Annotated in this window: 58 protein-coding genes and 1 riboswitch (1 of these 59 only partly in view); of the genes, 31 read left to right on the top strand and 27 right to left on the bottom strand. The window is 39.4% G+C overall.

Features of this window, described 5'->3' with window-relative positions:
• Window positions 1-177: the 5' end (the start) of a bifunctional acetate--CoA ligase family protein/GNAT family N-acetyltransferase gene (locus I6F53_RS07795; RefSeq protein ID WP_197239093.1), read on the bottom strand. 2,499 nt of this gene lie to the left of the window's left edge; the window shows 177 of its 2,676 coding nt (coding positions 1-177); its start codon is at window positions 175-177; the stop codon falls past the left edge of the window.
• 114 nt (window positions 178-291) lie between these two features.
• On the opposite strand from I6F53_RS07795, the gene I6F53_RS07790 reads away from it, so the two are divergent.
• Both I6F53_RS07790 and I6F53_RS07785 read left to right on the top strand, forming a co-directional pair.
• The gene (locus I6F53_RS07790; protein ID WP_166419700.1) at window positions 292-1,008 is read left to right on the top strand and encodes an SIMPL domain-containing protein; all 717 of its coding nucleotides are present in this window, start codon (window positions 292-294) and stop codon (window positions 1,006-1,008) included.
• 274 nt (window positions 1,009-1,282) lie between these two features.
• Window positions 1,283-1,726 (top strand): hypothetical protein, encoded by a 444-nt coding sequence (locus I6F53_RS07785; protein WP_166419701.1) that lies wholly within the window; start codon window positions 1,283-1,285, stop codon window positions 1,724-1,726.
• Here I6F53_RS07785 and I6F53_RS07780 read toward each other — a convergent pair.
• From I6F53_RS07780 to I6F53_RS07745, 8 genes are all read right to left on the bottom strand, one after another.
• Window positions 1,709-2,377 carry a hypothetical protein gene (locus tag I6F53_RS07780; protein WP_197177966.1) on the bottom strand — a complete coding sequence of 223 codons (669 nt, stop codon included), beginning with the start codon at window positions 2,375-2,377 and terminating at the stop codon, window positions 1,709-1,711. The genes I6F53_RS07785 and I6F53_RS07780 overlap by 18 nt on opposite strands.
• Window positions 2,378-2,467: 90 nt before the next feature.
• Window positions 2,468-4,303 carry a DUF885 domain-containing protein gene (locus I6F53_RS07775; protein WP_197239092.1) on the bottom strand — a complete coding sequence of 612 codons (1,836 nt, stop codon included), beginning with the start codon at window positions 4,301-4,303 and terminating at the stop codon, window positions 2,468-2,470.
• 81 nt (window positions 4,304-4,384) lie between these two features.
• A complete protein-coding gene (hemW, locus tag I6F53_RS07770; RefSeq protein WP_166419704.1) occupies window positions 4,385-5,521 on the bottom strand; it encodes a radical SAM family heme chaperone HemW in 1,137 nt (378 codons plus the stop codon).
• A complete protein-coding gene (rdgB, locus tag I6F53_RS07765) occupies window positions 5,518-6,117 on the bottom strand; it encodes an RdgB/HAM1 family non-canonical purine NTP pyrophosphatase (protein WP_197177963.1) in 600 nt (199 codons plus the stop codon). The genes hemW and rdgB overlap by 4 nt, the downstream gene beginning before the upstream one ends.
• Window positions 6,118-6,121: 4 nt before the next feature.
• The gene (locus I6F53_RS07760; RefSeq protein WP_197177962.1) at window positions 6,122-6,565 is read right to left on the bottom strand and encodes a DUF4426 domain-containing protein; all 444 of its coding nucleotides are present in this window, start codon (window positions 6,563-6,565) and stop codon (window positions 6,122-6,124) included.
• Between the two features lie 64 nt (window positions 6,566-6,629).
• Window positions 6,630-7,163, bottom strand: a complete 534-nt coding sequence (locus I6F53_RS07755; protein WP_002962568.1) for a YggT family protein — start codon at window positions 7,161-7,163, stop codon at window positions 6,630-6,632.
• Between the two features lie 27 nt (window positions 7,164-7,190).
• Entirely contained in the window at window positions 7,191-8,012 is an 822-nt protein-coding gene (proC, locus tag I6F53_RS07750) for a pyrroline-5-carboxylate reductase (RefSeq protein WP_197239091.1), read from the bottom strand.
• Window positions 8,013-8,029: 17 nt separating this feature from the next.
• The gene (locus I6F53_RS07745) at window positions 8,030-8,743 is read right to left on the bottom strand and encodes a YggS family pyridoxal phosphate-dependent enzyme (RefSeq protein WP_197239090.1); all 714 of its coding nucleotides are present in this window, start codon (window positions 8,741-8,743) and stop codon (window positions 8,030-8,032) included.
• Between the two features lie 2 nt (window positions 8,744-8,745).
• Between I6F53_RS07745 and I6F53_RS07740 the strand changes: the two genes are divergently transcribed.
• Both I6F53_RS07740 and I6F53_RS07735 read left to right on the top strand, forming a co-directional pair.
• Complete coding sequence (locus tag I6F53_RS07740) at window positions 8,746-9,786, top strand: type IV pilus twitching motility protein PilT (RefSeq protein WP_149593910.1); 1,041 nt, start codon at window positions 8,746-8,748, stop codon at window positions 9,784-9,786.
• A gap of 9 nt (window positions 9,787-9,795) precedes the next feature.
• Complete coding sequence (locus I6F53_RS07735; protein WP_197239089.1) at window positions 9,796-10,932, top strand: PilT/PilU family type 4a pilus ATPase; 1,137 nt, start codon at window positions 9,796-9,798, stop codon at window positions 10,930-10,932.
• 89 nt (window positions 10,933-11,021) lie between these two features.
• Here the strand turns inward: I6F53_RS07735 and ruvX are convergent, their stop codons facing one another.
• The 6 genes from ruvX to I6F53_RS07705 all read right to left on the bottom strand — a co-directional run bounded on the left by ruvX (window position 11,022) and on the right by I6F53_RS07705 (window position 15,709).
• A complete protein-coding gene (gene ruvX / locus I6F53_RS07730; RefSeq protein ID WP_149593912.1) occupies window positions 11,022-11,471 on the bottom strand; it encodes a Holliday junction resolvase RuvX in 450 nt (149 codons plus the stop codon).
• A 38-nt stretch (window positions 11,472-11,509) separates the two neighbouring features.
• A complete protein-coding gene (locus I6F53_RS07725) occupies window positions 11,510-12,067 on the bottom strand; it encodes a YqgE/AlgH family protein (protein ID WP_166419712.1) in 558 nt (185 codons plus the stop codon).
• Between the two features lie 378 nt (window positions 12,068-12,445).
• Window positions 12,446-13,396, bottom strand: coding sequence for a glutathione synthase (gshB, locus tag I6F53_RS07720; protein WP_166419713.1), 951 nt, complete (start codon window positions 13,394-13,396; stop codon window positions 12,446-12,448).
• A 54-nt stretch (window positions 13,397-13,450) separates the two neighbouring features.
• Entirely contained in the window at window positions 13,451-14,185 is a 735-nt protein-coding gene (gene rsmE, locus I6F53_RS07715) for a 16S rRNA (uracil(1498)-N(3))-methyltransferase (RefSeq protein ID WP_197177954.1), read from the bottom strand.
• Window positions 14,186-14,254: 69 nt separating this feature from the next.
• Window positions 14,255-14,749: a hypothetical protein gene (locus I6F53_RS07710; RefSeq protein WP_197177953.1), complete on the bottom strand. Its 495-nt coding sequence runs from the start codon at window positions 14,747-14,749 to the stop codon at window positions 14,255-14,257.
• 66 nt (window positions 14,750-14,815) lie between these two features.
• Window positions 14,816-15,709 carry a DUF350 domain-containing protein gene (locus I6F53_RS07705; RefSeq protein WP_165727194.1) on the bottom strand — a complete coding sequence of 298 codons (894 nt, stop codon included), beginning with the start codon at window positions 15,707-15,709 and terminating at the stop codon, window positions 14,816-14,818.
• A gap of 77 nt (window positions 15,710-15,786) precedes the next feature.
• Between I6F53_RS07705 and glnE the strand changes: the two genes are divergently transcribed.
• Entirely contained in the window at window positions 15,787-18,582 is a 2,796-nt protein-coding gene (gene glnE / locus I6F53_RS07700; RefSeq protein ID WP_197239088.1) for a bifunctional [glutamate--ammonia ligase]-adenylyl-L-tyrosine phosphorylase/[glutamate--ammonia-ligase] adenylyltransferase, read from the top strand.
• A gap of 58 nt (window positions 18,583-18,640) precedes the next feature.
• Here glnE and I6F53_RS07695 read toward each other — a convergent pair whose 3' ends face one another.
• From I6F53_RS07695 to tolC, 3 genes are all read right to left on the bottom strand, one after another.
• On the bottom strand, window positions 18,641-19,213 hold the full coding sequence (locus I6F53_RS07695; RefSeq protein WP_197239087.1) for a toxin co-regulated pilus biosynthesis Q family protein: 573 nt from the start codon (window positions 19,211-19,213) through the stop codon (window positions 18,641-18,643).
• A 41-nt stretch (window positions 19,214-19,254) separates the two neighbouring features.
• Complete coding sequence (lpxL, locus tag I6F53_RS07690; protein ID WP_197239086.1) at window positions 19,255-20,184, bottom strand: LpxL/LpxP family Kdo(2)-lipid IV(A) lauroyl/palmitoleoyl acyltransferase; 930 nt, start codon at window positions 20,182-20,184, stop codon at window positions 19,255-19,257.
• Between the two features lie 110 nt (window positions 20,185-20,294).
• Entirely contained in the window at window positions 20,295-21,650 is a 1,356-nt protein-coding gene (gene tolC, locus I6F53_RS07685) for an outer membrane channel protein TolC (RefSeq protein WP_197239085.1), read from the bottom strand.
• A 151-nt stretch (window positions 21,651-21,801) separates the two neighbouring features.
• On the opposite strand from tolC, the gene I6F53_RS07680 reads away from it, so the two are divergent.
• From I6F53_RS07680 to I6F53_RS07635, 10 genes are all read left to right on the top strand, one after another.
• A complete protein-coding gene (locus I6F53_RS07680; protein ID WP_166419720.1) occupies window positions 21,802-22,428 on the top strand; it encodes an NUDIX domain-containing protein in 627 nt (208 codons plus the stop codon).
• 49 nt (window positions 22,429-22,477) lie between these two features.
• The gene (locus I6F53_RS07675; RefSeq protein WP_197239084.1) at window positions 22,478-22,936 is read left to right on the top strand and encodes a DUF1249 domain-containing protein; all 459 of its coding nucleotides are present in this window, start codon (window positions 22,478-22,480) and stop codon (window positions 22,934-22,936) included.
• Window positions 22,923-23,708 carry a metallophosphoesterase gene (locus I6F53_RS07670; protein WP_197239083.1) on the top strand — a complete coding sequence of 262 codons (786 nt, stop codon included), beginning with the start codon at window positions 22,923-22,925 and terminating at the stop codon, window positions 23,706-23,708. The genes I6F53_RS07675 and I6F53_RS07670 overlap by 14 nt, the downstream gene beginning before the upstream one ends.
• On the top strand, window positions 23,693-24,253 hold the full coding sequence (locus I6F53_RS07665; protein ID WP_197239082.1) for a YqiA/YcfP family alpha/beta fold hydrolase: 561 nt from the start codon (window positions 23,693-23,695) through the stop codon (window positions 24,251-24,253). Before I6F53_RS07670 ends, I6F53_RS07665 begins: the two co-directional genes overlap by 16 nt.
• A 108-nt stretch (window positions 24,254-24,361) precedes the next feature.
• Window positions 24,362-26,251, top strand: a complete 1,890-nt coding sequence (gene parE / locus I6F53_RS07660) for a DNA topoisomerase IV subunit B (protein ID WP_024590690.1) — start codon at window positions 24,362-24,364, stop codon at window positions 26,249-26,251.
• A 29-nt stretch (window positions 26,252-26,280) separates the two neighbouring features.
• Window positions 26,281-27,375 (top strand): PQQ-dependent sugar dehydrogenase, encoded by a 1,095-nt coding sequence (locus tag I6F53_RS07655; RefSeq protein ID WP_121954961.1) that lies wholly within the window; start codon window positions 26,281-26,283, stop codon window positions 27,373-27,375.
• Window positions 27,376-27,385: 10 nt separating this feature from the next.
• Window positions 27,386-29,680, top strand: coding sequence for a DNA topoisomerase IV subunit A (gene parC, locus I6F53_RS07650; protein ID WP_197119792.1), 2,295 nt, complete (start codon window positions 27,386-27,388; stop codon window positions 29,678-29,680).
• 182 nt (window positions 29,681-29,862) lie between these two features.
• Window positions 29,863-30,576: a 1-acylglycerol-3-phosphate O-acyltransferase gene (locus I6F53_RS07645; protein WP_197239081.1), complete on the top strand. Its 714-nt coding sequence runs from the start codon at window positions 29,863-29,865 to the stop codon at window positions 30,574-30,576.
• Window positions 30,576-30,911, top strand: coding sequence for a ribonuclease E inhibitor RraB (rraB, locus tag I6F53_RS07640; protein WP_007585369.1), 336 nt, complete (start codon window positions 30,576-30,578; stop codon window positions 30,909-30,911). Before I6F53_RS07645 ends, rraB begins: the two co-directional genes overlap by 1 nt.
• Before the next feature lie 912 nt (window positions 30,912-31,823).
• Window positions 31,824-33,011 carry a polysaccharide lyase family 7 protein gene (locus I6F53_RS07635; RefSeq protein WP_166419728.1) on the top strand — a complete coding sequence of 396 codons (1,188 nt, stop codon included), beginning with the start codon at window positions 31,824-31,826 and terminating at the stop codon, window positions 33,009-33,011.
• Between the two features lie 90 nt (window positions 33,012-33,101).
• Here I6F53_RS07635 and I6F53_RS07630 read toward each other — a convergent pair whose 3' ends face one another.
• Complete coding sequence (locus I6F53_RS07630) at window positions 33,102-34,073, bottom strand: zinc transporter ZntB (protein ID WP_197239080.1); 972 nt, start codon at window positions 34,071-34,073, stop codon at window positions 33,102-33,104.
• Between the two features lie 286 nt (window positions 34,074-34,359).
• On the opposite strand from I6F53_RS07630, the gene I6F53_RS07625 reads away from it, so the two are divergent.
• Genes I6F53_RS07625 through I6F53_RS07615 form a run of 3 tightly spaced genes read left to right on the top strand, consistent with a single transcriptional unit; the run spans window position 34,360 to window position 36,747 of the window.
• A complete protein-coding gene (locus I6F53_RS07625; RefSeq protein WP_197239079.1) occupies window positions 34,360-34,794 on the top strand; it encodes an ATP-dependent zinc protease family protein in 435 nt (144 codons plus the stop codon).
• Between the two features lie 2 nt (window positions 34,795-34,796).
• The gene (gene rimK, locus I6F53_RS07620) at window positions 34,797-35,702 is read left to right on the top strand and encodes a 30S ribosomal protein S6--L-glutamate ligase (protein WP_002961977.1); all 906 of its coding nucleotides are present in this window, start codon (window positions 34,797-34,799) and stop codon (window positions 35,700-35,702) included.
• Complete coding sequence (locus I6F53_RS07615; RefSeq protein ID WP_197239078.1) at window positions 35,689-36,747, top strand: succinylglutamate desuccinylase/aspartoacylase family protein; 1,059 nt, start codon at window positions 35,689-35,691, stop codon at window positions 36,745-36,747. Before rimK ends, I6F53_RS07615 begins: the two co-directional genes overlap by 14 nt.
• Before the next feature lie 87 nt (window positions 36,748-36,834).
• Here I6F53_RS07615 and I6F53_RS07610 read toward each other — a convergent pair whose 3' ends face one another.
• The 4 genes from I6F53_RS07610 to recQ all read right to left on the bottom strand — a co-directional run bounded on the left by I6F53_RS07610 (window position 36,835) and on the right by recQ (window position 41,478).
• Window positions 36,835-37,413, bottom strand: a complete 579-nt coding sequence (locus I6F53_RS07610; RefSeq protein ID WP_197239077.1) for a mechanosensitive ion channel domain-containing protein — start codon at window positions 37,411-37,413, stop codon at window positions 36,835-36,837.
• 68 nt (window positions 37,414-37,481) lie between these two features.
• Complete coding sequence (locus tag I6F53_RS07605; RefSeq protein WP_166421313.1) at window positions 37,482-39,191, bottom strand: ShlB/FhaC/HecB family hemolysin secretion/activation protein; 1,710 nt, start codon at window positions 39,189-39,191, stop codon at window positions 37,482-37,484.
• Window positions 39,192-39,362: 171 nt separating this feature from the next.
• Window positions 39,363-39,647, bottom strand: coding sequence for a DUF3630 family protein (locus tag I6F53_RS07600; protein WP_166421312.1), 285 nt, complete (start codon window positions 39,645-39,647; stop codon window positions 39,363-39,365).
• A 7-nt stretch (window positions 39,648-39,654) separates the two neighbouring features.
• The gene (recQ, locus tag I6F53_RS07595) at window positions 39,655-41,478 is read right to left on the bottom strand and encodes a DNA helicase RecQ (RefSeq protein WP_166421311.1); all 1,824 of its coding nucleotides are present in this window, start codon (window positions 41,476-41,478) and stop codon (window positions 39,655-39,657) included.
• Window positions 41,479-41,679: 201 nt separating this feature from the next.
• Here recQ and I6F53_RS07590 point away from each other — a divergent pair, with 201 nt between their 5' ends.
• Together I6F53_RS07590 and rarD are read left to right on the top strand one after the other, a co-directional pair.
• Window positions 41,680-42,135 (top strand): thioesterase family protein, encoded by a 456-nt coding sequence (locus I6F53_RS07590; RefSeq protein ID WP_197177943.1) that lies wholly within the window; start codon window positions 41,680-41,682, stop codon window positions 42,133-42,135.
• A gap of 51 nt (window positions 42,136-42,186) precedes the next feature.
• Window positions 42,187-43,104 (top strand): EamA family transporter RarD, encoded by a 918-nt coding sequence (gene rarD / locus I6F53_RS07585; protein WP_166421310.1) that lies wholly within the window; start codon window positions 42,187-42,189, stop codon window positions 43,102-43,104.
• A 16-nt stretch (window positions 43,105-43,120) separates the two neighbouring features.
• Here rarD and I6F53_RS07580 read toward each other — a convergent pair whose 3' ends face one another.
• Window positions 43,121-44,356, bottom strand: a complete 1,236-nt coding sequence (locus I6F53_RS07580) for a GGDEF domain-containing response regulator (RefSeq protein WP_197239076.1) — start codon at window positions 44,354-44,356, stop codon at window positions 43,121-43,123.
• Between the two features lie 85 nt (window positions 44,357-44,441).
• On the bottom strand, window positions 44,442-44,816 hold the full coding sequence (locus tag I6F53_RS07575; protein ID WP_166421308.1) for a DUF413 domain-containing protein: 375 nt from the start codon (window positions 44,814-44,816) through the stop codon (window positions 44,442-44,444).
• 91 nt (window positions 44,817-44,907) lie between these two features.
• Between I6F53_RS07575 and I6F53_RS07570 the strand changes: the two genes are divergently transcribed.
• The 8 genes from I6F53_RS07570 to ung all read left to right on the top strand — a co-directional run bounded on the left by I6F53_RS07570 (window position 44,908) and on the right by ung (window position 52,651).
• Window positions 44,908-45,780, top strand: coding sequence for a LysR family transcriptional regulator (locus I6F53_RS07570; protein WP_007583736.1), 873 nt, complete (start codon window positions 44,908-44,910; stop codon window positions 45,778-45,780).
• 166 nt (window positions 45,781-45,946) lie between these two features.
• A complete protein-coding gene (locus tag I6F53_RS07565) occupies window positions 45,947-46,879 on the top strand; it encodes a porin (protein WP_197177941.1) in 933 nt (310 codons plus the stop codon).
• A 102-nt stretch (window positions 46,880-46,981) separates the two neighbouring features.
• Window positions 46,982-47,047, top strand: a riboswitch (cobalamin riboswitch).
• Between the two features lie 185 nt (window positions 47,048-47,232).
• Window positions 47,233-48,045, top strand: a complete 813-nt coding sequence (locus I6F53_RS07560; RefSeq protein WP_197239075.1) for an ABC transporter ATP-binding protein — start codon at window positions 47,233-47,235, stop codon at window positions 48,043-48,045.
• A gap of 1 nt (window position 48,046) precedes the next feature.
• A complete protein-coding gene (locus I6F53_RS07555) occupies window positions 48,047-49,051 on the top strand; it encodes a FecCD family ABC transporter permease (protein ID WP_197239074.1) in 1,005 nt (334 codons plus the stop codon).
• Between the two features lie 4 nt (window positions 49,052-49,055).
• On the top strand, window positions 49,056-50,540 hold the full coding sequence (locus I6F53_RS07550) for a cobyric acid synthase (protein ID WP_197239073.1): 1,485 nt from the start codon (window positions 49,056-49,058) through the stop codon (window positions 50,538-50,540).
• Complete coding sequence (cobO, locus tag I6F53_RS07545) at window positions 50,533-51,132, top strand: cob(I)yrinic acid a,c-diamide adenosyltransferase (RefSeq protein WP_197239072.1); 600 nt, start codon at window positions 50,533-50,535, stop codon at window positions 51,130-51,132. The genes I6F53_RS07550 and cobO overlap by 8 nt, the downstream gene beginning before the upstream one ends.
• Window positions 51,132-51,992 (top strand): cobalamin-binding protein, encoded by an 861-nt coding sequence (locus I6F53_RS07540; protein WP_197239071.1) that lies wholly within the window; start codon window positions 51,132-51,134, stop codon window positions 51,990-51,992. The genes cobO and I6F53_RS07540 overlap by 1 nt, the downstream gene beginning before the upstream one ends.
• Window positions 51,989-52,651, top strand: a complete 663-nt coding sequence (gene ung, locus I6F53_RS07535) for a uracil-DNA glycosylase (protein WP_197239070.1) — start codon at window positions 51,989-51,991, stop codon at window positions 52,649-52,651. Before I6F53_RS07540 ends, ung begins: the two co-directional genes overlap by 4 nt.
• Before the next feature lie 107 nt (window positions 52,652-52,758).
• On the opposite strand, the gene I6F53_RS07530 is transcribed toward ung, so the two are convergent.
• Together I6F53_RS07530 and tal are read right to left on the bottom strand one after the other, a co-directional pair.
• Complete coding sequence (locus tag I6F53_RS07530; RefSeq protein WP_166421303.1) at window positions 52,759-52,947, bottom strand: DUF3545 family protein; 189 nt, start codon at window positions 52,945-52,947, stop codon at window positions 52,759-52,761.
• 224 nt (window positions 52,948-53,171) lie between these two features.
• The gene (gene tal / locus I6F53_RS07525; protein WP_007583747.1) at window positions 53,172-54,122 is read right to left on the bottom strand and encodes a transaldolase; all 951 of its coding nucleotides are present in this window, start codon (window positions 54,120-54,122) and stop codon (window positions 53,172-53,174) included.
• Between the two features lie 225 nt (window positions 54,123-54,347).
• Here tal and yaaA point away from each other — a divergent pair, with 225 nt between their 5' ends.
• From yaaA to I6F53_RS07510, 3 genes are all read left to right on the top strand, one after another.
• Window positions 54,348-55,127, top strand: coding sequence for a peroxide stress protein YaaA (gene yaaA / locus I6F53_RS07520; protein WP_197239069.1), 780 nt, complete (start codon window positions 54,348-54,350; stop codon window positions 55,125-55,127).
• Window positions 55,128-55,247: 120 nt separating this feature from the next.
• Window positions 55,248-56,204 carry a mechanosensitive ion channel family protein gene (locus I6F53_RS07515; protein ID WP_197239068.1) on the top strand — a complete coding sequence of 319 codons (957 nt, stop codon included), beginning with the start codon at window positions 55,248-55,250 and terminating at the stop codon, window positions 56,202-56,204.
• Between the two features lie 238 nt (window positions 56,205-56,442).
• Window positions 56,443-57,165, top strand: a complete 723-nt coding sequence (locus I6F53_RS07510) for a hypothetical protein (RefSeq protein WP_197239067.1) — start codon at window positions 56,443-56,445, stop codon at window positions 57,163-57,165.
• Window positions 57,166-57,255 lie beyond the last annotated feature (90 nt).

The following is a 57,255-nucleotide window of genomic DNA, read 5'->3' as shown; positions in this document are numbered from 1 at the left end:
AGCAAGTACCCCGTGAACGGCTGTGTGGCTTGGAGTAACAGGCATTATTGGGCCTTTAAAGCCACCCTGAAGTAAGTTGCGCATAACCACAAAACCAGCACGCGTTGATATATTCGAGGCACCAATAACGGCCACTGAGCTTGGATTAAAAAACTGGGTAATGCGCTTAAGGCTCATGGTTTTTCCTAGGCTGATTAAATTTTGCGTTATTTATAGTCTCAATGTACCCTGTTTACTGTGTTATTTCGAGCGTCTAGATGCTTATTATTGATATCAATCAAGGAGATTATCGTGAATAAAACATCCGGTTTTTACATTGTTATCGCGGCTATTTGTTTAAGTATAGGCTTAATTAGCTTAGGGTTTATTTTAAAGAGCACAGCTCTTAGCGTGAAAGAGATGGAACGTACTGTGCAAGTTAAGGGATTGGCCGAGCGAGAAGTCATTGCCGATACGGTAATTTGGCCTCTGCAATTTAGTGATGCCGATAATAACCTTGAAAAATTAGTCAGCAGAGTTGAGAAAAAAAATGATGCTGTTACTGCTTTTTTAAAACTGCATGGTTTTGACGACGATGAAATAACAATAGGTAGCCAGTCCGTTATTGATAAGCAAGCACGCGAATACAGTAATGAAAATCAGCAATTTAGATACATAGTGCGCTCAAATATTATAGTTTATTCAGATGCGCCAGATAAAGTACAAAACGCGCTGAGTAAAGTAAGCCAGCTTGCTAAACAAGATATCGCGATAGTGCAGGACAGCTACGAAACAAAAGTTGAATACATTTTTACAGGCCTCAATGATGTAAAGCCTGCGATGGTGCAAGAAGCAACTGAAAAAGCGCGAGAGGTCGCTAATAAATTTGCCAAAGATTCTAATTCAAAATTAGGCAAAATAAAAACCGCTCGCCAAGGGCAATTTAGTATTAGTAATCGAGATTCAAACACACCACAAATAAAAAACATAAGAGTGGTGACCAGCGTTGAATATTATTTAAATGACTAGGGCCTGTTGACCTTTCAGGATTAAAATTTGTTCAATCTAGGGGCAATTTAATCGCGGCGTGAGGTTTGTAACCTAGCGGGCTAAGTAAAAACCGAGCAACAAAGAGTAAATTGCCCCTAGGCAGAACCCTTCGGGCAGCGCATGTTTGGCATTTATTCCACGTTATCGCCTATTTATGGGGAATAACCACACTGCATAGGCTCTGCCTTGCCTAAATACCAAACATACTGCTGCAAATTTAACCTCGAAAGATAAACAGGCCCTAGGAAATAATATGTCAGAGTCTAAATATGGTCAGTTTGTACTGGCTCCCCGTTCGTACTTTTTTACTGCTATAGCGAGCGTGGTATTTGCGTTTATAGGCTTCAGTTATAATGCATGGCGAATGGAAGCAAGTGAAGAGAACAACAATACACGTATTGCTAGCTTTCAAATATTACAAGAACTAGCCGAGCTTGAGCTTATAGTATTTGCAGCGCATTACGATAATAACAAAATAGATGGTAGCCCTAGAAAAGGCTGGGTTAAAGTTAACTTAATTCACGACTTAAGCTACTTAGCCGTTGATAAAGTACATTTAAAAACAAAAGACTTACAAAAGGTCTGGCAAACAAATTGGCCAAATATGGTTGAGCACGAAAGTGCTGCGCAATCCATTACACACGCTATAGATAGTGTGCGTATAGAAGTAGTGGGTGAGTTAAAGCGCCTTGATTAGGTGCACAACTTGCGCCGTTGATCGTTGCAAGTAAGCAGCGCTTAGTAAAATCGTGGTTTCGTTAAGTTTTTGTCCTTTTAATACGTTAATAAGCTGCTGTTTTGCATTCGGATTTTGTTTTTGTTCTATTTCCATAAGAGCTAATAACGCTGAGAATTCATGCTTAACTGGTGTGTTAGGTTTATCAGCGTAAGCAATATAGCTGGCAACCGGTGTTAACCCTTGTTGATTTGGCTGCGCAAGCGCTTTAACTAAGTCATCATTTGATTCAAACAACATTAAAGAGCGCACATAGTTAAATGGCAGCTTTGTAGCATCAGCATGTTTAAACACATTGTGCAGTACGTTATTTCCTTGGGTATCTTGTGCTAAAAAGCCTTTATTAAGTTTGAGCGCAGGGGTAAAAAAGCTTAACGCATCAATACTGGTGAGTTGGTTAATAAAAGGAGACGGTGGTGTGTTAGTGGTTAAAATACGCTTGGCAACATTTTGCATAAAATCGTACTTAATGCTTAACCGCTCAGCGCTTTGAAATAAATGGTTAAGTTGCAAAGTTTGCTGGGCAGGACTTAACTGCTTAAAGTCGTTATTGAGCTCATTTAATTGCTGCTTTGAAATACGCGCATTAAGTAGTTGTATGCTTAAATCCATTATTATTTCCAAAATCTTTTTTGCTACTATAAAACAAAAAAGGTCGCAGATGCGACCTTTTCATATTTAAAGCAATTGTTTAAATTGGTTTTAAGCCTTTTTGCTTGCTACCCATTCATTAACAAAGTTTTCTAGCACGTTAAGTGGTACTGGACCATTTTTAAGTACTACGTCGTGGAACTGGCGAATATCAAACTTATCACCAAGCTGCTTTTTAGCATCTTCACGAAGCTCTAGAATCTTAAGCATACCCACTTTATAAGCCGTTGCTTGTGAAGGCATTACAATGTGACGCTCAACCATTTTAACACCGTCAGATGTTGCATTAGGCGTGTTATTTACGTAGTAATCAATACCTTCTTGGCGAGTCCACTTCATTGCGTGAATACCTGTATCAACCACTAAGCGACATGCGCGCCATAATTCCATTGAAAGGCGACCAAAATCTGAATAAGGGTCTGAGTACATGCCCATTTCTTTTGGAATGAACTCTGAGTATAAACCCCAGCCTTCAATATATGCTGTGTAGCCACCAAATTTACGGAACTTAGGAATACCTTCTAGTTCTTGTGAAATAGCTATTTGCATATGGTGGCCCGGAATACCTTCGTGGTAAGCCAGTGCTTCCATTTGATACGTTGGCATTGCTTCCATATCGTAAAGATTAGCGTAGTAAACACCTGGGCGTGAGCCGTCTGGAGCAGGCTGTTGGTAAAATGCTTTACCTGCCGCTTTCTCACGGAATGCTTCAACTGCTTTTACTTTTAAATCAGCTTTTGGTTTAACAATAAATAGCTCATCTAAACGCATTTTCATTGTATCAATAAGGCCTGTCGCTTCATCAAGGTAGCGTTGCTTACCTTGTGCATCATTAGGGTAGTAAAATTGTTTGTCAGTTTTCATAAACTGCATAAACGCTTTTAAATCGCCTTTAAAGCCCACTTTATCTTTAATTTCACGCATTTCATCATGAATACGTGTCACTTCAGATAGGCCAATCGCATGAATTTCTTTAGCCGTTAAATCGGTTGTTGTAGTGCGCTTAAGTGCGTTGTTATAAAACGCTTCGCCGTCAGGTAGTTTCCATGCGCCATCACGGTCATCTGCACGTTTTTCAAGCTGTGCTAGGTAATTAATTAGCTTAGAGTAAGACGGTTTAACAGCCGATTTTAATGCATCAGATGCATCGCTGATTAACGAATCTTTTTCGTCTTGGCTAATTTCAAGCGCTGTTACTTTACGTTTAAAGTCGGCAAGTAATGTAGAGTCATCACTTTTATCAAATGGTGCACCGTGAATAATATTTTTGCTTGAATCAATAACATGTGGGAACACAAATTTAGGGGCAATAATGCCTTTTTCTGCACGTACAGTTAAATCGATAATTAGTTGATCAATAACACCAGTTACACCATTTAAACGTGAGATGTAGTCTTTAGCTTCTTTTACATTACTAATTGAGTGCTGATTAATTAAAAATGCAGGGATCATAGAATGCGTACCAAACATTTGGTTCACAGGGTAGTTATGGTAACGCCATTTAAAATCAGCAATTGAGCTTTCAAGATCTTGTTTTTTTAAGTCGTAGCTTACTTTTGTTGCATCATCTAATAAATCACGGCTAATTGCTTTTAGTGCAACTAGGTCAGCTTTTGTTTGCGCTAAATCTTTAAGCTGTCTTTCTTCGCTGCCATCGTCCCACTTATCGTAATCTTGCTTAATACCCATGTATGTTTGATATACAGGGCTGCTCATTACGTCGCGGTTAAATGTATCTTCAAAAAAAGCATTCGCTTTGTCTATTTCACTTTGTTGTGATTGAACTGCTTGTGCAATAGGAGCTGAAGTCGCTTGTTGTGTTGTTTGCTGGCAACCAGCAAGTAGTGCAACGCTTACTGCCGCTGCAATAAAAGTAAGTTTACGCATTGTTTTCCCTTTTGTTGTTAGAAACCCATTAGGGTATTTTATATTTATTTTTTTGCTTAATAGAACGTGTAGTATCAAGTACTACACGAACAATTCTAGCAGGTCATTTAAAAAGCGATGACCTTTTAAGCTTACTTGCCAATGGCTGTCTGTTTGAGTCAATAAACCTTTATTAATTGCTTGGTTTAATGCGCTTTGCTGACTTTGCAGTGGCAGTGTTGTTAGCTTATTAAAGTCGTTAATCGGGCAAGGCTCAACAAGGCGAAAGCGATTCATAAAAAATTCAAACGCTAAATCGTCTTGCTCTACATGCCAGCTTTTATACATATACGGTTTAATTAAATCCATATAGCCGCGTGGATGTTTTACCTTTTCGGTACGTGTAATAAGCCCTGTATTTGCATCAGTAACCTTACCATGCGCGCCGCAGCCAATACCGAGATAATCGCCAAAACGCCAATAATTTAAGTTATGTTGGCATTGATAACCTGGTTTTGCATAGCCCGATATTTCGTATTGTATGTAACCTGCTTGAGCTAGTAACTCGACCCCTTGCTCTTGAATGTCCCACAGTGTTTCGTCTTGTGGCAAGGTAGGAGGTTTCGACGCAAATTGCGTGTTTGGTTCAATAGTCAGCTGATACCACGATATATGCGGTGGATCGAGCGCTATTATTTGTTTTAAATCACTCAGTGCATCATCAAGTGTTTGGCCTGGTAAGCCATGCATTAAATCAAGGTTAAAGCTGTTTAAACCGGCTTCTTTAGCTTGCTGCGCGGCATAATTAGCCTCGTCGCTGCCATGAATCCGACCAAGTGCTTTTAACTTGTCGTTTTGCATGCTTTGCACGCCAATAGAAATACGGTTAATACCTGCTTTTACGTAATCTTTAAAGCGACCTGTTTCTACCGTGCCAGGGTTGGCTTCAAGGGTAACTTCACAGTGCTCTTCAAGACCAATTAGGTTGTTGACTTCATTTAGTAAACGAGTATAAGCCGCGCCCGTTAATAAACTAGGAGTACCGCCACCAATAAAAATACTGTGAATTTTACGCCCTTGCACTAAGTGCAAATCTGCTTTTAAATCATCAATTAAATGCTGAACATATTCAGCTTCAGGTATTTCACCTTTTTGTCCGTGGCTATTAAAGTCGCAGTACGGGCATTTTTGCACGCACCAAGGTACGTGCACATATAAGCTCAGTGGTGGAAGGTTCACAGGCCGCCTTTTTGCTGTAGCTCTAGTAATAGTTTTTGTAGCGCTTGGCCGCGATGACTCACTGCATTTTTTTGCTCTTTTGTAAGCTCAGCACTGGTACAATTTTGCTCTGCTACAAAAAATACGGGATCGTAACCAAAGCCACCGTTGCCATTTTGAGTGAGCGTAATTTCGCCTTCCCAGCTTGCGCTGCAAATAAGAGGAGTGGGGTCATCTGCGTGGCGCATTAACACCAGTACACACCAAAAACGTGCACTGCGAATAGGGTTATTACCCAAATCTACAAGTAACTTATCAATGTTATCTTGATCGCTAGCATTAGGGCCTGCAAAGCGGGCTGAATACACACCGGGCGCACCATTTAAGCCATCAACTTCTAAACCAGAGTCATCGGCAATTGCAGGCATGCCAGTAATTTTAGCGGCATGGCGTGCTTTAATAATGGCATTTTCAACAAAGGTAGTGCCGGTTTCGGCAACTTCACCTACGTTAAAATCGCTTTGTGGAACTACATTAATATTTAAAGGGCTTAGCATGTTAGCTAGCTCATTTACTTTGCCAGGGTTACCTGTAGCAAGTACTAAAGTTTTGGTCATGTTATTAATCTACGTAAAATTTTTGCTGAAACTGTAATTTTTGAAATTGATTGTTTTGCTGTATTTCAATCTCAAAGCGTAAAATCTCTTCGTTGGTATAATCAACTTGGGCAAGGTAGTAAATTGAATCACCTTCTTTTACTTCTTTAAAAGTAAGCGTTTGTTTGTTGCCAAGTAGGTTTTTTGCTGTGCCTGTAAGTTTTGCTGTTTGGGCTGTGTTTTCGGCATCATTTTTTAATATAGAAATATTTACAATGCCTTTGTATCCACTTCGCTCAAGACCATACGCTGTTGCTATTTTTGGCTGAATAAAAGTAGAAGGAAAGGCGATGTAATGCACTTGCCAAGGCCCAAGCTCTTTATACTGTGCGCCTTGCATTTCTTCACTTTGCGCGTTAAACGTAAATGCTAAACAAGCAATAAAACAAAACTTAATTAAACGGTTCATTATGTATTCCTCAAAACATATAAAAAAGAGGCCTTTGGGCCTCTTTTACTCAAAAATTAAGTGCTTAGACTAAAAAGTCCATAAGCAGCATTTGCAAAAACTGAATACCAATAATAAGCACTAAAACTGATAAATCTAAGCCACCCATTGATGGCAATATTTTACGAATTGGTTTTAGCATTGGTTCAGTCAGCTGGTGGAAAACCGCTTCAATAGGGTTATAGCCTTGGCTAACCCAACTTAAAATAGCGCGAATAATAAGTACCCAAAATACTAAATTAAGACCTTCTTTTAGTACAGTTATTAGTGCTTGAATAAGTACTGGCTGTATTGCCCACGCGTTATATATAACAAGCATTAAAGTACTAATTTTGGCTACAGCCACTATAAATGCCAGCAACAGAGATGCTAAATCAAGTCCACCAAATCCAGGAATGATTTTACGCAGAGGCTTTACTGCAAACGAAGTGGCTTTAACCACAAACTGGCTCATTGGATTATAAAAGTCGGCTTTTGCCCACTGCAGCCAAAAGCGCAGTAATACCACCATTAAAAACAAATCAAACAGGGTACTGATTAAAAATTGCATGGCATTCATAGTGTAACCTTCAATAAAAAAGTGGTTTTAAAGTTCTTTTTCCATTTGCTCTGCACGTGCAATACACGCATCCATAGCATCGCCAACGGTTTTAGTTAAGCCTTCATCTTTTAAGTGCTCAACAGCTGCGTGAGTAGTACCGCCTTTAGATGTTACGTTTGAGCGTAATTGCGAAATACTAATATCAGGCTGGCTAAGTGCCATTTCGGCAGCGCCAAGTGCTGTTTGTTGTACCAGGCGGCGAGCATCTTCATCGTTAAAGCCCAGTGCTTTAGCTTTTTCTTCTATTGCTTCCATAAATAAGAAAAAGTAAGCCGGAGATGAGCCCGTAACCGCAATAATATCGTTAATTTGCGATTCTTTTTCAACCCATACAACAATGCCAGTGCATTCAAAAACTTGCTGTACAAATTCGTGCTCGCTTTGTGTTTCGTCAGCGCCATATAAACCTGATACACCACGCCCTAATAAAGACGGTGTGTTTGGCATACAACGTACCATTTTAACGTCTTGACCAAGCATTTCGCGAAGGCGTTTTACAGTTAAGCCCGCAGCAACAGAAATAAACAGTTTGTCGCTAAAATCTACGCCCGAATCTTGAAACGATTTACATAAATCGCCCATCATTTGTGGTTTAACAGACAAAACAATTACATCAGCATCGCGCAGGGCTTCGTTATTGTCACTGGTGGTTTGCACCTTGAAATCGGCTGCTACCTTTGCAAGCTTTTCTTGGTTGCGGTTAGTCGCAATAATGTTACTTGCGTTAAAACCGTTTTTTACCATGCCACCAATAATGGCGTAGCTCATATTACCTGTGCCTATAAATGCGATTTTTTTATCTGACATAAATCTGTTATCACCTTTTAAGTTCGTGTTCCAAAAATGTCTGTGCCGATTCTTACCATGGTTGAGCCTGCACTAATGGCAGCTTCAACATCACCGCTCATACCCATCGACAAAGTATCTACTTGAGGATATTGGGTCTTTAGTTTATCAAAGCAAGTTTGTAATTGCTCAAAAGATTGAGTTTGAGCTAACGGATCGTCGCTTTTTGCGGGAATAGCCATTAAACCGCGAAGTGTTAAGTGCTCACATTGGTTAATAAACTCAGCAAGTTCAGAAATTTGCTCAACACTACAACCCGATTTGGCGTCTTCTTCGCTTATATTTACTTGAATAAGTATATTAAGAGGCGGTTTATCGTCTGGGCGCTGTGAATCTAATCGCTTCGCTATTTTTATGCGATCAACACTTTGTACCCAGTCAAAGTTGGCAGCCACTAATGCACTTTTATTTGATTGAATAGGGCCAATGAAATGCCAAATGATGTCGCTATATGACTGTAGTTGAGTTATTTTATCTATAGCCTCTTGAACATAAGATTCACCAAATTCGCGCTGGCCATGCTCATAAGCTGCTATAACATCTTCGCTTGGTTTAGTTTTAGACACTGCCAGTAGAGTGACTTCGTTAGTGTTTCGCTGTGCGTTTTTTGCCGCGTCTGCAATTCTAGCGTAGGCGGATGTGAGTCGTTCTGCTATTGTAACCATATATTTATCAGTTAGTTGTGGAGTCATAAATGGATATTACCGAATTATTAGCGTTTAGTGTGCAACACAAAGCATCCGATTTACATTTATCATCGGGTGTTTCACCTATGATACGCGTAGACGGTGATGTTCGTCGCATTAATATACCAGCCCTTGCAGATAAAGACGTAAACAGTCTGGTTTACGATATTATGAACGATAATCAACGCAAGGACTATGAACAAAATCTCGAAGTGGATTTTTCGTTTGAAGTACCTAATTTAGCACGTTTTCGTGTGAATGCGTTCAACTCTAATCGCGGGCCAGCTGCTGTATTTCGTACCATACCAAGTGAAGTGTTAACACTTGATGATTTAGGTGCGCCAGATATTTTTAAAACAATTTCTGACACCCCTCGTGGACTCGTATTAGTGACAGGGCCTACAGGCTCAGGTAAATCAACAACACTTGCCGCTATGGTTGATTACATAAATCAAAATAAACATCACCATATTCTAACAATCGAAGATCCAATTGAGTTTGTTCACGATAATAAATTAAGCCTTATTAACCAACGAGAAGTACATCGCGATACTCATAGCTTCTCAAATGCGCTTCGTAGTGCACTGCGTGAAGATCCAGATGTAATACTCGTAGGTGAGTTACGTGATTTAGAAACAATTCGTCTTGCAATGACCGCAGCCGAAACCGGTCATTTAGTATTTGGTACGCTGCATACTACTTCTGCACCAAAAACCATTGACCGTATTATTGATGTATTCCCAGGTGAAGAAAAATCAATGGTGCGTTCAATGTTATCTGAATCTTTACGTGCTGTTATTTCGCAAACTTTACTTAAGAAAGTAGGAGGCGGGCGAGTTGCCGCACACGAAATTATGATTGCAGTACCCGCTATTCGTAACTTAATACGTGAAGATAAGATTGCACAAATGTATTCATCTATTCAAACCGGCGCGTCTGTAGGCATGCAAACAATGGATCAGTGCTTAACTAATTTAGTTAATCGCGGGATCATCACTACTGCCGCAGCGAAAGAAAAAGCACAAGACAAAACACAATTTGGTGGGTAAGAAATTATTATGGCTTTATCTTTAAACGACTTTTTACTCATCATGATTGAGAAAAAAGGATCTGACTTATTTGTATCGAGTCAGCTACCTGTAAGTGCAAAAATAAACGGCGAGCTAACAGCCCTCAGTGACGATAGGCTTACAGATGAGCAATCGCTTGAGTTAGTAGAATCGGCAATGAGCGAAAAGCAAAAAGCAGAGTTTCATGCAACAAAAGAATGTAACTTTGCGATTGCCACTGACGAAGGGCGTTTCCGTATTTCTGCCTTTTGGCAGCGCGATAGAGCAGGCATGGTTATACGCCGCATTGTGACGCAAATACCTGATGTGAGTGAACTCGGGCTCCCCTCTATTCTTACCGACGTAATTATGTCTAAGCGTGGTCTTGTATTGTTTGTTGGTGGTACTGGTACTGGTAAATCAACTTCACTAGCTGCGCTTATTGGCTACAGAAACCGTAATCAACGTGGTCATATACTGACTATTGAAGATCCGATTGAATTTGTTCATGAGCATCGTAAAAGTATTATTACTCAGCGCGAAGTCGGGCTTGATACCGAAAGCTTTGAGTCAGCACTTAAAAGCTCATTGCGCCAAGCACCAGATGTAATTTTGATTGGTGAAATTCGCTCTCAAGAAACCATGGAATACGCACTAAGCTTTGCCGAAACAGGCCATTTGTGTGTTGCTACACTGCATGCAAATAACGCCAACCAAGCAATAGACCGTATAATGCACTTAGTACCAAAAGAGAAGCACGATAAGCTTAAGTACGATTTAGCACTTAACTTACGTGCCATTGTTGCTCAGCAATTAGTCCCTACTGCTGATGGCGAAAGCCGAGTTGCAGCTATTGAAATATTGCTTAATTCACCAATGGTTGCTGAACTGATTAAAAACGGTGATATTGGTGGTATTAAAGAGGCAATGGCTAAATCGAAAGAAATGGGCATGCAAACCTTTGACCAAGCGTTATTTGAGTTGTACAGACAACAACGAATCAATTACGCTGATGCACTGCACCATGCTGATTCGCCAAATGATTTACGCTTAATGATTAAGCTGCGTAATAACGAACAACAAGGCGCGGGCTTTTTACAGGGCGTTACTATTGATGGCCTTGATGATAAAAATAGCGATCAATAATTTAAAAAGTAATGAATATAAATACTTAATATAAAAAAAGCGCCAATTGGCGCTTTTTGTTTATATAACGGGTTGTTTATATAGCAGGCTTATTCACCGTAACTAGACTCAAAAAAACTTTCTAAAATAATAACCGCAGACATATTATCTACGTTACCTTTGCCTAAGTTTTTATAGCCACCACTTTCAAAAAGTCGCGCTTTAGCGTCCGCGGTCGTTAAACGCTCGTCTTGTGTTTGCACAGGAATACCATAATGATTATGTAATCTGTTGGCAAACTTTTTAGCTTTAAAGGTAACCTCTTGTGAGGTTCCATCCATATTTAGTGGTAAGCCAACAACCATTAAGTCAGGTTGCCATTCAGTCACTTGTACAGCAATATGCTCCCAATTAGGAATACCATCTTGTGCTTTTACAGCCTTGAGGCTAGAGGCGCTGCCAGTTAGTTCTTGCCCAATAGCAATCCCAATACTTTTGGTGCCAAAGTCAAAGCCCATTACAGTGCGTTCGCCTTGCGGCTTAAGCGATTTTTTTGTCATGTGTATCTTGTTTAAGTTTGCTAAGAGTTAAGTGAGTATTATGCGTGACCCGCTTCAGGGCTGAGTTGGCTAATATCGAAGCCCAACATTGAAACTGCTTTTTCCCATCGCTTTTCAACGGGGGTATCAAAAATGATCTTCGGATCGGCTTCTATGATCAACCAGCTGTTATCAAGTAACTCTTGTTCGAGTTGGCCTTGCTCCCACCCTGAATAACCCAGTGTAATAATAAATTGATCAGGTGCTTGTGCAGTGGTTAAGTTTGCTAAAACGTCTTTTGAGGTAGTGATCATAATGTCACTACTAAGCTTTTGACTTGCTGAATAACCCGATTGAGGAGAGTGCAGTACAAAACCACGGTCCGTTTTAACGGGTCCGCCTGCAAACACACTTACTTTTGCTGCGTTTTGAGTTTTGTCGTTATCAATTTCTATTTTATCTAAAAGTTCGCCAACGGTAACATCAATAGGTTGGTTTATTACCAAGCCCATAGCCCCATCTTCATTGTGCTCACAAATATAGGTAACAGCACGTTTAAAAAAAGGGTCTTGCATCGACGGCATTGCGATTAAAAAATGATTTTCTAATGACTGCATAGATTTCACCCTTTTTAGTTAATGAACTTTGAGTATGGCATAGTTATTTAAATAGACATAAAAAGCCCATTAAGTGTATGAAATACTTAGGCCTGTTGACCTTTCAGGATTAAAATTTGTTCTATCTAGGGGCGATTTAATTGCGGCGCGAGGTTTGTAACTTAGTGGGCTAAGTAAAAACCGAGCAACAAAGAGTAAATCCCCCCTAGGACGAACCCAAGGGCAGCGCGTGTTTGGCATTTATACTGCGTTATCGCCTATTTATAGGGAAAACCACACTACATAGACTCTGCCTAGTCTAAAAACCAAACACACTGCTGCAAGTTTAACCTCGAAAGATAAACAGGCCTCAGATTAATGGGCGTATTACTGTGGTAATTACTTACCTAATTTACGCTCAATGGCATCAAACAAAATACCTGTAATAGAAATATCATAAGCAGCTTCAATTTCGCGCACGCACGTTGGTGCAGTTACGTTAATTTCAGTTAATTTATCGCCAATAATATCTAAACCTACAAATATTAAGCCTTTTTCTTTAAGCGTTGGTGCAACCGCTTGCGCTATTTTTAAATCTGATTCGCTAAGCGGACGTGCTTCGCCTTTACCGCCAACAGCTAAATTACCGCGTGTTTCACCATTTTGTGGAATTCGCGCTAAACAATACGGTATCACTTCGCCATCAATAACCAATACGCGCTTGTCGCCTTGTTTGATCTCTGGGATGTAATTTTGCACCATAGCAAAGCGGCTGCCGTGCTCGGTTAGCGTTTCACAAATTACACCAATGTTGGCATCGTCTTCTCTAAGGCGAAAAATAGATGCGCCACCCATGCCATCAAGGGGTTTTAAAATAATGTCTTTATGCTCGGCTAAAAACTCACGAATTTGTTTTTGGCTGCGTGTAACCAAAGTATCAGGCGTATGCTCGCTAAACCATGCTGTAAATAGCTTTTCGTTAGCATCGCGAAGGCTTTGTGGCTTGTTAATTATTAACGTACCTTCTTGTTCTGCACGCTCTAAAATATACGTTGCGTAAATGTATTCAGTATCAAAAGGAGGATCTTTACGCATTAAAATTACATCAAGGTCGGCAAGGGCTATAGTGGCTTTTTCTTCAAGCTCGTACCATTTTTCTGCATTATTAAACACTTGCGCTTTAGACGCTGTAGCGTACGACTTACCTTTACGAAGAGATAAATCATCCATCTCCATATAATAAATTTCGTAGCCGCGTTCTTGCGCTTGCATCATCATTGCAAAACCGGTGTCTTTTTTGATGTTAAATCCACTAATAGGATCTGAAATAATACCTAACTTAATTGCCATGCGCTGTGCCTTACTATAAATGTTACTGTTTATATGAGGGTGCTTTTAGTTATTTCAATTAGCTAAATCGCCAAATTGAAGTTGTAATGCACTTAAGACCGTTAAAGCAGCCGTTTCTGTTCGTAAAACGCGCGGACCTAAGCGAATATCTACAAATTCTAGTTGTTTAGTTAGTACCATTTCATCGTCGGTAAAGCCGCCTTCAGGCCCGACTAAAAAGCGTACGCCATCTTTAGGTACGGTAATGGTTTTAATACTGTGCTCAGCACGAGGGTGAAGCGTGAGCTTAATTTCATTGGTTTGTTGTGCAAGCCACTGCTTTAAATCTACAGGAGGATGAATAATTGGCACAAAATTACGCCCAGATTGCTCTGCCGCTGCAATTGCTATTTTTTGCCATTGTTGGTGTTTTTTCTCAAGGCGATCGCCCATTAGTTTTACACCACAGCGCTGACTAAAAAGTGGGGTGATTTCGGTAATACCCAGTTCAACCGACTTTTGAATTGTAAAATCCATTTTGTCGCCACGCGAAACACACTGACCCAAATGAATTTTAAGCGGGGATTCTACATCGTGAGGATTAAGCTCCAATGGCATTACGACGACTGTTTTTTTTGTTACCTCAATTATTTCACTAAGGTATTCGCCGCCTTCGCCATTAAAAATAGATACATGCTCGCCTACTTTCATGCGCAGCACTCTGCCAATATGGCCAGCAGCATCGTCATCTAAAGCTACAGGGGTGTTTAGGGCAATACTCGATGTTTGATAAATATGAGGAACTCGCATAGGGCGTCACTTACTACTTAGCGTAAAAATATATACTGCTATGGTAAGTAAGCTGGCAGCTGTGCGCAATTATTTATTTTTATTAAGTTGCTCGGCGAGATCTATTAAATCTTGTGGTGTGTGCGCTATATCGTGGTGATTTTGCGAAGGTTCGGTTAATGTTTCGTCAGTAACCCGGCTTAGTGTATAGCCTGTATCATCAAGGTTTATTAAAAAGCGATCTTCATGTAACGAGTTATAAATAAAGCGCTGCTTATCACTTGCGAGTAAGTAATCGGCATTATTAAAAAGTACACCATGTAAATTATGATGCTCTTTTAAATAGTTAATGAGTTCAGATACGCTAATTTCGTTTTCAAGGTCGCAATAACTATAGTCTTTAATAAGCTCATCAAACATCATTTTTACTAACTGACGGGTATTACTGCCTGCTGCAATAAGCGTACTCGCTTTTGTTTTGCCATTATTATTTATATAGTATTCGGCAAATGCTCGGCTAAATTCGTTATCTATGTCGATTAGCAAATAGTTCGTGGCTTCAAGTGGCATAGGGCCTCGTTGCATCTAAGCAAAGTAATTACCTTAATACTTAAATGCAAACGATTTAATCGTTGCACTTTTAGTAAAGGCCTAAAGAGAAAACATACTAATAAGTAAATAACCTATAGCACAAAAAACAGCAAACTCGATACATGCAACACCAATGTTATCTTGGTGGTCTATTTCAAGAGCCGTATCAATATTTGGTAAAGAGATAACTTTTATCACATACGTTAAGCTGTAAAGTAGTATCCACATTACACCGCAATGCATAACGAGTGTAAATATGTTTTCTACCATTTTACCGTTTTGAAATGCAGCACTAGATAAACCAGCGTACACAGCTAATGCCAAACCAATTGATTTACCTGCGTACCTTATTCCAATAGACGTATTCTCCAGGTTGAAGTTACTTTGCAGTGAAGCACCTTGATTTGCTTTTGCAAAACGGTGCTCTCGTATTTTACTATCAAGTGCAAACATTCCCTGAAGTGTAAAAAAGCTAACGCAAGCAATAAGTAAGTTACTAAACCCTTGGGTATGTGTCCACGTGTATAAACCAAGTGCAATAATACAGTTGGCGATTAACATGCCGGAATCTACCAGTGCAGCACATACATTTTGCTTTAATATTGCGGCTTCTTCATTAAACCTGTGGAGTATCCATTTTCTGTGAATTAAATGACCCACTTTTATAAAAGTGAATAAAAGAATAATAATAATTAACACTTTTAATGGATTGGATTGCGCGGTGCTAATGCTTATTTCATCAAACAAAAAGGCCATAGTGGCTATGACAACTGATATTTCAGATGCGAAGCTAATACCCATGGCAAAGTTATCGTGTTGCGCAAGTTCATCTTTAAGCGCTTGTTTTGCTTTGATTTGAGTGACAACTCGTAAACTAAAAATAGTTATACAAATAACCGCAAAACTAATGGCAATCGCAATAAAACTAGTGTTAGATAAAGACAAATATGACATGGTGATCCTAATTAAGTTAACCTTTCTAGGTTTTAATCATTCTAGTACGGTTATTGATGATATAAAAGAGAGGATTGATGAGTAACGTAAAGCAACTTCCTATTCAATTACAAAAACTTGGCTTAGAGCGCTTCGAACAATTATATCCACAGCAAAGTAATGAAAGCGAAGTTATACGATTACTCGCCTTGAGCGACTTTGCTTGGCGTTGTTTGGAATCACAACCAACGTTAAAAGACTGGCTATTATGCAAAGACGAAATACAAAATAGAGTAATAGATTCTCCTTTTAAAAACCTTAATTTAGCTGACATTGATGAAGTGCAGTGCCATAAAGTACTTCGCCAATATCGCGAAAAATACTGGCTTAAAGTCGCCTTTTTAGATTTATGCTGTAAAAACCCCATTGCAGATAGCATTAATTACATAAGCCAACTGGCTGATATGCTGATTAATAGCGCTAACCAATGGGCGCATGCACAGGTGGCTAAAGTAAATGGTGAGCCGCTTGATGAGCAAAACCAAGCAATGCCATTAATGGTTTTAGGGATGGGGAAGCTCGGCGGGCAAGAGCTAAATTACTCCTCTGATATTGATCTTATTTTTGCATATCCGCGCAGTATAAAAACTCAAGGTGGCCGCAGAAGCCTTGAGGCCCAAGTATTTTATACCAAAGTTGCACAAAAGCTCATTGCATCACTTAACCAAGCCACCGGTGACGGACAAGTATTTAGAGTTGATATGCGCTTGCGCCCGTTTGGCGAAAGTGGTCCTTTGGTTATGAGCTTTAACGCTATTGAAGATTACTACCAAGAGCAAGGGCGCGATTGGGAGCGCTACGCAATGTTAAAAGGGCGCTTAATTGGTACGCCTAATAAATATTGGGATGAATTTATTAAGCTTTTAAAGCCGTTTGTTTATCGCCGGTATATTGATTTTTCGGTAATTGAATCCTTGCGTAAAATGAAGCTAATGATTGCACAAGAAGTCCGCCGAAAGCGCTTAACTAATAATATAAAGCTCGGTGCGGGTGGCATACGTGAAGTTGAGTTTATAGTGCAAGCCCTGCAAATGGTACGAGGTGGTCGAGAGGCTAATTTACAAACTCAATCATTACTTAAAGCATTAAATGAGTTGGCACTCAACCAAGTTATTGATGAGCAAGAAGCAAGCGAACTTAAGCGCAATTATCTTTATTTACGAAAAGTTGAGCAGTACTTACAAATATTTGACGATCAGCAAACACAAACACTTCCCGATGATGAATTAAATAAACAGCGTTTAAATTTATTATTAGAACAAGCCGATTTTGATGCCACTTTAAGCACTATTGAAAAGGTGATGAAGCAAGTTAACGGTGAGTTTGCGCTTGTTATTGGCGAGGAAACTGCGCCACTAGATACCTGTGAAGGCGCATTTATTAGTGCTTGGGATCATGGCGATGTGAGCTTTTTAAAAGAAGCTAGAGATGAATGGCAAACACCCCTTAACGATTTTAAATTAAGGTTGTCTAAGGTAAACATAGGTAACCGAGGGCGTGAAACTCTTGATAAATTAATGCCTGTTTTATTAAGTCAGTTAAATGACTTTAATGCCAGCGCAGCTGCTTTTACAATGGTTTGCCAAATTTTTAATAAGATAATTTCACGTACTGCTTATTTAGAATTGCTATACGAAAACCAAGGTGCATTAAAGCAACTTGTTTTACTTTGTTGTCATAGCAAATGGATAGGCGAGCATATTTCTCGCTACCCAATATTGCTTGATGAGCTAATAGATCCGGCGGTTCTTTATAAACCGACACCATTAACGGCTTATAAAGATGAAATAAGACAGTATTTTTTACGAATAGAGCATGACGATTTAGAACTACAAATGGAGTCGCTTAGGCAGTTTAAGCAAACTCATCAATTACGAATTGCTGCCGCCGATGCAACCGGTGTTCTTGATGTAATGAAAGTAAGTGATCACTTAACAGTACTCGCTGAAGCGATAGTTGACCAAGCTGTTAATATTGCATGGCATAACACTGTTAAGCGTTTTGGTATGCCTCCTGGCACTGATGACGAAAACAAAGGCTTTGCTGTTATTGCATATGGTAAAACAGGTGGCTTAGAAGTAGGGTACGACTCAGATCTAGATTTGGTGTTTGTGCATAATCATGATGGCTCAAGCCAAACCAATGGTGAAAAGCCGATAGATTCTCGGCAGTTTTATTTAAAGCTCGCTCAGCGCTTAATGCATTTGTTTAATACTCGTACTGCTTCAGGTATTTTGTATGAGCTCGATACGCGATTACGCCCTGAAGGTGCATCAGGTTTACTTGCTATCAATTTAGAGAGCTTTAATCACTATCAGCAAACTCAAGCATGGACGTGGGAACATCAAGCACTTGTGCGGGCTCGGTTAATTTTGGGCCAAGACGATCTGATAGATCGTTTTTCACAAATCCGTAAAAATATTCTTTGCCAAAAACGCGACGATGCCGTATTAAAAGCTGATGTGATAAAAATGCGCGAAAAAATGCGCGACCATCTAGCGAAAGGAAATACTGAGCAATTTGATTTAAAACAAGATGTTGGTGGTATGGCTGATATTGAGTTTATTACGCAATACTTAGTGCTTAAACACGCTAATGAATTTGAGCAACTTACCGTTTATTCAGATAACGTAAGAATATTAACGGATGCAGCAAATATAGGCTGTATAACTAAAGAGCAAAAGCAGCAATTGATCAAAGCGTATATTGGTTATCGCTCGTGTTATCACGTGCTGAGCTTGGATCAAAAAGGAAAATTGATCTCGCGAGAAACGTTCTTACAAGATATTACCAATGTAACAAATATTTGGAATAGTATTTTTGAACTGAACTGAACTGAACTGTAAAACCCAAGCGCTAGCTTGGGTTTTGTATATTCAAACCGATAAACAGTTAAACTTTTAGTTTTAAACAGTTTGTACGTACAAATTCTGAGGGTAACTCTGTAATAACAGCCGCTCTTTGTTTGTGGCAAAAGTAAGTGTAAACCTCATGCTCAAAGTCGTCATTTATAGCACGACCAATTTGATAAAGTGCAGAAGTAAAGTTGCTATCTACTCTAAAATGATCTTTAACTACGTAGTCTTTACTTAAATACCAGTAAAGCTCAATACCTTCATTTTTTGCGTATTTATTGAGTACGTTTTTAAGTGTTGTGCCATTTTCAAAGCGCCTCGGTTCAACTTTTCCAGTCCAACTTGTAGGCATAGGATCAACTGTTCTTGCGCGTTCAACCAATACTCTATCTAATGTTTGTTCTGGTGTTTTAAGCTTTAAAACAAATTGATCTCGTTCTTTATTACTTTTTACTTGGTTACGAATAGAAGAGTAAAAGCGTGATAGCCCTTCGGCAGCTGCATTTTTAGATTTTTTTATATCAAATACAGAACCATCACTCAATAAAAAGTATACGGCGAGTGCAATTAAAACAGCTGCAAATGATAAATGCCTAATCCAAAACCACATGGTTATTATCCACCTTATTTGTCCCTGTTATTGTTATACCATTACTTTTTATAAAAAGAAGGGGTATTTTTATCAGGTCGAGTTTTAAAGCGACGGTGCAGCCACATGTATTGTTCAGGAGCTGCATTTATACATAGCTCTACGCGTTGATTAACGCGTATTACATCAGCTTTATCATCACCACTTGGGAAGTTTTCAAGCTCAGGTACTACCTCTAAATGGTACTTACCATTTTCGTCACGGCGCGAGGTTAAACTCATAGTTTCGCAGTTTTTACTGCCTGCAAACATAAGAGTACCTGTTGTTGTTGCAGTGTCAGGTACTGCGTAAAATGGGACAAATTCACAGCGGTTACGGCCGTAATCTTGATCGGGTAAGTAATAACATACCTTTTTATTTTTTAATGCTTTTAGTAAACCTTTTACATCTTTTCGACCGATTAAATATTCGTTAGAGCGAAGGCGCCCATTAGTCGTAAAGTATTCCATTAGTGGGTTGTTATGAGGGCGATAAAAGCCAATACCCTGACACTCTAAGCCCATAATACGGCTAGCCATTTCAAGATGCAGAATATGAGGGACAAGCAATAAAACACCTTTACCAGACGCTTGTACGCGTTCAAAGTGCTCAAGCCCTTTAAAAGACCCTAATGCTTTTTGTGCTCGCCACTGTGGCCACCACCAGGCCATGCCAGTCTCAACCATTGCAATACCGGTGTTTTCCATATTTTTGAGTACAAGGTCTTTTTGATCTGCTTCGCTCATATCAGGAAAACACAGTTTTATGTTTACTTCTGCAATATGACGGCGGCGTTTCATAAACTTATGAACTAAGCGGCCAAGTTGTTTACCCATCGCCAACTGTAGTTTTTGTGGCAACCAAGAAATTAAATATAAAAATAGAACGCCAACCCACGTTAACCAGTATCGAGGGCCTAAAAAAGATGCTTTAAAAGGAGATGAAGTGACCACAAAAATCTCTCTGAGAATAAAAACGATAGTTTAACGCTAAGCGCTGTAAAATACAAAAAGCCAGCATTTAGCTGGCTTTCAATGTGTTCATAGTACACGAGTAATGATATTTAAGCGGCTTTTAAACCTTGGTTTATAGCCACTAAATCTTCACTTGTTAGTGTACCCGCCGCTTGTTTTAAGCGAAGGGTAGATAACACATAACGGTAACGTACATCAGCAAGGTTACGCTTTGCATCGTATAAGTTTTGCGTACTTACTAGTACGTCAACAATGGTACGAGTACCTACTTCAAAACCAGCTTCAGTTGCTTTAAGCGCACTTTGAGCTGAAACAACGGCTTGCTCTAGCGCTTTGTATGTAGCAATGTCTGAAACAACTTGGTTATAAGATGTAATCACTGTGCGAGTGACTGCACGGTAATTTGTTTCATAGTCTTGGCTAGCACCTACGTAAAACGCACGGGCCTGATTTGTTGCAGCAACTGTTGCACCACCTGAATATAAAGGTACGCTAAAGTTAAGCCCTACGGTACTTGAGTCTGAACGCGGCTGGTCACCAAAGTTTGTACCATTAATTTCGCGATCCGTTAGTGAGTCGCCGTAACTAGCACTTAGAGTTAGTTTTGGATAATGACCCGCTTTTGCTAATTCAATTTGATCTTTTGCAATATCAACTGTTACTTTAGACACTTGCAGGTTGATATTTTTATCTTCAGCTACTTTAACAAAGTCGCTTGAGCGCTTAGTTGGTTTAGTTGTTGAGAAAGTATCTGTATTTAAAAAGTCTAATTTTTCGTGGTACTTACCAGTAATCTCACGAAGTTGCTCGCGTGCTGTTTCTACAGCATTACCAGCAATAATTTCTTGAGCTACTGAGTTATCAAACTGGGCTTGCGCTTCATGTACGTCTGTAATGGCTGTTAAGCCTACCGCATAACGTTGTTTGGTTTGCTCAAGTTGACGTTCAATGGCACGTTTTTCAGCTTCAACAAATTCCAGGTTATCGCTGGCACTTAATACGTTAAAATAACCTTCAGCAACGCGTACAATTAGGTTTTGTTTAGCTGCATCGTATAGGCCGCTTGCTTGTAGAGCTTGTTTATCAGCAATATCTAACGTATTCCACGCACCTAAATCAAATAACGTTTGGCTTAAACTTACACCGCGAGTGAATTGGTCGGTGTCACTTTCAACTTTTACTTGATTAGATAAGTCGCCAACGCTTTGGTACGACGTTGAGTCACTTTTTTCATAACCCATAGTCAAACCAATTTGAGGTAGTAGTGCACTCATCGCCAAATCGCTTTGGTAAGACTGCGCATCAGCTTGGGCTTTGGCTTTTAAAACAGTAGGATCGTTAGCTGTCGCTATTTCAAAAACTTGTAGTAAATCTTCAGCTTTCACTGCTGTTGCACCTAGTGCGCATGATAAACTAACTAGCGCCGCAAGAATGTTCTTTTTCATGTGGGGTTCGGTCCTTAGACAATTTTTGTACTAAAAGCATGTTAACCTGTTTTACTCCATAACAAAAAAAATAATTAGTAAAACAGTATGTTCAAGTGTAACAGAATATATTAACGCATTTTAAAGCTTTAGATAAGTAGGAAGTAGGTACATGGTTGATAAAAAACTCGTTCAATTTACCCATAAAGATGTAGATTTAAAGCCAATAAAAAACCTTTATAAAGGTTTTTTTCAGGTTGATTTATACCAGTTTGAACATGCTCTTTTCGCAGGTGGAAAATCTAAAGTAATTAGCCGAGAAATATTAGAACGTGGCGATGCCATTGCAGTACTCCCTTACGACCCAATTTCAGATACTGTTCTTTTAATTGAGCAAATACGTATTGGCGCTATTAAAAGCAAGCATTCGCCTTGGCTACTAGAGTGTATAGCTGGAATGACAGACGGCAGTACCGATTACGAATCAGTTGTAAAAAAAGAAGCGCATGAAGAAGCTGGGCTTGAATTAACTGAACTTGAATTTATGCTTTCATACCTATCAAGCCCTGGAGGTACAACTGAGCGCTTACATTTATATTTAGCGCGTACTGACTTAAGCCAAGTGAAATCAGGTGTATATGGTCTTGAAACTGAAGGGGAGGATATAAAAACTCACATTCTATCGGTTGATGATGCGCTAATGCGCCTCAATAACGGTGAAATGGATAATGCGGCAACGGTTATTTGTATGCAGTGGCTTGCGCTTAATCGCGAAAAAATGGCAAGCAAATGGGCATAAATTTCACCCAAACTTTTACTGAAACTATTACTTAAATTATGGCGGTACTTTGACAGCACGATTAGCAACAAAGCGATATATTCAAAGCCTCCCAAAGTACTTAACACTTTGTGAGCATAACTATGTGCGACTATTAAAGTTGTTACCGAGCGAGCGCAATATAGGAAGCATTCGAGAAGTAAAACTTGGCAATAGTGAATTTGCTACAAAAATTGATGGCAGCGCAAAATACACCATAGATATTTCAATTAAGCAGCTAACAGGAATGGTTAAAGGGATTATGCCGCTGTATTTAACGGTGCGTTTGTATCACGATGCCAAAGTGGCTGAAATTGTTCATCACGATTACCATCAACGCATAAAACCATCTTATGGATACCCTAACCCTAAAATGCATCAAAAAGATGAAAAGTATCAACTTAATGCTTTTTTATACGACTGGTTAGTAGCCTGTGTAGAGCACGGACAAGCGACATTAAATTGGGATGTAAATAATGGCTTGGTTTGATGATACGTATACATTTGATAAATCATCTTTGTGCATTGCGCATATTACCGACAGCCATTTATTTGCAGACAAAAGCGGTGAGTACTTTAGTGTAAATACCGCTGCTCATTTTGAACAAGCCTTAGCGCACATCGCTGAGCAGCCAATAGACTGCATTATTTTTGGTGGTGACTTAACACAAGACCATAGCTTTGAATCGTACCTACTATTTAGTGAACTTATAAATGCCAGTGACATAACTTGCCCTGTATTTTGGGTGCCAGGTAATCATGATGAACTAGCAATGCTTAATCGTATAAGTGGTGGGCAAATAAATTCGGCTAAACATATTATTGCTAATGGGATTGAGTTACTTCTAGTTAATTCGAAAGGACCTACGCCCGCAGGATGGGTTACTGGTGCGCATTTGGATGAAATAACGGACGCTTTAGTCGATTCAAATAATAGTAAAATTATATTTTGTCATCATAATCCGCTGCCAATAAATGGCTACCTAGATAAACACTTATTAGAAAATGGCCCACAGCTTTTAAATATTTTAGTAAACAGTAACAACGTATCTGCGCTTTTTCATGGCCATGTACACAATGATTACCAGCAACGTTTTAGAGGGTTGCCAATATATGCAACGCCAGCCAGCTCAATACAGTTTGTAAAGCACACTTTAGAGTGGGAGCAAAAAAATGCGGGACCAGCTTACAGAACGCTAAATATAAAGAGTAAAAAAGATAAAGTAGAAGTAAAAACGGAAGTAGTATGGCTAAACGCGTAATTTATATTCATGGCTTTAATAGTTCACAAAAATCATATAAAGCTGTGCGCTTTGGTGAGCTTATGGCAAACTATGACGTTGATTATTGTGTACCGAACTTAAACCACGAGCCCCTACAAGCTATAATTGAGCTTGAACAATTACTAACGCCAAATACCGTTTTATTAGGTAGCTCGTTAGGTGGTTTTTTTGCCACGTATTTATCGCAGCGTTATCAAATTCCTGCAGTGGTTATTAATCCCGCGGTCGCACCCTATAATTTATTACAGTCGTTACTTGGACCTAATTATAATCCGTATCAATATTATCATTACGACTTAAATAACAGTCACATTGAGGCACTTAAATTACTCGCTGTAGATAAATTAGCATACCCTGAATTGCTGTACTTATTACAGCAAACAGGCGATGAAGTGTTGAACTTTCAACACGCAGTAAAATATTATTCGCAATGCAAGCAATTGATAGAATTTGGTGGCGATCATAGCTACGTTGAATTTGAACGCACCTTTGCAAGTATTGTAGATTTTCTTAAAATCACGTAAAACTAGTTAGCCTGAACTGAGGTTAGTTACTATATTAACGCTTTAGCGCATATAACAATAAAACTAGTAAAACGTATTAGAGCCTTAGCGGATATAAAGACAAAAACTATGAGTGATCAAAATTATAACGCCGAAGCCATTGAAGTACTTAATGGATTAGATCCGGTAAAACGACGCCCAGGGATGTACACAGATACAACACGTCCCAATCATTTAGGCCAAGAGGTTATCGATAACAGTGTCGATGAAGCTATGGCGGGTCATGCTACTCGTATCGACGTAATACTCCACGAAGACAATTCGCTTGAAGTAAGTGATGACGGGCGTGGTATGCCTATTGATATTCACCCAGAAGAAGGTATCCCAGGGGTTGAATTGATCTTCACTAAATTACACGCCGGTGGTAAGTTTTCTAATAAAAACTACCAATTTTCGGGTGGTTTGCACGGAGTAGGTATTTCGGTAGTAAATGCGTTATCTACGCGTGTAGAAGTAACAGTACGACGTGATGCTCAACAATACAGAATGGCATTTGAAAGCGGCGATAAAGTAGAAGACTTAAACGTAATTGGTACAGTCGGTAAGCGTAACACCGGTACTACGGTTCGTTTTTGGGCTGATGTTAGCTACTTTGATTCACCAAACTACTCAATTACCAAGCTTAATCATTTATTAAAAGCCAAAGCCGTTTTGTGCCCAGGACTGCGAATTAAGTTTGTTAATAAGCAAACAAAAGAAACCCAAGAATGGTTTTATGAAACAGGCTTAAAAGACTATTTAGTTGAAGCAATTAAAGGTTTTGAAACATTACCGCAAGACCCGTTTGTTGGCGAATTTAAAAGTTCAATTGAAGGCGCTGACTGGGCTGTTGTATGGCTACCAGAAGGTGGTGAATCAATAGCTGAAAGCTACGTAAACCTTATTCCTACCGCGCAAGGTGGTACGCATGTAAATGGTTTACGCCAAGGTTTGCTTGAAGCAATGCGTGAATTTTGTGAGTTTAGAAACTTACTCCCTCGTGGTGTGAAATTAACTCCTGATGACATTTGGGATCGTTGTAGTTACGTGTTATCGGTTAAAATGCAAGACCCTCAATTTGCCGGTCAAACAAAAGAAAAACTATCATCACGCTCGTGTTCTGCGTTTGTATCGGGGGTTGTAAAAGACTCGTTTAGTTTATGGTTGAATGAACATACTGATACCGCAGAATTATTAGCTGAGTTATGTATTTCAAATGCACAAACTCGCTTGCGTGCAGCTAAAAAAGTAGTGCGTAAACGTGTTACTGCCGGTCCTGCTTTACCGGGTAAACTTACCGATTGTAGCGCTGCTGATAACGACCGTACCGAATTGTTTTTAGTGGAAGGTGATTCTGCTGGTGGCTCTGCTAAACAAGCAAGAGACCGTGAATTTCAGGCTATCATGCCGCTACGTGGTAAAATTTTGAATACCTGGGAAGTTGAGTCAGGCCAAATACTAGCATCACAAGAAGTACACGATATTTCAGTGGCGCTGGGTATTGATCCAGAATCAACCGATATGTCGGCATTACGCTACAATAAAATTTGTATATTGGCCGATGCTGACTCGGATGGACTACACATCGCAACACTATTATGTGCACTGTTTGTTCGCCATTTCCCAGAGTTAGTAAAAACAGGGCATGTGTATGTAGCAATGCCGCCATTATTTAGAATCGATATTGGTAAAGAAGTTTATTACGCACTTGATGAGCAAGAAAAAACCGCTATTTTGGCGCGCATAGAAGCCGAGAAAAAACGCGGAAAAGTAAACGTACAACGATTCAAAGGTCTGGGTGAAATGAACCCGTTACAACTGCGCGAAACCACGATGGATCCAAATACACGACGTTTAGTGCAGCTTACGCTTGATGAAGAAGTAGAAACCATGGAAATGATGGATATGCTGCTTGCTAAGAAACGATCGCCTGATCGTCGTCAATGGTTAGAAGATCATGGTAACAAGGCACTCGTTTAATTACCTGTGCTTAACACTAGGAGAGGCGAATGAAAAAACTACTAGGAAGTTTGCTGTTACTTGGGCTGACTACCGCTCCTGTAATGGCGAAAAATATACTCGATAAGCTCACAGTCGCACCGGGATTTGAAATAAGCTTATTTGCAAATGATGTAGAAAATGCACGTCAAATAGCCGTTTCAAAAAAAGGTATTGTGTATGTTGGCTCTCGCAAAGCGGGCAACGTATATGCGCTTATTGATCATAATAGCGATGGCGTAGCAGATAAAAAAATTGTTGTGGCTAAAGGCCTAAATATGCCCTCTGGCATAGCAATTAAAGATGGCGATTTATACGTAGGTGAAGTGCATCGTATTATTCGCTTTAAAAATATTGATACCCAATTAAAAGATCCAAAATTTGATGTGGTTTATGACGCATTACCGAGCGAGCGTCATCATGGTTGGAAATTTTTACGTTTTGCACCAACGGGCGAGCTAATCATTCCGGTGGGTGTACCGTGTAATATTTGTGCTGAGGATGAACGTTTTGGTCGTATTTTTGCGCTTAATGTAGAAACAAAACAAATAAAAACAATAGCCAAGGGCGTTAGAAACACCGTCGGTTTTGATTTTCATCCAGCTACTCAAGCTTTATGGTTTAGTGATAACGGTCGCGACATGATGGGCGATGATATTCCGCCTGATGAGTTAAACCGTGCAACGCAAGAAGGTGAGCATTTTGGTTTTCCGTATGTTCATGCCGGTGCCATTATTGATCCAGAATTTGGGGAAGGTAAAAATATTGCCGATTACACGTCGCCAGCACTTGCACTTCCTGCGCATGTAGCACCGCTTGGCATTCATTTTTACAACGGTAAGCAATTTCCAGCAAGTTATAAGCAACAGTTATTTGTTGCTGAGCATGGCTCATGGAACCGTTCTAAAAAGTCAGGTTATAAAGTAGGGCTAGCAACAATTGAAGTAGGTCGCGTAACTAAATATACGCCATTTATTACTGGCTTTATGAAAGATGAAACAACATTTGGACGCCCTGTTGCATTTGCAGAATTAGGTGACGGCAGTCTGTTAGTAAGCGATGATTACGCCAATGTAATCTACCGTGTAAGCTATAAGAAAAACTAGGTAAGCTTTAATGAGTGATACAGATACCTTGCTAATGCAAGGAATTGAGCAACAAACAATGGGGCGTTTTACCGAAGACGCCTATTTAAATTATTCCATGTACGTAATCATGGATCGTGCCCTACCGCATGTAGGTGACGGCCTAAAGCCAGTACAGCGTCGTATTATTTATGCGATGAGCGAACTGGGTTTATCGGCTAACGCTAAGTACAAAAAATCAGCCCGTACCGTGGGTGATGTACTCGGTAAATACCATCCACATGGCGACAGCGCATGTTACGAAGCAATGGTATTAATGGCGCAGCCGTTTTCTTATCGCTACCCATTGGTAGACGGGCAAGGAAACTGGGGCGCGGCAGATGACCCTAAATCGTTTGCAGCAATGCGTTATACCGAAGCGCGTTTATCTAAGTTTTCAGAAGTACTATTAAAAGAGCTTGGCCAAGGCACCGTAGATTGGACACCAAACTTTGATGGCACGATGGACGAACCTGTTGTACTGCCTTCTCGTTTACCGCATATTTTACTAAACGGTATAACGGGTATTGCCGTAGGTATGGCAACCGATATTCCGCCACATAACGTACGTGAAGTGGCTAGTGCATGTTGTTTATTACTTGATAAACCAAAAACAGAGCTTGAAGAATTACTTGAGCTTGTACATGCACCAGATTACCCAACAGATGCTGAAATAATTACCCCAAAAGCCGATATTCATAAAATATATAAAACCGGTCGTGGGTCTATCAAAATGCGTGCGGTTTATACCGAAGAGCATGGTGATATTGTTATTACAGCGCTGCCGCATCAATGTTCTGGTGGTAAAGTACTTGAGCAAATTGCAGCGCAAATGAACGCTAAAAAATTACCAATGATTGCCGATTTACGTGACGAGTCAGATCACGAAAATCCAACGCGCATTGTAATTATTCCGCGCTCAAACCGCATTAAAGCTGAGCCATTAATGGCTCACTTATTTGCAACTACTGATTTAGAAAAAAACTACCGCGTAAACTTAAACATGCTAGGCCTCGATGGCCGCCCGCAAGTTAAAGATTTACGCTGTATTTTAAGTGAGTGGCTAATATTTAGACGCGAAACAGTGCGTCGTCGTTTGCAGTATCGTTTAGATAAAGTATTAGCGCGTCTACATATTTTAGAGGGTTTATTAGCCGCCTTTTTAAATATTGATGAAGTGATTGAGATAATTCGCAGCGAAGATAAACCAAAGCCTGTATTAATGGAGCGCTTTGATTTAACTGATACACAAGCAGAAGCAATTTTAGAATTAAAACTTCGTCATTTAGCCAAGCTTGAAGAGTTTAAAATTCGTGGTGAGCAAGACGAACTGGCCAAAGAGCGTGATAAATTAGCGCAAATATTAGGCTCAGAACGTCGTATGTCGACACTGCTTAAAAAAGAAATTCAAGAAGCCGCTGAAATGTACGGTGACGATCGTCGCTCGCCAGTGATTGAGCGCTCAGAAGCAAAAGCGCTTAACGAAAAAGATTTAATTCCATCAGAGTCAGTTACTGTTGTGCTATCAGATAAAGGTTGGGCACGCGTTGGTAAAGGTCATGACTTAGATGTACAAGGCTTAAATTATCGCTCAGGTGACGGCTTTAGAGCCTCTGCTCGTGGTAAGAGTAATCAACCTGCGGTATTTTTAGATTCAGCGGGGCGGGCGTTTGCAACTGATGCGCACAGTCTACCTTCGGCGCGTAGCCAAGGGGAGCCAATGACAGGTCGTTTTAACTTAACACCAGGCGCTAATTTTGAGCACGTGGTAATGAGTGAAGACGAGCAAGTATTGCTTATGGCGTCAGATGCAGGTTACGGCTTTATTACCGACTTTAAAGACTTAGTGAGTAAAAACAAAAATGGTAAAGCGTTGGTAAGTGTCCCCAAAGGTGGCATATTACTTTCTCCTATTAGAGTGAACGATGTTGCTAGCGATTACTGTATGGCTATTTCTAACGAAGGTCGAATGCTTTTATTTCCGCTACGTGACTTACCAAAATTAGGTAAGGGTAAAGGCAATAAAATAATTTCCATTCCGGGTGCTAAAGTACAAGCCCGCGAAGAGTTTGTAAAAGTGCTTGCTGTTGTGCCACAAGGAAGCAGTGTTACGCTTCATGCTGGCAAACGTAAACTAACACTTAAACCAAGCGATTTAGAGCATTATCATGGTGAACGAGGGCGTAGGGGTAATAAACTACCGCGTGGCTTACAACGTGTTGACGAAGCTGTTGTGGAGTTAACACCTCAAGATGATGAGCCTGTAGAAGTAATTAATGAAGAATAATTGATTACTTTTATATGATTAAAAACGGTCTGCATTTGCAGGCCGTTTTTGTTTTAAAACCATTTTAAAGCAATATTAAAACAAGCAGCTTAAATATTTCAGCGTACACTTGTGCGCTATTGACTCGTTTGTGTCACAAAATAACGCTATAATAATCATAATTGATTTTTGGAGAAGCCCATTTGCTAGCTGTTATACGCGTTTTTATTATGCTGCTGTTTATATTATTCAGTTGTATTTTTGGTTTATTACTTTCAATTGTAAGGCCATTTCATCCTAATAATGTACATATTATAGCGGGTTGGTTTGGCTCAATGGCTAAAATGATTGGCGTTAAATTAGTTTTAACACGTCATCAAGATGCCGTTGATCCTGGTCCTGCGGTTTATGTTGCTAATCATCAAAATAGCTACGACTTATTTACAGTGCCAGCCATGGTGCCAAAAAACTGCGTTAGTTTAGGTAAGAAGAGCTTAAAGTGGATCCCATTTTTTGGTCAGCTTTATTGGTTGTCGGGTAATATATTAATAGACAGATCGAATCGCTCTAAAGCGGCAGGAACTATTTCAAAAGCAGCCGAAAAAATTAAAAATAATGGCTTATCTGTATGGATGTTTCCAGAAGGCACACGAAGCTATGGAAGAGGCCTACTACCATTTAAAACGGGCGCATTTCACACCGCAATGAGCGCAGATGTACCCATAATTCCGGTATGTATGAATACAACACATAAAACCATTAAGCTAAATCGTTGGGATAATGGTACAATTCACATCGAAATGTTAGCGCCTATACCGCTTGATAAAAACATTAGCGCGCGTGAGCATGCTAAAAGCGTGCATAGCATTATGGCTGCTAAAATAACTGAATTAGATGCTCAAGTGAGAGAAAAATAATGGAAAACTGGCGTGAAATAAGTGAAGACATCGTAAGTTCACTACTTGAAGATGGGTCAGACCCTGAAATACTTTATGAAGTAGAGCACCACTTTGTGTGTGAAGACTTTCCTAAGTTAGAGCAAGCTGCACTTGCTGCTTTTAAATTGGGTTACGATGTTGAAGAACCAGCAGAGCTTGAGCTTGAAGACGGTAACAAAATTTGGAGCTTTGACATTGTAGTTGAAGCTGAGCTAGACGTAGACGTTATTATGGAAGACGTTGATAAGTTAGCGCAACTAGCCGTTGAGTGCGAAGTTGAGTACGACGGCTGGGGCACTTACTTTCAAGAGTAATGTAACTAACGAGTGTTTAGATTAACTAATTTAAAAGCGAGTGTTGTAAAAACACTCGCTTTTTTGTGCCTATAATTAGGGGATGGGTTATTTATCGAGGTTAAATAATACCAATCTGCTTATATATGAGGTCTATTTAACGTTAAGAAAATTACGCTAGAACTAGGCAAAAATTTTTGTATCTAGTTGCTCTAAATAAAAAATTTTTAACGACGTTATAGTGCAATTTAATTCGTTAAATTGGTCAAAGATTTATGCAGGTTGGTATAAATATCCTGCTGCAAACTCAACCACCAAAGATCAACACGCCCTAGCTAGAGAGTAATAAGCCTAAATATTTTAGTGTTTTAATATGCTAGTAAATCTCCTAATTAAATCTCCAAATTAAAGCTCCGGTTAGTTATTTATTCGTACTAAATCTATTTTCAAACTAAGCTATATTAACGCTTAATTGGTATGACCAGTTTTCCTCGGTTACAATTTTATCAAAAATAATTTTAGTTTATTCATAAAGTATTAAGCTGTTTATGGAAAATTGGTAATAGAGCTCTTTGTTTGAAGCACTACTATTTTCTGAAATTTTAAATAATTAGATTCGATAATTTGAAGGTATTCTATTTTCAACTCTATGATTTTGTTTGTTTATGTTTGGTTTTGTTGTGGTTTTTAGAATGTTCCACTGATCCCATGGTAACAATTAATTTGTTGACATATTGGCAACAAAAAATATAGCCTTGCTTTACCAGTTTGGCGAGGGCTTTGGTAATGCCAATTTGAATCGTTTTAATTTATTATTGCTATTACCAATTTTTTGAATCGAAAGTCTGTTTATACAATGCGTTTTAAGTTTGGTATTTACTACCAAGTTAAGTTGTTAGGTTATTTGTATACAGATTTAAAGGAATAAAAATAATGGTTAAATACAAAAAGTTACTTATTTGCTCTGCAATTGCTGCGAGCACTTCTTTTGCGCATGCTGCCACGATTGATAACTCGGGTTTTGAAGATGGTTGGAGCGATTGGAATGAAACAGAGCCAGCAGCACTATCTTCAGACGCATATAAAGGCTCAAAGTCACTGAAAATACAAGGCAGCCCAGGGCGTGTTTACCAGAATGTAGATGTAGATCGAAATACTCAGTACACGTTAAGTGCGTACGTACTTGGTAAGGGACAAATCGGCATTAATGATCTTAATGGTTTGTTTAAAAGTGAGAAATTTAACGTTTCTTCGTGGACAAAAGTATCTAAAACTTTCACTACAGCTAGCACTAATTCATTGCAAGTATTTGCTAAGCATGACAATAGCTCAAACGATGTTCGCTTTGACAGCTTTTCATTAACTAAGGGAAGTTCTTCTGGCGGCGGAGACTCGGGTGGTGGTGATACTGGCGGTGGCGACACTGGTAGTGGTTCCGGCATAGCAAGCAATATCACCAACGGTAGTATTTTTGACCTTGAAGGTAACGATCCTCATCCATTAGTAAATAGCGACACTTTAGAGTTTGTACCTCTAGAAGCGCGTCATATTACTCCAAACGGGAATGGCTGGCGTCATGAATATAAAGTAAAAGAAAGTGCACGTGTTGCAATGACCGAAACCTATGAGGTTTTTGAGGCAACTGTAAAAGTTGAAATGTCAGATGGTGGTAAAACGATTATTTCTCAGCACCACGCTAGCGATACGGGTACTATTTCAAAAGTATATGTTTCAGATACAGATGAATCAGGCTTTGATGATAGCGTAGCGGATAACGGAATTTTTGACGTTTATGTTCGCTTGCGTAACACCAATGGTAAAGAAGAAAAGCATGCACTGGGTACTATCAAAAGTGGTGGTTCATTTAATCTAAAAGTAGTTAATAATTACGGTGATGTAGATGTGGCTGCATTAGGTACTACCTTTGGTATTCCGGTAGAAGATGATTCAGAATCTTACTTCAAGTTTGGTAATTACCTACAATCACAAGACCCGTACACACTAGATGAATGTGGCGAATCAGGAAACTCAGATTCATTTAAAGAGTGCTTTAAAGATTTAGGAATTACAAAAGCTAAAGTGACAATGACTAACGTTAGTTATACGCGTAAAACTAACTAATTAATTATTTAGTTATTAAGCAGTTTAAAAGGCCACTCAGTTTAAAGTTGAGTGGCTTTTTTTAATGCTTTTTAAATGTATAAACTTAATTTATAACCATTTTTTATTTTTAAAATACACACCAATACCGCCAGTAAGTACAATCAAAAATATGACAAAAGCACTAAACGCATAAGGGCTTTCTGTACCTGGAATACCTCCTACGTTTACACCTAAAAGACCAGTTAAAAAGCCTAGTGGTAAAAAAAGTGCAGCCACTACAGACATAACGTACATGCGCTGATTTAATTGCTCAGATACTTGGTTAGTGATTGTTTGTTGAATGATTTGTGCACGCTCAATAGAGCTTTCCAGTTCCTCTAAATAACGAATAAGTAAGTTAGTGGTTTCATTTAACTTTGCTTTATCGTCATCTAGTAGCCACGGATAGTGATTATTTACCATTGAGCTGAGTGCTTCTTTTTGCGGTTTTAAATAGCGCTTTAAAGCGATGGTTTGGCGGCGCAATTGCGATAAACCTTGGTTATCAAATTTTTTGCTTGGCTCATCTATTTCTTCTTCAAATTCGTCGAGTGTTTCATCTAGTGAGTCAATAACGCTTTGCATACGTGAGGTTAGTTTTTGCGTTATAGAGCATACAAGCTCAGAAATATTGCATGGGCCTTTATTTTCATTTAAACAGGCCAGTGTATCTTGCACCGATAATAAACGGCGCTTACGGGTGGTAATTAAAATATTTTCGCTGATGAATAAACGGATTGAAACCATGTCTTCAGGACTTTGTGCTGGATTTAAATTAACACCTCGTAAAAATAACATGTGCCCATTAGTTGTGGCCGTAATGCGCGGGCGTGTTTCATCAGCAATTAAAGAATCTAGCTCGTAATCGGTTAGGTGAGACTGTACTTTTAACCAGTCGACGGCTTCACTTTGGCTATAATCCATATGAACCCAAAGTTTACCTTGTCCTGGTTGCCAGCTATTTAGCTCATTAGTGCTTTCAATAGAGCGTGCGCCACCTTTTTCGTCAAGCACAAGGGCATGTAGTAAACCATTAATCATAATTAATTCTCATAATAGTGTATTTTTAATACTGTTAACTATAGTGTATCTACTTAGTTGCTTACAGACTTACCTTTACTTTTAATAAGTTAAGTTTAAATCGCAAAAAATATGCAGAGCCTCTGTGCTGAGTAAAGTGACATAAAGTACTACTTAGCAAGGCGCGCATTGTGTGACCAGTTGCTTAAAAAGATCAATTTAATTTACTAATCGACTAGATAAATTTATTTCGTTGGTGTTTTTTTGCCTGTAGCGTATAAGTCACTTTTTTATTAAGGGCACATTTATGACAGCAAAGATCACCGTTGGTTGGCGTGAGTGGTTAAGTTTACCTGAGCTTGGTATTAACGACATAAAAGCAAAAATTGATACAGGCGCTCGCACTTCATGTATTCATGCAATTAACATTGAAGAGTACGAAGAAGATGGCGAAAAATGGGTTAAATTTACAGCCCAACCACTGCAAGATGATGAGAAAACTCAAATTACTTGCAAAGCAAAAGTTAAAAAAATGAAGTACGTAACCAGCTCAAGTGGGCAAAAAGAACTACGCTACTTTATAGAAACTACGTTGCATGCAGGCGAGCATAGTTGGCCGATAGAGCTTACTTTAACAAGCCGTGCAACAATGAAGTTTAGAATGTTATTAGGGCGTACAGCCATGGAAAATCGTATAGTCGTTGACCCGGCTTTATCTCAACTATTAGGTCGTAAGGTTTAACTATGAAAATCGGTATTTTATCTCGCAACAGAAAATTATATTCAACACGTCGCTTAATTGAGGCGGCAGAAGCACGCGGTCACGAAGTTAAAGTGATTGATGCATTGCGCTGTTATATGAATATCAATTCTGAACAACCAGAAATTCACTATCGCGGTGAAAATTTAAAAGAATTTGACGCAATCGTCCCGCGTATTGGTGCATCAGTAACATTTTATGGCTGTTCGGTACTTCGTCAGTTTGAAATGATGGGTGTTTACCCTGTAAACGAATCAGTCGCTATTTCTCGTTCGCGCGACAAATTACGCTCACTTCAGTTACTTTCGCGTAAAGGCGTTGGTATGCCAGTAACAGGCTTTGCTAGCAAACCAGATGATGTAAAAGACTTACTAGAAATGGTAGGTGGTGCACCGGTAGTAATTAAGTTACTTGAAGGTACACAAGGCATTGGTGTTGTACTTGCTGAAACACGCAAAGCAGCTGAAAGTGTTATTGAAGCGTTTATGGGTTTAAAAGCCAATATTATGGTTCAAGAATATATTAAAGAAGCAGGCGGTGCAGACATTCGTTGTTTCGTATTAGGCGACAAAGTAATAGCCGCAATGAAACGCCAAGCACAAGAAGGTGAGTTCCGTTCTAACCTTCACCGTGGTGGTAGTGCTACATTAGTTCGCATTACGCCAGAGGAACGTAAAACGGCAGTAGCAGCGGCTAAATCAATGGGTTTGAACGTAGCGGGTGTTGATTTACTTCGCTCATCTCGTGGACCACTTGTGATGGAAGTAAACTCATCACCAGGTTTAGAGGGCATTGAAATAGCAACAGGTAAAGACATTGCAGGCATGGTGATTGACTTCATCGAAAAAAATGCTTCAAGTAAAGGAACAGCAACACGTGGCAAAGGTTAAAATTAACCGCCCTTTTTCCTTATTAGGAGAAAGTGTAGGCGTAGGCGAGCGTAAAACGCTTGCCTTAGAGGCAGCTAAACTTTACACCCATTCACCCCTTAATATTCCTATTGAAGTGGTTAACGGTGTAATGGAAGGTCCTGTGCTTATGGTGTGTGCGGCTATTCATGGCGATGAGCTAAATGGCGTAGAAGTTGTACGTCAGTTAATTGCTAAAATAGACCCAAGCCAACTGCGCGGAACGATAATCGCTGTGCCTATTGTGAATGTGTTTGGCTTTATTCATAAATCGCGTTACTTACCAGACAGACGCGATATGAACCGTAGTTTCCCAGGTTCTGAGCGTGGCTCTCTAGCTGGGCGTATGGCGTATATGTTTTTTAATCAAGTGGCAGTACATTGTACTCACATTATTGATTTGCATACTGGCGCTATTCATCGAACTAATTTACCGCAAATTCGCGCTAACTTAGAGGATGAAGCAACCGCTGATATGGCTAAAGCATTTGGTACGCCTGCAGTTATAAATGCATCATTGCGTAATGGTTCATTACGAAGTGAAGCTGCAAACCTAGGTATACCGGTTATCACCTACGAAGCGGGTGAGGCACTACGCTTTGATCCGATCGCGATTGCGGCAGGTGTTCAGGGTGTTGACTATGTTATGCGTCACTTAAAAATGATCCGTGGCAAGCGTCCTAAAAAACTACCAGATCCTATTATTGCAGGTTCAACAAGTTGGATACGTGCTGAAGTTGATGGGATTGTGCGTGCGCAAGTATCATTAGGTGAGCATGTAACTAAAGGCCAAGTGCTTGCTTATATAAGTAGCCCGCTGGGCGACTCTGAGCTTGAACTTTTAGCGCCGAAAGGCGGTATTGTTATTGGTCAGCAAACTATGCCATTAGTAAATGAAGGTGATGCGGTATTCCATCTTGCGTATTTTGCTAGTGATAATAGTTTAGTAGAGCAACAGCTAGAGAACTTTATTGACGAGATAAACGATTTAGATGAAGAGCTTAAAACAGCTGAGCTAAATAACTAATAGCTAAACTAAATTCTGTTTAGCTAAGCATTAAAAAGCCGCAGTAGGTAATTAATTACTTACTGCGGCTTTTTTGTTGATATTGCTTTATAAACTATGTTTTTTAGGACCAATAATGCGCTTTATAACGGGCACTTTTGTTGGCTTTGGTTCTTTATTTAAAACCATGACAGGGCGGGTTACAAAAAGGTTGTTAGGGTAAATTACGCGGTGCCCATCAATGTGTTCAAGCACAACATTCATTAAGCCCATTTCAACAATGCGGCCTTCAACATGATTCGCACCATCAATAATACGTACCCAATAGCCAACACGGCAGTCGTTTTGAATAAACATCAGTAAAAATGCGGTAAGGTTACTCAATAGCGACCACGCGGCAAAAAGTGCTACGCCTAACATGGCAAATAAAGAGGAGCCTAAAACCAATAAGCCACGCAGCTCTATACCCCAAAATACTAAAACTAAACACAGCACGACAAAGGCGAGTATAATTTTTAGTAGCAGCTCTGCACGATATTTTCGGTGCAAATCTACTTTTCCCTTAATCGCTTTTTCGAGTAAATTTTTGGTTATTTTTAATAGCAGAGGGAAAGCCAAAATAGCGATTATAGTGACAATTAATTTATATTGTGATGCAAACAATTCTAAAAATTCTATTATTTCCACATTAGACCCTGAGCTTTCATAACAATTTAGTTAAATTATAAGTGCTTAGTTTAACGCGTTTGTATTATTTAAAAAGTGTTTTTAACGCTCACTAACCACTGTACTGAGTCCACATCGTCGTAGCTATCAATGGGGGCTGCAATATCAATGTGAATCATAGTGCCTGAGTTTGCACGACTCGGTGCTAAACGAAGACCAACACCTACATTTTTTAATACATGTGCGTTTTCGCCATTATTTTCATCGTTAAACCATGCTCGGCCTACGTCCACAAAAGCGGCTCCACCCACTTTAAATAGTTGCAGTAAATCGTACTCCCAGTAATAACGTTTTTCTAGATTAACTAAAAAACTACGGTCGCCATGTTGATAATCCATAGGGTAACCACGCAGGCCAGTTTCGCCGCCTAAAGTAAGCTGCTTATCGGCGGTTAAATTTTTAGCATATTGGACTCTGGCTTTTACATACCAAGATTGGTCTTCACTGGTATTTAAATAATATTGTACTTGGCTGGTGGCCATAAAGTTTTCGAGCTTTTTCTGTTCTTTATTCCAATAGCCATCAATATCAGCACTAAAGCGCCACAATGTTCTATCGGTGGTAAAGTGCGCTTTTTTAAAGTTAAATGAATACACCGCGCGGCTATCGTCATTACTTAATGACTCGTCTGAATAACCAATTAAGCTTTTAATATTCCAGCCTAAATTTAAATCTTCTGTGCGAGATATGCTGTCAAAGTTTCGTACTTTTATGTAGTTATCTTCAAACCAATGGCCGCTTATAAAGGGGTAGCTTAAGCTTCTGTCATCGGCAAGTGGTGCAAAGGTCGTGTCTATCGCTTCAAAGGTATGTTGCTCGTCGGTATAGCCTAAGGTTAAGCGCTGGGTCCAATTATTATTAAGCGCTTTAGAGTGCCCGATAAATGCACGGTTTAAATCGGTAGTTTGCTCAAATTCACTAAACTCTTCGCCGCGTTTATATAGCGACTCTTCGCGCTGCTCAGAATAGCTTAAAATACCGTAACTAAAAGGAGTGTCTATCGCAAAAAATGGGTAGGTTAGCTCAAGCAAATGGCGCTTACCGTCGCTGTTATCAGCGTATTCTAATCGACCTCGGTAACGTGTAGATAAAATATTAGGATCGTCGTAAACAAATAAGTAGCCGCTTCTGTCACTGTCGGTCGTACGAGATAAAGAAAGACGCTTACCCCAACCAAGCAAGTTCGACTCTCTAAAACCTATACTCGATTTGTTTTCTCCGCCGCTACGGCTAAAGTTTACTTCAGGTAAAAGTGTCCATAAATCGCGGGTAACCACCTCTACGTTAACGTCGCCGTCGCAGTTTTCGGTTGCACTAATTTGGGCATCATATAAGTAACTTTCTTTACGAAGTAAACGCTCAGACTCGGCAAGTTTTTTAGCATCGTACTTGTCACCAGGGGAGAATAATAAAAGGTTATTTATTACATCGGGCTCTGTTTGAATATGTGCACGATTAGCAAATCGGAATAGGGCATTATTTTCCTCTTCAAGCTCAGTATTAAATACATTAAGTTGCTTGAGCTTTATTGAGGCTATTTTAGCGTTATTGCTACTGTGCGAGAGGGTTGTTTTGTCTTGAACTTCTCGGCGTAAGTTTTTATTTGTGCTTAAATCTGTCTGTTCTACAAGGCAGTTATCAGTTTTCGTTGAAGATTGTTGTGCGAATGCATTAGGCACATAAAAGCTTAAAACCGTTAAGCTAATACAACATTGTGCTATCCATTTCTTGTTCACCATTAAACCTCTTTACTGCTACGTAGCAAATGACTATCGTAATATCAGCTTACATCATTGTTATTATAATGTAAGTAAAAGGTATGGATTTTGAAACTAATTAATTGTTACTCATATTCACTTATGTTAATAACCAGCTTGGTTTAGAGCCGCCTGTGCGCTGGGCATTAAAAGCTAGCTTAAATAAAATGCTAAAGCGGCTAATAAGTGCTCAGCTTCATGGCCTTCGGCATTAATCCAAATACTTTGGCTGTAATGCTCATAGTTTAAATTAAAGGTCAGCTGATTATAGGTAAAACGAACTTGATGGCGATCAGCGCCTGCAGAGTATTCGTTGATGGTTACGTCATCTGAGTGTAAAAAGAGTGTGCTCCACAGCTCAAAGTCTTCATCGTGTGGAGGCTCGACTGGTGTAATTAAAATGTATTTATGGGCGTGGTCATATTCTATTTGGGTCATAACATTCTTAATTTGTAGCTAGGTAATTGCGAATTGCAGTTAAAAATTCGCCGCCGTACTTATTTAACTTAGTAAAACCGACACCCGACACTTTTAAAAACTCACTGTCGTTTGTTGGCATAAGCTGCGCCATTTCGGCTAACGTTTTATCATTAAATACAACATAAGGTGGTACATCGTCGGCATCAGCAAGCTCTTTACGTAGTGCGCGTAGGCGAGCAAACAATTTTTTGTCGTAATTAAATTGCGCTAACTTATCTTGATAAACGTGTTTGGCTTGCAGGCGTGGCTCGGCTAACTGCAGTGCGTACTCACCTTTTAAAATGGCACGCGCGGCTTCTGTTAATCTGAGTGACGCACCTTGCGTAATATCTTGGCTAAGTAAGCCTTGATGAATAAGCTGGCGTAAAATACTAAGCCAAAATTCACTGCTTTTATCTTTACCTATGCCGTAAGTGCTTAGCTCATGATGATTGTTATCGCGTATGCGGCTAGTATTTGCACCACGTAGTAATTCAACAATGTACCCAAGACCAAAGCGCTGGTCAGCTCTATACACGCACGAAAGTGCCTGTTGGGCAACCAATGTACCGTCAAAGCTTTTTGGCGGATTTAAGCAAATATCGCAGTTGCCGCAAGGCTCACGTTGATACTCACTAAAGTAATTAAGTAATATTTGCCTACGACATGTTTGCGCTTCAGCAAAACTTGCCATGGCGTTAAAGCGTTGCTCTTCTACGCGGCGGCGTTGTTCGTCGTCTATGTCTTCAAAAAAGCGTCTTACACGGCCAATATCAGCTGGATCAAAGTACATTATGGCTTCTGCGGCAAGTCCATCTCGCCCAGCACGCCCCGTTTCTTGATAGTACGACTCTATACTTTTTGGAATATCGTAATGCAGTACAAAACGCACGTTAGGCTTGTTTATACCCATACCAAAGGCAACGGTTGCGACCACTATTTGTATATCGTCACGGGCAAAACCAGTTTGTACAAATTGTCGTTGCTCGTTACTCATACCAGCATGGTAAGCGGCGGCGTTTAGCCCTGCATCAGCCAATTTTTCGGCAATGTCGTCTACACGTTTACGGCTGGTACAATAAATAATACCGCTTTGGCTTTTTTGCTCTTTTAAGTAGCGAAGCAATTGCACCATAGGTTTAAACTTTTCTTCTATGGTGTAGCGAATATTAGGTCGATCAAAGCTGCCAGTATGAATATAAGGCTGTTGTAGTTTTAGTTGCTCAACTATATCAAAACGGGTGGCTTTATCGGCAGTTGCAGTCAGCGCCATCATAGGAACATGTGCAAAGCGCTGCTTTAATTCGTTTAAGCGGAAGTAGTGCGGTCTAAAGTCGTGACCCCAATGCGATACACAGTGCGCCTCGTCTATTGCAAATAAACTCACATTTAAATGCGACAAACGCTCTAAAAACTCGCGTTGTAATACTTTTTCAGGTGCTACATATAAAAGCTTAATTTGCCCCTGATGAAGCTGTTGATACACCAATTGCTGCTCTTCTCGCGCTAAGCTGTTATTAACGTAAGCGGCTTTTACTCCAAGTGCTTGCAGTTGCGTTACCTGATCTTGCATTAGCGATATAAGCGGAGATATAACAATAGTTACACCTTCAAGCACTAAAGCAGGAATTTGGTAGCACACCGATTTTCCGCCACCGGTGGGTAGTAATACCAGTGAGTCTTGGCCATTAATAGCAGCATCAATAACTGCTTTTTGACCGTCGCGAAATTCACTGTAGCCAAACACTTGTTTGAGGACAGTTTCGGGTTTACGCACTAGTGTGCTCGAAGAAGGAGTTGATGTATTCATTGGCGGGTATTTTAGTGGTTTTTTAGTGAGATGTCTTTAGCTGAGTTACTTAACCTTACCCCTATTGTAAGTAAATTTAACTCTGCTAGTGTTGAGATAGCTTTTTAATATCAGGCCTGTTGTAAATACTTAACGAGAGTCTCGTAGTTTGGCTCAAGTTATGCTTTACTCATCGTACCAGTATAAGCATAGAGAATAATAATGAATAAAGAAATGTTAATTGAACAAGTCGGCGCATTGTTTGTAAATGGTATGCCCTTTAATCAGTTTTTAAATATCTCGGTTGAGTCACTTACTCCAGAGCAAGCAAAAATAAGTTTTCCTTGGCAAGATGTATTTATAGGAAACCCTGCGCAAAAAATATTACACGGTGGCATTATTTCAGCCGTTCTCGACAACGTAGGAGGCATGCTCGCGGCAGCGAGTGTAATTGATAAATTAACCGATATAGACATTAAGAGTGTACAGCAAAAGCTAGCAACCCTTGGCACTATTGATTTACGAACCGATTATTTGCGCCCAGGAAAAGGAGAGAGCTTTATAGCGAGCGCCACACTTATTCGCTCAGGTAATAAAGTCTGCGTGTGCAGAATGGAATTACATAACGAACAGTCTGTTCAAATTGCTTTTGGGACTGGCACGTATTTAGTTGGATAAAACACCTACGGCAAGTAAACTGTCGGCCTTTTAAATCATTAAGTGTTTATTATGTCGATTGATACCGAGCAGCGTAAAGGTGCTATTTTTGCTTGTCTTGCTTTTTTAATGTGGGGCCTTGCGCCAATATATTTTAAGTTAATTCAGCATGTTACTGCCTTTGAGATTTTAATGCATCGGGTTGTTTGGTCGGTTGTATTTTTAGTACTGGTAGTGAGTGTTTTAAAGTATTGGGATAAAGTTAAACGCATCATTGTTCAGCCTAAGCTTTTGCTTATGCTTGTTATTACCTCTGCACTGCTTGGCTTTAACTGGGGTTTATTTATATGGGCTATAAATAATAACCACATACTTGATGCAAGTTTGGGATACTACATAAACCCTCTTTTAAATGTATTGCTGGGTATGCTCTTTTTAGGCGAACGCTTACGTAAGTTTCAAGGCGTAGCAGTAGCACTTGCCTTTAGTGGTGTTGTACTGCAGCTAATTAGTTTTGGCTCGTTTCCGGTAGTGGCATTTTCACTGGCTATATCGTTTGCACTTTATGGTTTATTACGTAAAAAGTTACCGGTTGAAGCCTTACCGGGTATTTTGCTAGAAGCACTTATATTGCTGCCTGTGGCACTAATTTATTGGTGGTTAATGGTGCCTACACCAACATCAAGCCTGCCAGCTAACGATTGGCATACTAATGCACTACTTATAAGTGCAGGCATTGTCACTACACTACCGTTGTTGTGTTTTACCGGAGCCGCCAAACGCTTGCAGTACACTACACTGGGCTTTTTTCAGTACATTGGGCCAAGCCTAATGTTTATATTGGCAGTGGTGTTTTACGGGGAAGTATTTGACGCTGAGAGATTAGTTACGTTTGCATGTATTTGGAGTGCACTGGCTATTTTTAGTTGGGACTCTTATCATCAATCACGCAAACGTAAAAAAGCGGCTATTACAGCCGCAGAAGTATGATTAACTAATAGAATGGTCAACTAACTACTTTATTACGACCAGATTCTTTAGCGTCGTAAAGCTTCAAATCGGCCTGTTTTAATAATTCATCAATTTGATAAACAGGCCCATCTGCAAAACCAATAGATATAGTAAACTTGATTTTTTCTTTACTAAACTCTTGGCTATTCGCTTCTATAAAATACCTAAAGCCTTCAAGCCTTTTTAAGGATTCTTGCTTATCAGCATCTGCAAAATAAACCGCAAATTCTTCTCCGCCTAAACGTGCAACTAAATGTTTTTCAAAATACTTACTAAAACAGATTGATAGTCCTTTTAATACTTCGTCGCCTACATCGTGTCCGTATGTGTCGTTAATCGCTTTAAAGTGATCAATATCAAGCATCGCTAAAGCACCATCACCTTTAGCACGTTTAATTTTCTTTAGTGACTTTTCAGCTTTTTCGAAAAAGTAACGGCGGTTTGGTAAATTAGTAAGGTAATCAGTATTAGCCTGTCGTTTTATGGTGGCCATAAGTTCTAACATATCGACGTTTTGGCTAAGTCTGCAATAAAACTCTTCATTATTAAAAGGTTTATGCAGGTAATCGTTTGCGCCATTTTTTAAAAACAAAGTTGATAAATCAGACGAGTCTGCGGCTGAAATACCTATAATCACTTTTTCATCGTTATTATATAAACGGCGAATTTCGGTACACAATTCATCACCGTTCATATTTGGCATTTCATTATCAGTGATAATAACCGAGATGTCAGGAGCAGCTTCAAGCATCGCAAGTGCTTCTTTTCCATCTTCTGCTTGTAATATTTGATATTTATGGCGTGCAAGTAAATTACATATATAACTTCGTGTAGAGGCTAGATCGTCAACAACGAGTACTTTTACATTTTCGTTGCGAGTTAGTCTCAGTAATTGCTTTTCTAAATATTGGTAAGCTTGTTTGTTTTCTTTAATGATGTAATCGATGATTGGATATTTTTCTACTGTATCGCGAGTTTTTTTATCAATATTACCTGTCATTACAATCGTTGGAATGTCAGCATTTACAGTGCAAGGTACTGCCTCGCCAGACGGGGCATCTGGTAAAATAAAATCGACTACAGCGCAAAAGTAACTGTTTTTACTTATTAGTTCTTTTGTTTGTGCTAATGACTCTGCTATATCAACTGCATACCCTGCTTTAAGCGCGATATGCTTTTGCACTCGCGCCATTGCAGGTGTATCTTCAACTATTAGTATTTTTCGCGTCACGTAACACCTTGTTTATATTTTGCAAAATGATTTGCTTATATAAGTTGTAACTGTTAAAACGCAAAAAAGCAAATAACTTAAGTACTTACAGGTTATCAGCTTCTGAATAATACTCTTGGCTAATTGGTGCTGGTCCTGACATTTTTGAGCGGCCAAACAAGGTATGAAACTTACTTTTGCAGGTCGTTAGCTTTAAATATTTTACCCAAGCACGTTCAATTGGGTTAGTCGGTTCTTGTGAGCCAGTGACTACTGCTACAAACTGTTCTTGATGTTCGTTTTGCGGCTCAATTGTTTTGCTATATAAGCCTCTTAAAACAACACCGTGTTGTTCTAATATACTGGCTTCTAATAAGGTGAAGTTTCCGCTGCGGCCAAAACCACGTGGAAAATTCTGATCATCATAAAATTGACGTTGGCTAACAAATGCTTGGCGTAGTAATGAAATGTTATTGCTCATAGCTTTATCCTCATACCCTATTAATTAGCTGGAGTATGATGCAAGTTTGGCAATTTATTAAACAAATTATTTTTATCGTGAGGATAAAAAATTGGATATCGATTTATTAAAAACATTTGTTGAAGTAGTGCGTACGCGTCACTTTGGTAAAGCGGCCGAAAACCTTTATATTACGCAGTCTGCAGTGAGCTTTAGAATTCGCCAATTAGAGCAAGGGCTTGGGGTTAATTTGTTTATTCGCCAGCGCAATAATATTCAACTTACCGCACCGGGGGAGCGTTTATTACCTCACGCTCAAATGATTATTACAGGTATGCAGCGCGCCAAAGTAGATGTTGCACTTGCCGATAATATGCATAAGCAAATTAGCTTAGCAGGAACGCCTAATATTTGGGATGCTTTTTTACAGTTTGGTATAACAAATATTGTATCGGCAATGCCGGGCGTGTCGTTGGTTGCAGAAGTTAAAGCACAGCAAGAAAGCACACGGCTTTTATTAGAGCGCACTCTCGATTTGGCTATATTATTTGATCCACCAAAAGTAGATGAACTCGTAGTAGAGCGTATTTGTGAGTTACCCATTATTCCAGTAAGCGGATACGACACGGCTACCAACGAAAACTTTTTTGATAATCAATATGTGTATGTTGATTGGGGAACCACTTTTTCACTTTGGCATGCGCGCCAATTTACCGGTAAAACGCCTCCTTACTTTAGAACCAGCACAGGACGTATTGCGCTTGATTTAATACTGCAATGTGGCGGTAGTGCATTTATACCGCAAGTTTTGGTAGAAGGGCATTTAGAAAAAGGTGAGCTGTTTCATGTTAAAGGGGTAGAAAATACCTCGCGAGACGTATTTATTGCGTATCACAGAGACAACGAGCAAAAAGAGCTAATAGAAACCTTAGTTAATTTACTTTCGCAAATGACGCCAAGCTTGTCATTAAAGCAAGATAAGTAAGTACGGCCGTTTATTAAATTTTCATGTTATTTAGATTTCACATTTAATGCATTTTTATTAATTTAAAAAGACAAAAATATTTCGGTTGTAATATTACTGTCATTTATCAATGACAAAATGCAGCTGTTTTAAAAATTAGTCTTTTGTGATTATCCAAGGAAATAACATGAAATTTGTAAAATCGAGCTTATGCTTAGCACTATTAAGTGGCTTATCTTTTAATGCACTTGCCGACGTAGATATTTACGGTAAAGCGAATGTAACAGTGCAATCGTCTGACGATGGCGAAGGGTCTTTTACTGAGATTAAAAGTAATGCATCTCGTCTTGGTGTTAAAGGTTCTGAAAAAATAAATGAGAGTTTAGAAGCCGTTTATAAGTTCGAATTTCAAGTTGACGTGTCTGATGCTGATTCAAAAGGCGATAACGACGACAATATCTCTGCGCGTAATCAATATGTTGGTTTAAAAGGTGCATTTGGCCAAGTTGTAATTGGTCGTAACGATACTGCGCTTAAGCAATCTCAAGGTAAGTTAGATTTATTTAACGACCTTGAAGGCGATATTAAAAATGTATTTAAAGGTGAAAACCGTTTAGGAAACACTGTTAGCTACTCATCAAACTCATACGAAGGCTTTAAAGTACTTGCTACTTTTGTAGCTGAAGACGATGTAGACGCTGATAACGGTTACTCAATGGCGGTTACTTACGGCGACGTTGCACTTAAAAAGAGCGCGGTATACGCCTCTATTGCAGCCGATAGCGAAGTAAATGGCTACGATGTAGTACGTGCTTCAATCCAAGGTAAAGTTGAAAACTTTAAGTTAGGTGCAATGTACCAAACACAAGAAAAGGTAGACGGCAGCGCAGAAGCTGACGGTTACTTATTAAATGCAGCATACAGCATGGGTAACAACACATTTAAAGTGCAATACCAAGATATGGATTTTGACGACAGTGATGATAAGTCAGCAATTTCAGTTGGTATTGATCACAAATTAAATAAAAACATTAAGGTATTTGGTTTTTACTCAAGCTTCGACATGGACAACAACGTTGACCAAGATTACGTAGGCTTAGGTATGGAATACAAGTTTTAACGACTAGTCTAATTAGTTAGAACACTCCCTTTTTAACCGCGCTCCTTTGAGCGCGGTTTTTTTGCTTTAAATTATTTACCCGCCCATAATAGACCCTCATTTGGAATGAGGTGCAAATCCTCAACTATTCCCGTAACTGTAATTAGTACAACGCTTTAAGTCAGATACAAATGAGCAATACAAATCAGCATAAATATTTGAACAATTTAACGAATTAAATTTATCGCTTAATAAGTTCTATATCTAAGTAGATTGGTATAATTTTTTAACGAGCGGGTTTACTCATTTTTATTAATGCACTAGTTATTGTTAGTTGTATTGTTAGTGAGTACACGCCTACCAAGGACTCACTGTTGCACACTAAATCAGCGCTAAACACGCCTTTACTTAACGTTAAAAATGTTTCGTGGGGGATTGCCAACAAAAGCATTTTAAATGATATTAATTTGCAAATATCGCCAGGTAAGTTTGTGGGTTTAATAGGCCCAAATGGGGCGGGTAAGTCGAGTTTGCTGCGTTGCTTATATCGTTTTAACCGGCCAACATCAGGGCAGATTACTTTTAATAACCACGATATTTGGCAATTAAAAAGTGATGAGTACGCAAAAAAAGTAGCGGTTGTTTTACAAGAAACCCCTTCGCAATTTAACTTGAGCGTATTTGATGTTATTGCACTTGGGCTTACTCCGCATAAATCGCTATTTAGTTCAGTAACCAGCAGCGATAAACAAAAAATTACTCAAGCAATAAATACTGTAGGGCTTGAACAACACAGTAATCAAAGTTTCGAATCGCTCTCAGGCGGTGAAAAGCAACGTGCCTTGATAGCTCGTGCGATAGTCCAGCAACCTCAACTATTAATTATGGACGAACCAACCAGCCATTTAGATGTTAAATACCAAATACAAGTTATGGAGCTGGCTAAATCGTTGGGTGTTACTGTGTTTGCATCGTTTCATGACTTAAACCTAGCCGCTGCAATGTGCGATGAACTAGTCGTTATTAAAAACGGCGAAATTACGCATACAGGCACGCCAACTGAGGTATTAACTGAAAAGATGCTAGGTGATGTTTTTGGTGTCTGCGCCCAAGTAAATAGCCACCCGCAGTTATCTAAATCGGGAAGTAGCATTCCTCACATTACTTACTTTTATGGTTATGAATAATATGAGCGCAGTTAATACTCGTCACTCACTTGCACTATGTATAAGTATTGCAGCTGCTTTATTTAGCTTATTTGCTGCACTTAGTTTTGGCGCAGCAGAGACCTCACTTCAAGACGTATTAAATAGTTTTTTACTCTCAAATGATGCGTCTTTTAATACGCGAATTATTTACGAGCTAAGAATGCCACGCACGTTACTTGCCTTTTTAGCGGGCTCTGGTTTAGCCATTGCGGGGCTTATTTTACAAACAGTAACGCGTAACCCTTTAGCCGATCCTTACTTATTTGGTATATCGTCGGGTGCCTCTTTTGGGGTGGTGTTACTTATGGCATTTGCCAGTATTAGCGCAGGCTTTATGTTATCGGCAGCGGCACTGTTAGGTAGCTTACTCGCTATGAGCTTATTAATACTCATAGCAGGCAGGCAGCAAAGTGGACAGGTAGAATCAATGTTATTAGCAGGTGTTGCGCTGTCATTTTTATTTAGTGCTTTTACTAGTTTGTTACTTTATTGGAGCGATCCTCAGGCGGTAGCTGCTATTTTATTTTGGACACTGGGCAGCTTTGCTCGTGCACAGTGGGCTACGCTTTGGTTGCCTTTATTGGTAATCACATTGTGTACGTTTGTAATGCTGAGCTTTAGAAGGCAACTCAATGCGATGTTACTTGGCGATGAAAGCGCAATTACATTAGGTGTTAGGGTGCAGCGCTTTAGAATACTTATGCTGGTTTTGAGCTCATTAATTACCGCTGTGCTGGTGGCTATGTGTGGTGGTATTGGGTTTGTAGGTTTAATGGTGCCGCATATTGTGCGCTTTTTTATATCCCAAGGCACCATCGCGGGATTGCTAGTAACCAGCTTAGTGGGCGGTACATTTATGGTGTGGGTTGATGTACTTTCGCGCTCCTTGCTAAAAAACCAAGAGCTGCCCGTAGGCGTTATTACTGCTGCTATTGGTAGCGTGTTCTTTTTAAGTTTATTGTTTTTTAGAAAGCGAAAGGTATAACGCTATGAAAACATTAATGGTGCAAGGCACTACATCAGATGCTGGTAAAAGCACCTTAGTTGCCGCCCTTTGCAGAGTGTTTGCTAAGCGTGGGGTAAAAGTGGCACCTTTTAAACCACAAAATATGGCACTTAATAGCGCTGTAACAAAAGACGGCGGCGAAATTGGTCGTGCACAAGCTTTGCAAGCAATAGCGGCTAAAGTAGAGCCCGAAATAGACTTTAATCCCATATTGCTTAAACCTAATAGCGACACGGGCGCACAAGTTATTATTCATGGAAAAGCCATTAGTAATATGGAAGCGGGAAAATATCACGACTATAAAAAAGTGGCGATGGATGCAGTAATTACCTCACATAACCGCTTAGCTAAACGCTTTGATTTACTCCTTGTTGAAGGGGCAGGTAGCCCCGCTGAAATAAACCTACGCGAAAACGATATTGCTAACATGGGTTACGCCGAAGAGGTAGATTGCCCTGTCATTATAATTGCCGATATAGACAAAGGCGGCGTATTTGCACACTTGGTAGGCACGCTTGCGTTGTTAAGCGAGTCAGAACAAGCGCGCGTAAAAGGCTTTGTTATAAACCGCTTTAGAGGCGATATAAGTTTATTGCAAGGCGGACTTGATTGGCTTGAAGAATACACAAATAAACCCGTACTTGGCGTATTACCTTATTTGCACGACCTAGCGCTTGATGCAGAGGACGCCGTTGCAATTGATAATAACGTAACCAATGCCACAATTAATATTGCAGTGTTGCTTGTACCACATATTAGTAACCATACCGATTTTGATGCACTGCGTTTGCACCCAAACATTAATATAAATTATGTGCGCCATACGCAAACGATCCCCGACGTTGATCTAATAATTATCCCAGGCAGTAAAAATGTGCTGGGCGATTTAAATTTTTTGAAAAATGAAGGCTGGGACACTCAAATTAAGCGCCACTTACGCTATGGTGGAAAAGTACTTGGCATTTGTGGCGGTATGCAAATGTTGGGCAATACGCTCAACGATCCCGAGGGTATTGAATCATCATTAAAGCAAGTAAATGGGCTTGCTCTATGCGATTTTGAAACCACGCTGACAGCACAAAAAGTATTAACCAAAATAACCGCTACACTACTTTTAAATAACCAACAAACACTCTGTAGTGGTTACGAAATACATGCAGGTATTAGCCAAGGTGCAGCGCTTAATAAGCCATTTTTAACCTTTGACGAAAACCACCCGAATGGTTTTACGTTTGATGGTTTTATTAGTGACGATAATGCTATTGCAGGCACCTATTTACATGGTTTATTTGATGAAGCCGATGCGACATCGCAAATTTTAAAATGGGTAAAGCCAAGCGCTACCATTAACCCTATTAGTATTGCCGATCACCGCGAGCAGCAGTTAGAGCGCTTAGCAACCATGTGCGAAACGCATTTAAATATACAGCAAATTATCTCGATTTATGAAGGGCACAATAATGACTGAACAAAACAACGATAAGCACCAGCAGCGCCAACAAAAAGTAAAAGAGCAAGTAGATGCGCGCGTTGCTGCCGCGCAAGATGTAAAAGGTATTTTTCAGGTAATTACCGGTAATGGTAAAGGTAAATCAACCTCAGGTTTTGGCGTTGTAGCTCGCTGCGTAGGGCATGGTAAAAAAGCCGCTGTGTGCCAATATATTAAAGGCACGTGGGAGTGTGGTGAGCGTAATTTATTACAAGGTGCAGGCGTTGAGTTTGTTGTAATGAACACCGGTTTTACCTGGGATACGCAAAATAAAGAAGCCGATACCGCAGCCGCGCAAGCAACATGGCAAGAGTCAAAACGCATGCTTGCTGATAGCAGTATTGATTTAGTATTACTCGATGAGCTTACTTATATGGTGACCTACGGCTACGTTGATTTAGATGAAGTGATAACAGCGCTTAATAACCGCCCACCAATGCAGTCAGTTATTATTACAGGGCGTGCAGCGCACCGTACTTTAACCGACCTTGCCGACACTGTAAGCGAAGTGCGTAATGTAAAACACGCATTCGACTCTGGTATAAAAGCGCTTGAAGGGTTTGATTACTAATGTTTAGAGCGTTTTTTATTGGGCTGCTGCTTTTTAGTTTATCGGGCAGTGCACTTGCAGAGCAGACTGAGGATTCTAAAAAGCTGCGAATAATCGCGCTTGCACCACATATAGTCGAAAACCTATTTGCCATAGGGGCGGGCGATAATATTGTGGGCACGGTTGATTACGCCGACTATCCTGCTGAGGCCCAAAGTATTGAGCGCATAGGGGGTTATTACGGCATCTCGCTTGAAAAAGTATTGGCGCTTAAACCCGACTTAGTTATTGCGTGGAAAAGCGGAAATCAAAGCGAAGATTTAGCCCAAATAGAACGTTTAGGCATAAAAGTGTATTTGAGTAATCCCACCACAATCGCTGGTGTAGCCGACGAGTTACTTACTTTTGGTGAATTTACAGGAAATATTGAGCAAAGCCAGCAAGTAGCAAGTGCATTTATTACTAAGCTCCAAAATATTAAAAAACAGCAGCAGGGCAAAAAAATAGTAACTGCGTTTTATCAATTATGGTCAGAACCGATGATGACAGTAGGTAAAAATACGTGGATAAGCCAACTGATTGAAACATGCCATGTAAGTAATGTATTTGCCGATAGCGTTACAGATTATCCGCAAATTAGTATCGAAAATGTCATTGTTACTAAGCCACAAGTTATTATTATCCCTGATGAAAAATCAAAAACACCACAACCGATTGTTAATTGGCAAAAGTGGCCAGAAGTGCCAGCCGTTAAAAATGATCAATTTATTAGCGTAAATGCCGATTTATTACATCGGTTTACCCCGCGTATGCTAGATGGACTTGCGGATATGTGTGATAAAATAGACGCATCACGTAAACAGATTAAGAGTACACAATGAGCGATTGGGCCACATTTTTAGAAAGTGAATTACAGCAACCTTATATGCAACAAACGTTAGAGTATGTGGCTAATCGCCGCAATGAAGGCGTTGCTGTTTATCCGCCTGAACCTCAAGTGTTTAGCGCTTTTGATGCCACAGCACTTAATAACATTCGCGTTGTAATTTTAGGGCAAGACCCATACCACGGTGAAGGCCAAGCACATGGTTTGTGTTTTTCGGTATTGCCTGAAGTTAAAAAACTGCCACCGTCGCTTAAAAATATGTATAAAGAGTTAGCTACCGACATTACTGGTTTTACTATTGCTGATCACGGTTACTTGCAAAGTTGGGCAGATCAAGGCGTGTTTTTACTTAATACCGTACTGACCGTTGAGCAAGGGCAAGCGCATTCCCATAAGCATTTAGGGTGGGAGCAATTTACCGATAACGTAATAGCGCACATTAATGAACACTGCGAAGGTGTAGTCTTTATTTTATGGGGCGCACATGCACAGAAAAAAGGTAAGGGCATAGACAGCGCTCGCCATCATGTTTTAAAAGGGCCGCACCCATCGCCACTTTCGGCGCATAGAGGCTTTTTTGGTTGTCAGCATTTTTCAAAAACGAATGAGCTATTACAAGCCCAAGATAAAAAGCCGATTAACTGGCAGGTGTAAATAACCTGGGCTCTGAATAATAAATTTATCTCATACAGCTAATTTCAGCGCATTAAAAAAGGCTTTCATATAATGAAAGCCTTTTTGTTTAGTTGGGACGTATTGAATTAAAAATTTAGCTCATCAATCGCAATACTGTCTGTAAAAAAATCATATTCCTGTAATTCTTTACGTAAGCGGTGTTTGTCTTTTATTGCTTCTATTTCCCGCCATTTTCTTTTTTTATTTTTCTGAGAGGTTTTCCTTGTTGTATCTGGTCCTTCTAATATCTCTAATATATCGTTTAGGCTATCCATGTACTTCTCCTATTGATTTTATTGACCTCAAGAATACCTATACCACAGGCCTAGCTAAAATAGAACAAGAAAGTGACAGTAATGTTACGAGGATGTGATGAGTTGATGAAGGTTTATACGAAGATTGTATGAAGTGATATCAATATTTATATTAAGGAATAGCGTATTTTAGGCATAAAAAAACGCCGCAATAGCGACGCTTTTTAAAGTATGTTTAAAGCAAATTACATTGCTTTAAAACGTGCTTCCAGTTGTTCTTGTGCATCAGCAAAAGAGCGAATACCTTCAGCTAGTTTTTCAGTAGCCATAGCATCTTGGTTATGTAACCAACGGAACTGTGCTTCTGTTAAAGGCTCTGGTTTTGGCTCTTGTGGAACATCGCTTTCTAGCAAGTATTCTTGTGCGCCTTCTAAGTTACCTAAATCTTCTAAAAGATTAGGGCTAATAGTTAGCTTGTCACAACCAGTAAGTGCAATAATTTCGCCTGTATTACGGAAACTTGCACCCATCACAACTGTTTTGTAGTCATGGCGTTTGTAAAATTCAAAAATGCTGCGTACAGACTGAACACCTGGATCTTGTAGCGGATCGGTTGGTTTTTCCATACCGTTAGCAACGTGCCAATCTAAAATACGACCAACAAATGGCGAAATTAAAAATACATTTGCATCGGCACACGCGCGGGCTTGGGCATCGCTAAATAATAAAGTAAGGTTACATTTAGTGCCTTCTTTTTCTAGCTGCTCAGCGGCTTTAATACCTTCCCATGTAGACGCAACTTTAATTAAAATTTTGTCTTTGCTTACGCCTTCTTTTTCGTAAAGGCTAAGTAGAGTATGTGCTTTATCAATTGTAGCTTGCGTATTAAACGAAAGGCGTGCATCTACTTCAGTAGAAATATAACCAGGTACAATAGCGCTAATTTCTTTACCTAGTAATACGGCAAAGTAATCACATGCTAGTTCAAGTTGTTTAGCAGGCTCTTGCTCGGTTTCTTTTGCATAGCTCCAAGCTTTATTTAGATAAGGCTTATAAGCTTCAATCTCGCTCGCTTTTAATAAAAGCGACGGGTTTGTTGTTGCATCTTCTGGTTGATGCTTTTTGATCGCTTCAATATCGCCAGTGTCGGCCACGATAGATGAATGTTGTTTTAGCCTTTGTAGAGCTGAAGTCATTTGCTTTCCTCATTCCAAGCAAGTTAAAAGAATAATCTAAACACTCTTAATATATACAATCCATACTGCAACAGTGTGACAATGCTTGATAGGTCTTATGTCCTGATCAATAAAAAAACGGCAATGCATGGGTTATTAAGAGAGGATTTATTTAAACAAAACGTGCTTTTCGTTTCATTTAATGTTGAAATTGACACTAAATAAATTACAAGTCAATAGCTAACTATGATCACTGTTATTTCACCTGCAAAAAATCTTGATTACGAAACGCCACCCGCAACAGACAAGTTCACTCAGCCTGAATTACTAGAGCACAGCGAAGAGCTCATGAAAGTATGCCGTGAACTAACACCAGCGCAAATAGGCAGTTTAATGAAAATTAGCGATAAGCTCTCAGGGCTTAACGCAGCACGCTTTAGCGAGTGGGCGCAGCCGTTTACAAAAAGCAATGCTAAACAAGCCGTACTTGCCTTTAATGGCGATGTATACGGCGGTTTAGATGCAGGTACCCTTAAAGCGAGTGAGCTTGATTACGCACAAAACCACTTACGTATCCTTTCGGGTTTATATGGCTTACTAAAACCACTTGATTTAATGCAAGCTTACCGCCTTGAAATGGGCACCAAGCTTGAAAACCCACGTGGCAAAAACTTATACGAGTTTTGGGGCAGCGTAATAGCGAATAAACTAAACGACGTGTTAAAAGCGCAAGACGCACAATACCTAGTTAACCTTGCTTCAAACGAATACTTTAAAGCGGTAGATAAAAATGCATTAAATGCACAAATTATTACCCCACACTTTAAAGACTGTAAAAACGGTCAATACAAAGTAATTAGCTTTTACGCTAAAAAAGCACGCGGCATGATGGCGCGCTACATTATCGAAAATAAAATAACGCAATTAAGTCAGCTTAAAGAGTTTACTGTGGCGGGTTATTATTTTAGCCCTGAGGCAACAGCAAAAGAGCTTGAGCCCGTATTTATGCGCGACGAACAAAATTAGGTTTATAAGCTTAAATAAAAATTTGAAAGCCATGCATCGCATGGCTTTTTTGATGTTGGCGTTATATTTGCAATCTCATCTAATATTAATGAGAACACTAATTAAATAGGTGCAAATAAAATGATCAGCATTCCGTCAGTAGGCGAAGCCGAAAAACTAATAGAAGAAAAGCTCGGAGGGTGGTTTGATGTTGTAATAAGCCATATCCCTAATTTTATAGTTGCGATACTGATCGCAATTGTGTTTTCAATATTGGCGCGCTTTGCTGGCAAGCTGATGAAAAACGTATTACGCAGCTCCCTCGATTCAAAACAAATTGCCGATTTAATGGCTTCAATATTTAAAGTTATTGTTTTGTGTATCGGTTTATTTATAGCGCTCGATTTTGTTGGCTTAAAAGGCACAGTTACCTCACTACTTGCTGGTGCGGGTATTGTGGGCTTAGCAATTGGTTTTGCGTTTCAAGATATGACCGAAAACTTAATAGCCGGTATTGCCATGGGTGTACGCAAACCATTCAAAACAGGTGACGTAATAGAAACCGATGACGTGTTTGGTTCAATACATTCTATAAACCTGCGAAACACGCTAATAGAGAGCTTTTACGGGCAGTTAATACTAGTACCAAACAAAGTATTATTTAGAAATGTACTAAAAAATTACACCACTTTAGGCGTTAGGCGCATAGAAGTACCTGTTGGTATTTCGTATGGCGATGATATAGAAAAAGCAAAAGACGTTATAGTCGAAAAAATTAATGAATTCGACTTTGTAATACGCAAAGACGAAACCGCGGTATACGCCGAAGGTTTTGGCGACAGCAGCATTAATTTACTGGTGTGGTTTTGGATTAAATACCCAGGTGAGCCTGACTTTATGACGGTACGCCACAAAGGTGTTGTTGCCGTTAAGCAGGCACTCGATGAGGCTGACATTAGCATTCCATTCCCAATTCGCACTTTAGATTTTGGTATTAAAGGCGGCGAAAAACTCGATGCCATGATCAGCGATAAAATAAGACAGCAATCATCAAATAAAGGCAGAGGTGATGATGCTGATTCAAACCAAAGTGAGTAATTTAGTTAAAACTCATTAGGCAAAAGCATTGGGAAATAGTTACTTACCAACAGCGCATTTTTACAGAGTAAAAATGCGCTGTTTAATTAGTTCAAGTCACTTTTCTTTATTCATTAATTATTTTCTTCAGCAGATTTTGTAACGTATTTTTTATAAGGTAAGTTTCCCTTTTATCTATTTATTATGCAATTATTGGTTATACAAGGTGTATTTTTTTAGATATTAGGATTACAAACAAATGAAGTTAAAGATTAAATGGTTTACAAAAATAATTTTATTTTCAAGCCTAGTTATTAGCTTTATTTCAGTAGGTAACGAATATAATGCTAAATATGATGTGAGTTATAAATTAAATATAGATAACAATACCGCTGAAATACTTTTTCTCGATAAAAACAAAAACCTTACCTCTACATTAATCTTACCAAATAAAGCGGCATATATTGAAAAAGAGAAGTTACGAGAGTTTTGTAGCTCAGATGATGTTTTATGCCCTAGAAAAAGTTATGAAAGTAACGTTATCACTTGGTCACCTGATAATGAATATTTAGCTGTGTTTGTGGGTAATACAAAAGGGTTTTGGTTTATCCCCAGTAAAGAGATAACAAAAGCCGCATTCAATAAAAATAATGTAGTTAAAGTCGGCGTACATACTCAAAACGATAAAATAAATATTGCTCTATTTCATGGCGCGGCAGGATGGGTTGATAATCATCATTACGTTTTTTCAGCGGGTTTAAGTGGTGACAATTTTGTTTATAAGTTTAACCCAAAAACAAAGGAACTTAAGGGTTTTCCTTTTGAGCTAAATGAAGATTCTACGGTAAGCAGTTTTAAAGAAGTTTTTGTTGAAAGTTTTAATTCACAAAAAAGTAGTTTTAAATTAAGTGATGTTATTCAACAACTAGGGCGTGTTGATCTTTGCGGTATAAAAAACAAACAGCATGAGAATAAGGTATAATTGAATTCGCTAAAAAACGTTACACCGAACCCTCATGCCAAGATTAATGTTAACAGACGCGACATGGAATGTCTTATCAAAAGTAATGCA

Source organism: Pseudoalteromonas sp. SWN29, assembly GCF_015864465.1.
Classification (GTDB): Bacteria; Pseudomonadota; Gammaproteobacteria; order Enterobacterales; family Alteromonadaceae; genus Pseudoalteromonas.
The sequence above is the reverse complement of the archived record's forward strand: the minus strand, read 5'-3'. Positions and strand labels throughout refer to the sequence as shown.

What these genes read in the sequence shown, in the direction of transcription:
- glnE (WP_197239088.1), top strand. Translation starts at nt 15,787, where the DNA reads ATGAGTAACGTAAAGCAACTTCCTATTCAATTACAAAAACTTGGCTTA.
- I6F53_RS07665 (WP_197239082.1), top strand. Translation starts at nt 23,693, where the DNA reads ATGGCTAAACGCGTAATTTATATTCATGGCTTTAATAGTTCACAAAAA.
- gshB (WP_166419713.1), bottom strand. Translation starts at nt 13,396, where the DNA reads ATGGCAATTAAGTTAGGTATTATTTCAGATCCTATTAGTGGATTTAAC.
- proC (WP_197239091.1), bottom strand. Translation starts at nt 8,012, where the DNA reads ATGTCAGATAAAAAAATCGCATTTATAGGCACAGGTAATATGAGCTAC.
- rdgB (WP_197177963.1), bottom strand. Translation starts at nt 6,117, where the DNA reads ATGACCAAAACTTTAGTACTTGCTACAGGTAACCCTGGCAAAGTAAAT.
- cobO (WP_197239072.1), top strand. Translation starts at nt 50,533, where the DNA reads ATGACTGAACAAAACAACGATAAGCACCAGCAGCGCCAACAAAAAGTA.
- ruvX (WP_149593912.1), bottom strand. Translation starts at nt 11,471, where the DNA reads ATGACAAAAAAATCGCTTAAGCCGCAAGGCGAACGCACTGTAATGGGC.
- I6F53_RS07735 (WP_197239089.1), top strand. Translation starts at nt 9,796, where the DNA reads ATGGCTTTATCTTTAAACGACTTTTTACTCATCATGATTGAGAAAAAA.
- I6F53_RS07630 (WP_197239080.1), bottom strand. Translation starts at nt 34,073, where the DNA reads ATGATTAATGGTTTACTACATGCCCTTGTGCTTGACGAAAAAGGTGGC.
- I6F53_RS07775 (WP_197239092.1), bottom strand. Translation starts at nt 4,303, where the DNA reads ATGCGTAAACTTACTTTTATTGCAGCGGCAGTAAGCGTTGCACTACTT.
- I6F53_RS07680 (WP_166419720.1), top strand. Translation starts at nt 21,802, where the DNA reads ATGGTTGATAAAAAACTCGTTCAATTTACCCATAAAGATGTAGATTTA.
- I6F53_RS07605 (WP_166421313.1), bottom strand. Translation starts at nt 39,191, where the DNA reads ATGGTGAACAAGAAATGGATAGCACAATGTTGTATTAGCTTAACGGTT.
- I6F53_RS07590 (WP_197177943.1), top strand. Translation starts at nt 41,680, where the DNA reads ATGAATAAAGAAATGTTAATTGAACAAGTCGGCGCATTGTTTGTAAAT.
- I6F53_RS07710 (WP_197177953.1), bottom strand. Translation starts at nt 14,749, where the DNA reads ATGCAACGAGGCCCTATGCCACTTGAAGCCACGAACTATTTGCTAATC.
- parE (WP_024590690.1), top strand. Translation starts at nt 24,362, where the DNA reads ATGAGTGATCAAAATTATAACGCCGAAGCCATTGAAGTACTTAATGGA.
- rraB (WP_007585369.1), top strand. Translation starts at nt 30,576, where the DNA reads ATGGAAAACTGGCGTGAAATAAGTGAAGACATCGTAAGTTCACTACTT.
- I6F53_RS07515 (WP_197239068.1), top strand. Translation starts at nt 55,248, where the DNA reads ATGATCAGCATTCCGTCAGTAGGCGAAGCCGAAAAACTAATAGAAGAA.
- I6F53_RS07600 (WP_166421312.1), bottom strand. Translation starts at nt 39,647, where the DNA reads ATGACCCAAATAGAATATGACCACGCCCATAAATACATTTTAATTACA.
- I6F53_RS07740 (WP_149593910.1), top strand. Translation starts at nt 8,746, where the DNA reads ATGGATATTACCGAATTATTAGCGTTTAGTGTGCAACACAAAGCATCC.
- I6F53_RS07725 (WP_166419712.1), bottom strand. Translation starts at nt 12,067, where the DNA reads ATGCAGTCATTAGAAAATCATTTTTTAATCGCAATGCCGTCGATGCAA.
- I6F53_RS07760 (WP_197177962.1), bottom strand. Translation starts at nt 6,565, where the DNA reads ATGAACCGTTTAATTAAGTTTTGTTTTATTGCTTGTTTAGCATTTACG.
- I6F53_RS07705 (WP_165727194.1), bottom strand. Translation starts at nt 15,709, where the DNA reads ATGTCATATTTGTCTTTATCTAACACTAGTTTTATTGCGATTGCCATT.
- I6F53_RS07625 (WP_197239079.1), top strand. Translation starts at nt 34,360, where the DNA reads ATGACAGCAAAGATCACCGTTGGTTGGCGTGAGTGGTTAAGTTTACCT.
- ung (WP_197239070.1), top strand. Translation starts at nt 51,989, where the DNA reads ATGAGCGATTGGGCCACATTTTTAGAAAGTGAATTACAGCAACCTTAT.
- I6F53_RS07780 (WP_197177966.1), bottom strand. Translation starts at nt 2,377, where the DNA reads ATGGATTTAAGCATACAACTACTTAATGCGCGTATTTCAAAGCAGCAA.
- I6F53_RS07755 (WP_002962568.1), bottom strand. Translation starts at nt 7,163, where the DNA reads ATGAATGCCATGCAATTTTTAATCAGTACCCTGTTTGATTTGTTTTTA.
- tal (WP_007583747.1), bottom strand. Translation starts at nt 54,122, where the DNA reads ATGACTTCAGCTCTACAAAGGCTAAAACAACATTCATCTATCGTGGCC.
- I6F53_RS07555 (WP_197239074.1), top strand. Translation starts at nt 48,047, where the DNA reads ATGAGCGCAGTTAATACTCGTCACTCACTTGCACTATGTATAAGTATT.
- I6F53_RS07655 (WP_121954961.1), top strand. Translation starts at nt 26,281, where the DNA reads ATGAAAAAACTACTAGGAAGTTTGCTGTTACTTGGGCTGACTACCGCT.
- I6F53_RS07530 (WP_166421303.1), bottom strand. Translation starts at nt 52,947, where the DNA reads ATGGATAGCCTAAACGATATATTAGAGATATTAGAAGGACCAGATACA.
- I6F53_RS07785 (WP_166419701.1), top strand. Translation starts at nt 1,283, where the DNA reads ATGTCAGAGTCTAAATATGGTCAGTTTGTACTGGCTCCCCGTTCGTAC.
- tolC (WP_197239085.1), bottom strand. Translation starts at nt 21,650, where the DNA reads ATGAAAAAGAACATTCTTGCGGCGCTAGTTAGTTTATCATGCGCACTA.
- parC (WP_197119792.1), top strand. Translation starts at nt 27,386, where the DNA reads ATGAGTGATACAGATACCTTGCTAATGCAAGGAATTGAGCAACAAACA.
- I6F53_RS07670 (WP_197239083.1), top strand. Translation starts at nt 22,923, where the DNA reads ATGGCTTGGTTTGATGATACGTATACATTTGATAAATCATCTTTGTGC.
- I6F53_RS07510 (WP_197239067.1), top strand. Translation starts at nt 56,443, where the DNA reads ATGAAGTTAAAGATTAAATGGTTTACAAAAATAATTTTATTTTCAAGC.
- yaaA (WP_197239069.1), top strand. Translation starts at nt 54,348, where the DNA reads ATGATCACTGTTATTTCACCTGCAAAAAATCTTGATTACGAAACGCCA.
- recQ (WP_166421311.1), bottom strand. Translation starts at nt 41,478, where the DNA reads ATGAATACATCAACTCCTTCTTCGAGCACACTAGTGCGTAAACCCGAA.
- I6F53_RS07575 (WP_166421308.1), bottom strand. Translation starts at nt 44,816, where the DNA reads ATGAGCAATAACATTTCATTACTACGCCAAGCATTTGTTAGCCAACGT.
- rimK (WP_002961977.1), top strand. Translation starts at nt 34,797, where the DNA reads ATGAAAATCGGTATTTTATCTCGCAACAGAAAATTATATTCAACACGT.
- rarD (WP_166421310.1), top strand. Translation starts at nt 42,187, where the DNA reads ATGTCGATTGATACCGAGCAGCGTAAAGGTGCTATTTTTGCTTGTCTT.
- I6F53_RS07565 (WP_197177941.1), top strand. Translation starts at nt 45,947, where the DNA reads ATGAAATTTGTAAAATCGAGCTTATGCTTAGCACTATTAAGTGGCTTA.
- I6F53_RS07745 (WP_197239090.1), bottom strand. Translation starts at nt 8,743, where the DNA reads ATGACTCCACAACTAACTGATAAATATATGGTTACAATAGCAGAACGA.
- I6F53_RS07635 (WP_166419728.1), top strand. Translation starts at nt 31,824, where the DNA reads ATGGTTAAATACAAAAAGTTACTTATTTGCTCTGCAATTGCTGCGAGC.
- I6F53_RS07695 (WP_197239087.1), bottom strand. Translation starts at nt 19,213, where the DNA reads ATGTGGTTTTGGATTAGGCATTTATCATTTGCAGCTGTTTTAATTGCA.
- I6F53_RS07540 (WP_197239071.1), top strand. Translation starts at nt 51,132, where the DNA reads ATGTTTAGAGCGTTTTTTATTGGGCTGCTGCTTTTTAGTTTATCGGGC.
- I6F53_RS07550 (WP_197239073.1), top strand. Translation starts at nt 49,056, where the DNA reads ATGAAAACATTAATGGTGCAAGGCACTACATCAGATGCTGGTAAAAGC.
- rsmE (WP_197177954.1), bottom strand. Translation starts at nt 14,185, where the DNA reads ATGCGAGTTCCTCATATTTATCAAACATCGAGTATTGCCCTAAACACC.